General features: G+C 63.4%; 55 protein-coding genes, 1 other RNA gene and 1 pseudogene (2 of these 57 only partly in view). 36 read left to right on the plus strand and 21 right to left on the minus strand.

Features of this window, described 5'->3' with window-relative positions:
• A protein-coding gene (locus tag HNE_RS04080) for a TlyA family RNA methyltransferase (protein ID WP_011645845.1) crosses the window boundary here: on the plus strand, positions 1–486 show its 3' portion. Its footprint begins 264 nt before the window's first position; the window shows 486 of its 750 coding nt (coding positions 265–750); its start codon lies off the left edge, out of view; it ends in the stop codon at positions 484–486.
• Here the strand turns inward: HNE_RS04080 and HNE_RS17785 are convergent, their stop codons facing one another.
• Together HNE_RS17785 and HNE_RS18690 are read right to left on the minus strand one after the other, a co-directional pair.
• Entirely contained in the window at positions 487–1,062 is a 576-nt protein-coding gene (locus HNE_RS17785; RefSeq protein ID WP_011645846.1) for a copper chaperone PCu(A)C, read from the minus strand.
• A gap of 92 nt (positions 1,063–1,154) precedes the next feature.
• On the minus strand, positions 1,155–1,937 hold the full coding sequence (locus HNE_RS18690; RefSeq protein WP_035590082.1) for a glycine zipper domain-containing protein: 783 nt from the start codon (positions 1,935–1,937) through the stop codon (positions 1,155–1,157).
• A gap of 126 nt (positions 1,938–2,063) precedes the next feature.
• Here HNE_RS18690 and HNE_RS04100 point away from each other — a divergent pair, with 126 nt between their 5' ends.
• Positions 2,064–3,161 carry a class I SAM-dependent methyltransferase gene (locus HNE_RS04100; RefSeq protein WP_011645848.1) on the plus strand — a complete coding sequence of 366 codons (1,098 nt, stop codon included), beginning with the start codon at positions 2,064–2,066 and terminating at the stop codon, positions 3,159–3,161.
• Positions 3,162–3,311: 150 nt separating this feature from the next.
• On the plus strand, positions 3,312–3,812 hold the full coding sequence (locus tag HNE_RS04105) for a porin family protein (RefSeq protein WP_011645849.1): 501 nt from the start codon (positions 3,312–3,314) through the stop codon (positions 3,810–3,812).
• Positions 3,813–3,895: 83 nt separating this feature from the next.
• On the opposite strand, the gene aroC is transcribed toward HNE_RS04105, so the two are convergent.
• Positions 3,896–4,987, minus strand: a complete 1,092-nt coding sequence (gene aroC, locus HNE_RS04110; protein ID WP_011645850.1) for a chorismate synthase — start codon at positions 4,985–4,987, stop codon at positions 3,896–3,898.
• Positions 4,988–5,071: 84 nt separating this feature from the next.
• Here aroC and pdxH point away from each other — a divergent pair, with 84 nt between their 5' ends.
• Entirely contained in the window at positions 5,072–5,731 is a 660-nt protein-coding gene (pdxH, locus tag HNE_RS04115; RefSeq protein ID WP_011645851.1) for a pyridoxamine 5'-phosphate oxidase, read from the plus strand.
• A 16-nt stretch (positions 5,732–5,747) separates the two neighbouring features.
• On the opposite strand, the gene HNE_RS04120 is transcribed toward pdxH, so the two are convergent.
• Positions 5,748–6,197, minus strand: a complete 450-nt coding sequence (locus HNE_RS04120; protein ID WP_011645852.1) for a glyoxalase superfamily protein — start codon at positions 6,195–6,197, stop codon at positions 5,748–5,750.
• Between the two features lie 283 nt (positions 6,198–6,480).
• Here HNE_RS04120 and HNE_RS04125 point away from each other — a divergent pair, with 283 nt between their 5' ends.
• Entirely contained in the window at positions 6,481–6,864 is a 384-nt protein-coding gene (locus HNE_RS04125) for a DUF4345 domain-containing protein (RefSeq protein ID WP_011645853.1), read from the plus strand.
• Between the two features lie 65 nt (positions 6,865–6,929).
• Here the strand turns inward: HNE_RS04125 and HNE_RS04130 are convergent, their stop codons facing one another.
• Complete coding sequence (locus tag HNE_RS04130) at positions 6,930–7,934, minus strand: glycerophosphodiester phosphodiesterase family protein (RefSeq protein ID WP_083759010.1); 1,005 nt, start codon at positions 7,932–7,934, stop codon at positions 6,930–6,932.
• A 115-nt stretch (positions 7,935–8,049) separates the two neighbouring features.
• On the opposite strand from HNE_RS04130, the gene HNE_RS04135 reads away from it, so the two are divergent.
• The 3 genes from HNE_RS04135 (at position 8,050) to HNE_RS04145 (ending at position 11,004) form a co-directional block, all read left to right on the plus strand.
• Complete coding sequence (locus HNE_RS04135; protein WP_011645855.1) at positions 8,050–9,675, plus strand: fatty-acid--CoA ligase; 1,626 nt, start codon at positions 8,050–8,052, stop codon at positions 9,673–9,675.
• 8 nt (positions 9,676–9,683) lie between these two features.
• Entirely contained in the window at positions 9,684–10,031 is a 348-nt protein-coding gene (locus HNE_RS04140; RefSeq protein WP_011645856.1) for a DUF3088 domain-containing protein, read from the plus strand.
• Between the two features lie 64 nt (positions 10,032–10,095).
• Entirely contained in the window at positions 10,096–11,004 is a 909-nt protein-coding gene (locus tag HNE_RS04145; protein WP_011645857.1) for a DUF1499 domain-containing protein, read from the plus strand.
• Between the two features lie 3 nt (positions 11,005–11,007).
• Here HNE_RS04145 and HNE_RS04150 read toward each other — a convergent pair whose 3' ends face one another.
• The 4 genes from HNE_RS04150 to HNE_RS04165 form a co-directional block, all read right to left on the minus strand.
• Entirely contained in the window at positions 11,008–11,481 is a 474-nt protein-coding gene (locus tag HNE_RS04150; protein ID WP_011645858.1) for a hypothetical protein, read from the minus strand.
• Between the two features lie 136 nt (positions 11,482–11,617).
• Positions 11,618–12,094, minus strand: a complete 477-nt coding sequence (locus HNE_RS17790; RefSeq protein WP_011645859.1) for a PaaI family thioesterase — start codon at positions 12,092–12,094, stop codon at positions 11,618–11,620.
• Positions 12,091–12,462, minus strand: a complete 372-nt coding sequence (locus tag HNE_RS04160; RefSeq protein WP_011645860.1) for a tRNA-binding protein — start codon at positions 12,460–12,462, stop codon at positions 12,091–12,093. Before HNE_RS04160 ends, HNE_RS17790 begins: the two co-directional genes overlap by 4 nt.
• Positions 12,462–13,229, minus strand: a complete 768-nt coding sequence (locus HNE_RS04165; protein ID WP_011645861.1) for an SDR family oxidoreductase — start codon at positions 13,227–13,229, stop codon at positions 12,462–12,464. The genes HNE_RS04160 and HNE_RS04165 overlap by 1 nt, the downstream gene beginning before the upstream one ends.
• Before the next feature lie 173 nt (positions 13,230–13,402).
• On the opposite strand from HNE_RS04165, the gene HNE_RS04170 reads away from it, so the two are divergent.
• The 3 genes from HNE_RS04170 (at position 13,403) to HNE_RS04180 (ending at position 16,490) form a co-directional block, all read left to right on the plus strand.
• On the plus strand, positions 13,403–13,810 hold the full coding sequence (locus HNE_RS04170) for a DUF2946 family protein (RefSeq protein WP_011645862.1): 408 nt from the start codon (positions 13,403–13,405) through the stop codon (positions 13,808–13,810).
• 75 nt (positions 13,811–13,885) lie between these two features.
• Positions 13,886–15,889 (plus strand): TonB-dependent receptor family protein, encoded by a 2,004-nt coding sequence (locus HNE_RS04175; protein WP_011645863.1) that lies wholly within the window; start codon positions 13,886–13,888, stop codon positions 15,887–15,889.
• Positions 15,890–15,995: 106 nt separating this feature from the next.
• Complete coding sequence (locus HNE_RS04180; protein WP_011645864.1) at positions 15,996–16,490, plus strand: YciI family protein; 495 nt, start codon at positions 15,996–15,998, stop codon at positions 16,488–16,490.
• Positions 16,491–16,499: 9 nt separating this feature from the next.
• Here HNE_RS04180 and HNE_RS04185 read toward each other — a convergent pair whose 3' ends face one another.
• The gene (locus HNE_RS04185) at positions 16,500–18,164 is read right to left on the minus strand and encodes a DUF262 domain-containing protein (protein WP_011645865.1); all 1,665 of its coding nucleotides are present in this window, start codon (positions 18,162–18,164) and stop codon (positions 16,500–16,502) included.
• Between the two features lie 111 nt (positions 18,165–18,275).
• On the opposite strand from HNE_RS04185, the gene HNE_RS04190 reads away from it, so the two are divergent.
• The 13 genes from HNE_RS04190 (at position 18,276) to HNE_RS04250 (ending at position 32,420) form a co-directional block, all read left to right on the plus strand.
• Entirely contained in the window at positions 18,276–19,109 is an 834-nt protein-coding gene (locus HNE_RS04190; RefSeq protein ID WP_011645866.1) for a fumarylacetoacetate hydrolase family protein, read from the plus strand.
• A 360-nt stretch (positions 19,110–19,469) separates the two neighbouring features.
• Positions 19,470–20,699 carry an EAL domain-containing protein gene (locus HNE_RS04195; protein ID WP_148205803.1) on the plus strand — a complete coding sequence of 410 codons (1,230 nt, stop codon included), beginning with the start codon at positions 19,470–19,472 and terminating at the stop codon, positions 20,697–20,699.
• A 78-nt stretch (positions 20,700–20,777) separates the two neighbouring features.
• Positions 20,778–21,350: a hypothetical protein gene (locus tag HNE_RS04200; RefSeq protein WP_011645868.1), complete on the plus strand. Its 573-nt coding sequence runs from the start codon at positions 20,778–20,780 to the stop codon at positions 21,348–21,350.
• Positions 21,351–21,397: 47 nt separating this feature from the next.
• Entirely contained in the window at positions 21,398–22,249 is an 852-nt protein-coding gene (locus HNE_RS04205) for a TIGR01459 family HAD-type hydrolase (RefSeq protein WP_011645869.1), read from the plus strand.
• A 105-nt stretch (positions 22,250–22,354) separates the two neighbouring features.
• The gene (locus HNE_RS04210; RefSeq protein ID WP_011645870.1) at positions 22,355–22,786 is read left to right on the plus strand and encodes a MaoC family dehydratase; all 432 of its coding nucleotides are present in this window, start codon (positions 22,355–22,357) and stop codon (positions 22,784–22,786) included.
• Positions 22,786–23,712 carry a riboflavin biosynthesis protein RibF gene (gene ribF / locus HNE_RS04215; protein ID WP_011645871.1) on the plus strand — a complete coding sequence of 309 codons (927 nt, stop codon included), beginning with the start codon at positions 22,786–22,788 and terminating at the stop codon, positions 23,710–23,712. Before HNE_RS04210 ends, ribF begins: the two co-directional genes overlap by 1 nt.
• A 170-nt stretch (positions 23,713–23,882) precedes the next feature.
• Positions 23,883–24,434, plus strand: a complete 552-nt coding sequence (locus tag HNE_RS04220; RefSeq protein ID WP_011645873.1) for a YbjN domain-containing protein — start codon at positions 23,883–23,885, stop codon at positions 24,432–24,434.
• A gap of 164 nt (positions 24,435–24,598) precedes the next feature.
• On the plus strand, positions 24,599–25,171 hold the full coding sequence (locus HNE_RS04225; protein ID WP_148205804.1) for a YbjN domain-containing protein: 573 nt from the start codon (positions 24,599–24,601) through the stop codon (positions 25,169–25,171).
• A 203-nt stretch (positions 25,172–25,374) separates the two neighbouring features.
• Positions 25,375–28,416, plus strand: coding sequence for an isoleucine--tRNA ligase (ileS, locus tag HNE_RS04230; protein WP_011645876.1), 3,042 nt, complete (start codon positions 25,375–25,377; stop codon positions 28,414–28,416).
• A 91-nt stretch (positions 28,417–28,507) separates the two neighbouring features.
• Positions 28,508–29,044, plus strand: coding sequence for a signal peptidase II (lspA, locus tag HNE_RS04235; RefSeq protein ID WP_011645877.1), 537 nt, complete (start codon positions 28,508–28,510; stop codon positions 29,042–29,044).
• A gap of 34 nt (positions 29,045–29,078) precedes the next feature.
• A complete protein-coding gene (locus HNE_RS04240; protein ID WP_011645878.1) occupies positions 29,079–29,576 on the plus strand; it encodes a DUF3035 domain-containing protein in 498 nt (165 codons plus the stop codon).
• Positions 29,577–29,646: 70 nt separating this feature from the next.
• The gene (locus HNE_RS04245) at positions 29,647–31,005 is read left to right on the plus strand and encodes a M16 family metallopeptidase (RefSeq protein WP_011645879.1); all 1,359 of its coding nucleotides are present in this window, start codon (positions 29,647–29,649) and stop codon (positions 31,003–31,005) included.
• A complete protein-coding gene (locus tag HNE_RS04250; protein WP_011645880.1) occupies positions 31,005–32,420 on the plus strand; it encodes a M16 family metallopeptidase in 1,416 nt (471 codons plus the stop codon). Before HNE_RS04245 ends, HNE_RS04250 begins: the two co-directional genes overlap by 1 nt.
• Before the next feature lie 334 nt (positions 32,421–32,754).
• On the opposite strand, the gene HNE_RS04255 is transcribed toward HNE_RS04250, so the two are convergent.
• Together HNE_RS04255 and HNE_RS04260 are read right to left on the minus strand one after the other, a co-directional pair.
• Positions 32,755–33,705 (minus strand): NUDIX hydrolase, encoded by a 951-nt coding sequence (locus HNE_RS04255; RefSeq protein ID WP_011645881.1) that lies wholly within the window; start codon positions 33,703–33,705, stop codon positions 32,755–32,757.
• A complete protein-coding gene (locus tag HNE_RS04260; RefSeq protein ID WP_011645882.1) occupies positions 33,705–34,316 on the minus strand; it encodes a YfbR-like 5'-deoxynucleotidase in 612 nt (203 codons plus the stop codon). The genes HNE_RS04255 and HNE_RS04260 overlap by 1 nt, the downstream gene beginning before the upstream one ends.
• Positions 34,317–34,523: 207 nt before the next feature.
• Between HNE_RS04260 and HNE_RS18695 the strand changes: the two genes are divergently transcribed.
• On the plus strand, positions 34,524–34,673 hold the full coding sequence (locus HNE_RS18695) for a hypothetical protein (protein WP_011645883.1): 150 nt from the start codon (positions 34,524–34,526) through the stop codon (positions 34,671–34,673).
• 14 nt (positions 34,674–34,687) lie between these two features.
• Here the strand turns inward: HNE_RS18695 and HNE_RS04265 are convergent, their stop codons facing one another.
• The 5 genes from HNE_RS04265 to HNE_RS04285 form a co-directional block, all read right to left on the minus strand.
• Complete coding sequence (locus HNE_RS04265; RefSeq protein WP_011645884.1) at positions 34,688–35,809, minus strand: beta-ketoacyl-ACP synthase III; 1,122 nt, start codon at positions 35,807–35,809, stop codon at positions 34,688–34,690.
• A gap of 128 nt (positions 35,810–35,937) precedes the next feature.
• On the minus strand, positions 35,938–36,183 hold the full coding sequence (locus HNE_RS04270) for a hypothetical protein (RefSeq protein ID WP_148205805.1): 246 nt from the start codon (positions 36,181–36,183) through the stop codon (positions 35,938–35,940).
• Between the two features lie 29 nt (positions 36,184–36,212).
• A complete protein-coding gene (locus tag HNE_RS04275; protein WP_011645886.1) occupies positions 36,213–36,416 on the minus strand; it encodes a hypothetical protein in 204 nt (67 codons plus the stop codon).
• Complete coding sequence (locus tag HNE_RS04280) at positions 36,413–36,994, minus strand: DNA-3-methyladenine glycosylase I (protein WP_011645887.1); 582 nt, start codon at positions 36,992–36,994, stop codon at positions 36,413–36,415. The genes HNE_RS04275 and HNE_RS04280 overlap by 4 nt, the downstream gene beginning before the upstream one ends.
• On the minus strand, positions 36,987–37,802 hold the full coding sequence (locus HNE_RS04285) for a YgfZ/GcvT domain-containing protein (RefSeq protein WP_011645888.1): 816 nt from the start codon (positions 37,800–37,802) through the stop codon (positions 36,987–36,989). The genes HNE_RS04280 and HNE_RS04285 overlap by 8 nt, the downstream gene beginning before the upstream one ends.
• Positions 37,803–37,899: 97 nt before the next feature.
• On the opposite strand from HNE_RS04285, the gene HNE_RS04290 reads away from it, so the two are divergent.
• The 4 genes from HNE_RS04290 to HNE_RS04305 all read left to right on the plus strand — a co-directional run bounded on the left by HNE_RS04290 (position 37,900) and on the right by HNE_RS04305 (position 44,503).
• Positions 37,900–39,240: a dihydroorotase gene (locus HNE_RS04290; protein WP_011645889.1), complete on the plus strand. Its 1,341-nt coding sequence runs from the start codon at positions 37,900–37,902 to the stop codon at positions 39,238–39,240.
• Positions 39,241–39,268: 28 nt separating this feature from the next.
• Complete coding sequence (locus HNE_RS04295) at positions 39,269–40,684, plus strand: M20/M25/M40 family metallo-hydrolase (protein ID WP_011645890.1); 1,416 nt, start codon at positions 39,269–39,271, stop codon at positions 40,682–40,684.
• A gap of 122 nt (positions 40,685–40,806) precedes the next feature.
• Positions 40,807–42,675, plus strand: coding sequence for a feruloyl-CoA synthase (locus HNE_RS04300; protein WP_011645891.1), 1,869 nt, complete (start codon positions 40,807–40,809; stop codon positions 42,673–42,675).
• Positions 42,676–42,955: 280 nt separating this feature from the next.
• Positions 42,956–44,503, plus strand: a complete 1,548-nt coding sequence (locus HNE_RS04305) for an acetolactate synthase large subunit (RefSeq protein WP_011645892.1) — start codon at positions 42,956–42,958, stop codon at positions 44,501–44,503.
• A 66-nt stretch (positions 44,504–44,569) separates the two neighbouring features.
• Here the strand turns inward: HNE_RS04305 and HNE_RS04310 are convergent, their stop codons facing one another.
• Positions 44,570–46,660, minus strand: coding sequence for an alpha/beta hydrolase family protein (locus HNE_RS04310; RefSeq protein ID WP_011645893.1), 2,091 nt, complete (start codon positions 46,658–46,660; stop codon positions 44,570–44,572).
• Positions 46,661–46,779: 119 nt separating this feature from the next.
• Here HNE_RS04310 and ffs point away from each other — a divergent pair.
• Positions 46,780–46,872: signal recognition particle sRNA small type (gene ffs, locus HNE_RS18315), an RNA gene on the plus strand.
• Between the two features lie 155 nt (positions 46,873–47,027).
• Here the strand turns inward: ffs and HNE_RS19090 are convergent.
• Together HNE_RS19090 and HNE_RS04320 are read right to left on the minus strand one after the other, a co-directional pair.
• Positions 47,028–47,489: pseudogene (locus HNE_RS19090) on the minus strand (YiiX/YebB-like N1pC/P60 family cysteine hydrolase); the annotation flags it as partial.
• Positions 47,474–47,857 carry a hypothetical protein gene (locus HNE_RS04320; protein ID WP_011645895.1) on the minus strand — a complete coding sequence of 128 codons (384 nt, stop codon included), beginning with the start codon at positions 47,855–47,857 and terminating at the stop codon, positions 47,474–47,476. The pseudogene HNE_RS19090 and the gene HNE_RS04320, both read right to left, overlap by 16 nt.
• A gap of 259 nt (positions 47,858–48,116) precedes the next feature.
• On the opposite strand from HNE_RS04320, the gene HNE_RS04325 reads away from it, so the two are divergent.
• Positions 48,117–49,985 (plus strand): ribonucleoside-diphosphate reductase subunit alpha, encoded by a 1,869-nt coding sequence (locus HNE_RS04325; protein WP_035590069.1) that lies wholly within the window; start codon positions 48,117–48,119, stop codon positions 49,983–49,985.
• 347 nt (positions 49,986–50,332) lie between these two features.
• Positions 50,333–51,196, plus strand: a complete 864-nt coding sequence (locus HNE_RS17795; RefSeq protein WP_011645897.1) for a lipid A-modifier LpxR family protein — start codon at positions 50,333–50,335, stop codon at positions 51,194–51,196.
• A 75-nt stretch (positions 51,197–51,271) separates the two neighbouring features.
• Here HNE_RS17795 and HNE_RS04335 read toward each other — a convergent pair whose 3' ends face one another.
• A complete protein-coding gene (locus HNE_RS04335) occupies positions 51,272–51,841 on the minus strand; it encodes an NYN domain-containing protein (RefSeq protein ID WP_011645898.1) in 570 nt (189 codons plus the stop codon).
• Between the two features lie 156 nt (positions 51,842–51,997).
• Here HNE_RS04335 and rpoZ point away from each other — a divergent pair, with 156 nt between their 5' ends.
• The 4 genes in view from rpoZ to HNE_RS04355 are tightly spaced (at most 8 nt apart) and all read left to right on the plus strand, a layout consistent with a single transcriptional unit that may run on beyond the window.
• Complete coding sequence (rpoZ, locus tag HNE_RS04340; RefSeq protein ID WP_011645899.1) at positions 51,998–52,348, plus strand: DNA-directed RNA polymerase subunit omega; 351 nt, start codon at positions 51,998–52,000, stop codon at positions 52,346–52,348.
• Between the two features lie 8 nt (positions 52,349–52,356).
• Positions 52,357–54,624 (plus strand): RelA/SpoT family protein, encoded by a 2,268-nt coding sequence (locus tag HNE_RS04345; protein ID WP_011645900.1) that lies wholly within the window; start codon positions 52,357–52,359, stop codon positions 54,622–54,624.
• Positions 54,614–55,195, plus strand: coding sequence for an orotate phosphoribosyltransferase (gene pyrE, locus HNE_RS04350; protein ID WP_011645901.1), 582 nt, complete (start codon positions 54,614–54,616; stop codon positions 55,193–55,195). The genes HNE_RS04345 and pyrE overlap by 11 nt, the downstream gene beginning before the upstream one ends.
• Positions 55,195–55,247: the 5' portion of a pyridoxine 5'-phosphate synthase gene (locus HNE_RS04355; protein WP_011645902.1), read on the plus strand. 691 nt of this gene lie beyond the right edge of the window; 53 of the gene's 744 nt are visible here — the first part of the coding sequence; the start codon lies at positions 55,195–55,197; its stop codon lies beyond the right edge, outside the window. The genes pyrE and HNE_RS04355 overlap by 1 nt, the downstream gene beginning before the upstream one ends.

Raw genomic sequence — 55,247 nt, forward strand, 5'->3', positions numbered from 1 at the left:
TGTCTTGATCTTGGCGCGTCAACCGGCGGCTTCACGGATGTTCTGCTGCAAAAGGGCGCGGCGCATGTCACGGCCATCGATGTTGGCCACGGCCAGCTGCATCCAAAGATCGCCGCTGATCCGCGCGTGACGGCTCATGAGGGGCTGAATGCCCGCGACCTGTCACCGAACCATATGAAGTCGGCGCCTGAGATCATCGTCTGTGATCTGAGCTTTGTATCCCTGCACAAGGTGCTTCCTGTGCCGCTTTCGCTGGCAACGCCGGACGCCGCGCTGATTGCCCTCTTCAAACCCCAGTTTGAAGTCGGGCCGGAGAATGTCGGCAAGGGTGGCATTGTCACCGATCAGACCGCCGTAGAGCAGGCGCTTGGCGCCTTTCCTGCATTCCTGTCCGGCTGCGGCTGGCTTGCGCAGGCCCCCATCCCCAGCCCGATAGAGGGCGGGGACGGAAACCGCGAATACCTGTTTCTGGCAAGGCGGCGCTGACTATTCCTGCGCTGCAACCGTAAACGGCACTTCGATCTCTTCGGTCGTTCCATCTTCAAATTGTGCGCGGACCAAAACCGTAACCGCTGCGCCAGGCGTCAGGGCGTCGGGCTGAACCCCGAAAAACATCATGTGATCGCCGCCGCGTTTGAGCGCGCGGTCTCCATTGGCGGGCACCGGAAACGCGTCCACCTTGCGCATCGCCATCTTGCCGTCATCGCTCATTTCGTGCGTGTGCAGCTCAACCGCCTGGGCAAACGAGGCTTCGGCGCCGACAATCGTGACGGCGCGCGCGCCCGCAGCGAATGTACCAAAGCCGGCCGTGACATCCCGTCCTGCGGGCGGCACGAGAATGCTCCCCTCCAGCAGCGCCAGTGAGCCTGCGATGACACCGCGATCTACCGGCGCATCAGCTTCGGCGCCTGCATCATCGCCGTGCATGCCGGCGTGATCATCTTGGATGGCTTCGGCGGCAGGCGCTGCGATCGCGTCAGGTGCCGGCGCTTCCGCTGCCGGGGCGCAAGCCGCCAGGATCAGCGCGGCAACACCGGCGGCAGAGATAAGGGACACGCGCATGGGACAGCTCCGTTCAAATCTTAAATTTGACCGGAGTGAACTCTACCTCGCCGCCGCGGGCAACTCAGATTGTTGCCGCGCGTCAGCCTGCCTCAGTAGCCGTAAAGTTCTTCTTCCTGCTGCCAGCCGTCCTGAACCTGCCACTCGCGAGACCGCTCATTCCAGCAGGCCGTGACCGGGTCACGCATCACCTGGCCGTCCGGCATCCGCGTTTCGCGGTGAATGACGCGGCAATCTCCACCGCTCGCGCCCTGGCCGCCGCCATACTCATATCCACCTGATGGGGGATATGCGGGGGCGGGCGCTTGCGCCGGATAGGCCGGATAGCTTGAGGCCGGATATTGCTGAGGCGCAGGATACTGCTGCGGCGCCGGCTGGGGATAGGAGTTGGGCGCCCCGCGCATCACTTCGGCGCCGCCATAAAGCCCCTGCGTCGTCTGCGGGATCGAGCCGTAAGGGACCGATGAGTAACCGCTGACCGGCGCATAGGCGACCTGACAGTCCCCGCTGGATTTCTTGCCAATGTCGCTGCCCGCCAGGCCACCAACCAGCGCGCCGAGCGTTGCGCCAACCGCCACCTGACCGGAATTCGACCGGCTTTCCTTATAGGTGCGCGGTGGGCCATGGCGGCGATACTTGGTGTAATAGCGGTCGTTATCGATGTTGTTGCCGATGGCGCCTCCCAGTAGGCCGCCAACCACTGCGCCCATCACGGCGCCGGCCGTGCCATCAGACGATTTCTGCCGTTCGCACTGCACATTGCGGGCAGGCGCCGGATAGGGGTCATACCCATATCCATATTGCGCATGGGCCTCGCCGGGCAGAGATACCGCCAGGAGGCTCACGCCGCAGGCGAGAATGGCCATCTTCATCATCACCACATTCCTTGTCGCTGGGCCGAGGGCCGCCACTGTCCAGCACACTTTGGCGCGGCCAAGCTGAACGGAAGCTGAAGCGCGCGATGGCTGGACGCGTGGCCGTGTCAGGCACATATTCTCCCTATGGGATGGCGCAGAACAGCCTCGAAAACCGCCGCGCGCGCCGGCTATGCCGCCGGGCAAGGGCTGCGCTCTGCCTGGTATACGGCCCAGATGCAGGCCGCCCGCGCCCGCGCCGAAGGGTTCAACCGCCCCGGCGAACCTGCGTTTCAGCCAAGCCGCGGCAAGCCCGACATGGCCGAACTGCGCCGGGCCTTCTTCGAGCTGTTCATCCAGGACCGGGCCAATATCGAGGCCGGCCTTTACCCCGCGCCGCGGGAGCTGGGCCTTGCCCGCTTGCCCGGCGCCCTGAAGTCGGCCCGCGCCTTTCAGCAGGATGTCAAAGCCGTCGACCAGAGGCGTCTTTCCAGAGACGGCAGCGAACTTGCGCGCACGCTGCAGGAAGAAAGCGACTTTCTCCACAGGAATGCCAATCGCTATCCCGAATATTATCTTCAGAACTTTCATTATCAGACCGGCGGCTGGTTTACCGATGAAAGCGCCCGGCTTTACGACACACAGGTGGAAGCCCTCTTCTCAGGCACGGCGGACGCCATGCGCCGCGCCGCCCTCGCGCAGATTGCCATAGAGCTCAAAGGGCGCGACCAGAGACAGGTAAGCCTGATGGATGTCGCCTGCGGCAACGGCCGCTTCCTTGAAACGGTGCTGGGCGTCTGGCCCCGCCTGAATGTCACGGGGCTTGATCTTTCGCCCTCCTACACAGAGGCCGCCCGCGCGCGCCTCGCGCCCTGGCGGCAGGCGGATATTATTCAGGACATGGCCGAGGCCATGCCTGTGGAAAACGCCAGCTTCGACATCGCCGTCTCCATCTTCCTGTTTCACGAGCTTCCCCCGCGCGTGCGCCCGCTTGTAGTCGCCGAGGTGTTCCGTGCACTGAAGCCTGGTGGCCTGTTCATCCTCGCAGACAGTTTGCAGTTTTCAGATCGCCCCGCGCTGGATGGCCTGCTCGAATATTTTCCGCACGGGTTTCATGAGCCCTACTATAAAGACTATCTCGGATGGGCGCTGGACGAGACGCTGACAGAGGCAGGTTTTGTTAAGGAGTGTGGCAATCTTGCCTTCCTTACGAAGGTTACTGCCTGGCGCAAACCGCTGCGCTGACAGCAACATTAAGCGTATGTAATTAATCGTGTTTTTTCAGACACAGTGTCATGGATTTCCTGTCACATAACTGTATGGAAAGGTGGCATACGGATTTTTCATTGCTATCTCGCCGATGCGCTCAGCGCAGTTACTTGGAGATAGCGTATAATGAAAATCGCACTTGCTTCCCTCGCCATTGCCCTCACGGCCGCACCTGCGGCTTTTACTCAGGGTGATGCCGAATTGAGTGGCGCCTACTCGAATGTTGATGTCGGCTCTGCTGATGTCGGCGCACTTACCGGGCGCGGCTCTTACTTCTTCACTCGCAACCTGGGTGTTGAAGGCGAGGCGTCCATTGGTGTTAAAGACGATGATATTGGTGCGGGTACGGTCGAACTCGATCACTCCCTCGGCGCGTTTGGCGTCGTGCGGGCTCCGGTTTCCGATAAATTCCACATGTTCGGCCGGGCAGGCTATGCCACATCCGAACTGAGCGCCAGCGTTCCGGGTCTCGGCTCGGCTTCGGGTGATTTCGACGGCCTCGCCTATGGCGTCGGCGCGAAGTACTTTATCACCGAACGTTTTGGCCTCCGCGGCGACTTCACGAAATATGATGGCGACGATTCTGAGGCTGACGTGATCTCGGTCGGCGCAGTGGTTCGCTTCTAAGCTTTCCCTGCTTACCTCAACTCGAAAACCCCGGCGCAGAACGCGCTGGGGTTTTTTTGTTCATCAGGCAGAAGAGTTAGTGTTCAGTGGCCCGTCTGCCCCCGGTGGCGCAGCTTCGCATCTGCCAGCACACAGGCCAGCATCGCCTCGGCCACCGGCACCGCGCGGATGCCGACGCAGGGGTCGTGGCGGCCAATGGTGCGCACGTCCACTTCCTCGCCATCCCGCGTGATCGATTTGACTTCGTTCAGGATGGAGGAGGTCGGTTTGATCGCGATACGGACGACTATGTCCTGCCCTGTGGAAATGCCGCCCGCGACGCCGCCATTGTTGTTGGCCAGGAAACGCGGCGCATCATTGCCCGCCCGCATCTCGTCGGCATTTTCTTCGCCGCTCATGGAGGCGGCCGCAAAGCCAGCGCCGATTTCGACGCCCTTGGCGGCGTTGATGCTCATCATTGCCCCGGCCAGCTCCGCGTCGAGCTTGCCATAGACCGGCGCGCCCCAGCCGGCGGGAACACCAGAGGCGTGAACTTCGACAATCGCGCCTGTTGAGCTGCCGGATTTACGGACGCTGTCCAGATAGGTTTCCCATTGCGCGGCCATCTTCGCGTCCGGGCACCAGAAGGGGTTGTTCTGCGTTTCCGCCCAGTCCCAGTTTTTCGGGTCGATCATGTGTGGCCCGATCTGCACGACGGCGCCGCGCAGAAGAATGTCCTCGCCGAGCACCCGCCGGGCAACGGCGCCAGCGGCCACCCGCGCGGCGGTTTCGCGCGCCGAGGAGCGCCCCCCGCCGCGATAGTCGCGCACGCCGTATTTCTGGTCATAGGCATAATCGGCATGGCCGGGGCGGTAGCGGTCGCGGATTTCGCGGTAATCTTTGGAGCGCTGGTCGGTGTTTTCGATCATCAGCGAGATCGGCGTGCCGGTGGTGACCGGGCCATCTGTGCGGTCGTCCTCGAACACGCCGGAGAGGATCTTCACCTCATCGGCTTCCTGGCGCTGGGTCACGAAACGGGAAGTTCCCGGCCGCCGCTTGTCCAGGAACTGCTGGATGAACGGAGCGTCCAGCGAAAGTCCTGGCGGGCAGCCGTCAATGACGCAGCCAAGGGCCGGCCCATGGCTTTCGCCCCAGGTCGTGACGCGGAAAAGGTGGCCAAATGTGTTATGCGACATGTGACAGGCTATCCTCTCGCGGCTGCGGGCCTCGTCCTATATGAAAAACGAAGCCTTACAAACCGCGAAAAGGTGGGCCGTCCCATGACGTCTTCTGTAATTCCGCCCAGCCCGAGCGCGGCTGACTATGCCGCCGAGGGCGACCGCCCGCTGGTGCCGGAGACCGATAACCCGATCGGCCTGTTCCAGGACTGGATGGCGCAGGCGCGCGCGAGCGAGCCCAATGATTCCAACGCCATGTCGCTGGCAACGGTCGATGCCGACGGGCGCCCGGATGTACGGATCGTTCTGCTCAAGGGCGTCGATTCGGAAGGGTTTACCTTCTTCACCAATCTGGAGAGCGTGAAGGGCGTGCAGCTTGCCGCAAATCCCGTCGCAGCGCTTTGTTTTCACTGGAAAAGCCAGCGCCGGCAGGTGCGGGTTCGTGGCGGGGTGGCGCCGGTAAGCGCGGCCGAGGCCGACGCGTATTTTGCCAGCCGCGCGGCCCAGAGCCGGATCAGCGCGATTGCGTCGGACCAGTCCCGCCCGCTGGCCGACCGGGCGATCTTCGAGCAGCGGGTGGCCGAGATTTCGTCGGTCTATGGCGACGATAACGACATTCCGCGCCCGCCGCACTGGGGCGGGTTTCGCCTTGTGCCCACCGAGATCGAGTTCTGGCAGGACCAGGCCTTCCGGATGCACGACCGGCTGCGCTTCTACCGCAAGGCCGATGGCGGCTGGGCGACGGTCCGGCTTTACCCGTAACCGCCGCCCTTGGCCTTCAGATGATCTCAGCCCCGGTGCGCTCCAGGATCATGTGGGGGGCCCCGTCGCTGGTGCGGGCCTGCGAAATGCCGGACGCGGAGACCGTGATGGTCACCCGGGTGCGCAGGTTTGAGAAGCTCTCGAACTCGACCACATCGACGGGCGCGTCGAACTGGATCGTCACTTCGAACGCGGCCCCGCCAAAGAGCTCCTTCACCGCCAGAACCCGGCCGGTGAAAGGCTGTTTGAGGTAGCGCCCGGCCACAAGATCGCCGACCTGAAGCGGAATTTCCGGCGCGTTCGACAGGCGCGCCGAAGCGGTATTCCAGTCCCGGTAGCCGAGTTCACGAGCGACCCGTTCGAGCGATTCAGAATGGGAAATGGGCGTGCCGGCGGCCGAAAGCCCGGCGCGTAGCTCGCGGGCACGGGCTTTGGCCTGCGCGCGATTGGTAATCTGGGAAGACATCAGAGGGTCCTTACATCCAGCCGGTCTCAATGAAGCAGGGCTCGCTTTGCTGCAGGACTGGCAGGGTGAGGGATCTCATCTGCTGTCTGATCGGCGCCAACCGGCACCGGGGATCTTCACCTTGAGGCCAAAGCCTTGCGAGCGGCGGGTGTCCCTTGACCCTGGAGCGCCTGATATTCCGGCCCCGGCAAAAGGTCAAGAATTGCCAAGCGGGACGGAGTGGTGAAAAAGGTGGCATCACGGGTGACAAAACACCTTTCGGGATTTTTGGGGGGAACCGCATATGAAACTGGGCTTGCAGATTTTTCTGGGACTTTTTTCGCTGGTGCCGCTGGCGTTTGCCGTGCTGGGTATGGCGAACGGGGCGGCTGGGCTTGATCCTGGCGGGAGCGTTGCGGCGGCGGTGGACAACCAGTTCCGTTATCTTTCGGGGATGTATGTGGTTGTCACGCTGCTGCTCTGGAGCATCATTCCCGAGATCGAAAAGCATTTCCGTACCGCCGCGATCCTCTGCGCCGCGCTGTTCATCGGCGGTATCGGGCGGGTGATTTCGCAGATGGCGGTGGGGCCGGGCGCTTCTTTCCAGGTCTCGGGCATGTTCATAGAGCTGGGCTCGCCGCTGGTGCTGGTGTGGCTCTGGTTTGTGGTGAAGCGGGCGAAGGGCTAGCGCTTGCGGCCGGTACGCGCGGGGATACGATCAGGGCAGCGCCCCGATGATCTGAACACAACCGCTCAGCGCGAAGCACACGCCGACCAGCCTTCGTCATCGGCGGTCAGCCAGTCTGCGACTTTGTAAGGCTCGTCAGTAGCGATGAGGGTGACGCCGTCATCGACGAGGCGCTGGTACTCGCTGCCATCGCCGTCGGCCCAGTACTGGTCGTCAAGGCGTTCGCCCTTGCGGCCGAGGGTGCCAAAGGCGGGTTCGACGCCTTCGTCGAGGAGGCGGGCGAAGGCCGGTGGGTCAGGCTCGCGGGTGCCGGTCCAGGCGATGACATTCGTGCGGTCGACGCCGAGGGCTTCGAGGGTTTCGATGTCGCGGCCGCCGCGCGCCGAGGCGGTCATCATGGCGGTGGGGGCGACGCGGGCGATTTCGGCGGCTTCTTCATCCGAGTAGGAGATCATGATGACATTGCCTTGCGCGCCGGCGGCGACGACAGCGGCCCAGATGTTGGCGAAGGAGGTGGTCTTCTTGCGGTCGAGCTCGACGATGGCGCCGGTTTCCTTTGCCCAGAGCAGCGCGTCGGTGAGTTTGGGCGGGTGGAAGGATGTGACCTTGCCGTCGACATCTTTCAGGCGCTTGCCCGCGATGGCTGACCAGTCGGTGTCGGAGTTATAGCCGTCGCCTTCAATGGTGCGGCCGAAGCGGTCGTCATGATGAAGGAAGAGGACGCCGTCGCGGCTTTCGGCGACATCGACTTCGAAGACGCGGATGCCCTGATCATAGGTATATTGCATCGTTTCAATCGCGTTTTCCGGGTAGCCGGGCGCGAAGCCGCCGCGATGGGCGGCGACGGCGACACCGCCGGTTTCGCGCAGGCAGTCGAAGAGTTCCGGCAGGCGGGTGCTCAGCCCTGCGGCCACGGACGCTGTGGCGGGCTCTGCTGAGGCGGTTTCTGTTCCGGGGCCGCCGGATATTTCAGGCTGGGTGTCAGGCTCGGTTTCGGGCGCAGACGCAGCGCCCTGCGAGCAGGCGGCCAGGACGAGGGCTGAGGCAGCCGCCAGTAGAACTCGGATCATCAGGCTTGTCCTTTCCTTGCGTCAGCGTATTTGCCCGAATAGACAGGGCGTTGATAAATCACAAGCAGAACCCAACGCGGCAGGACCAACAAGAACCGTTCCGGAGGAGAATTACATGAAGGGCATTATGCAGGACTGGCCGCTGACCGTGGACAAGATCCTCGAGCATGCGCGCCTGCAACACGGGCAGCGGGAGATCATCACCCGCCGCGTGGAAGGCAACATCACGCGCACGACCTATTCGCAGCTGTATGACATGTCCAAGCAGGTTTCGACCGCGCTGAAGGATGAAGGCATTGCGCTCGGCGACCGGGTGGCGACGCTCGGCTGGAACTCCGAGCGGCATATGGCGAGCTGGTATGGCGCGATGGGCATCGGCGCGGTGCTGCACACGATCAATCCGCGCCTGCACCCCGAGCAGATCGCCTGGATTGCCAACCATGCCGAAGACAAGGTTCTGATCTTCGACAAGACGTTCCTGCCGATCGTGGAAGCGATCAAGGACAAGCTGGAGACGGTAAAGACGTTCGTGATCTATGCCGGCGCCGACACGATGCCGGAAAATACGCTCGGCGCGATTGCGTTCGACATCTGGATCGACGGGCGCAGCAAGTCCGTGCGTTGGGGCGACTTTCCTGAAGATACCGCCTGCGGGCTTTGTTACACCTCCGGCACGACGGGCAACCCCAAGGGCGTGCTCTATTCCCACCGCTCCAACGTGCTGCACACGCTTGTGACCATGGGCAAGGACGCGATGGGCATGGGGGCGGCCGACTCGGTGATGCCGGTGGTGCCGATGTTCCATGCCAATGCCTGGGGGCTGGCGATGTCCTGCCCGGCGACGGGGGCCAATATGGTGATGCCCGGCGCGCAGATGGACGGGGCGTCGATCTATGAGCTGCTGGATTCGGAGAAGGTGTCGCTGACCGCCGCCGTGCCGACTGTGTGGCTGATGCTGCTGACGCACCTTCAGCAGAATGATCTGAAGCTGCCTTATCTGAAGAAGGTGCTGATCGGGGGCTCTGCGATTCCGGAGAAGATCCTGCGCGCGTTTGAAGAGGAATATGAAGTTGAGGTGATCCATGCCTGGGGCATGACCGAGACCTCGCCGCTGGGCACGCTGGGCGCGCTGCCGCCGCATCTGGAGAAGGCGCCGGTCGACGCGCGGATGAAACAGAAGCTGAAGCAGGGCCGCCCGCCCTTTGGCGTTGAGCTGAAGCTGGTGGATGATGACGGCGAGGATGTGGCGCGCGACGGGCAGGCTTCCGGCCGGCTTCTGGTGCGCGGCGCGGCCGTTGCGGCGGGCTATTTCAAGGGCGCGGGCGGACATGTTCTGGATGCGGACGGCTGGTTTGATACCGGGGACGTGGCGACCATCGACGAGATCGGCACGATGACGATCACTGACCGGGCCAAGGATGTGATCAAGTCGGGCGGGGAGTGGATTTCCTCCATCGACATCGAGAACATTGCCGTGGGCCATCCCAAGGTCGCCAACGCTGCGGCGATCGGCATCTACCATCCCAAATGGGATGAGCGCCCGTTGCTGATCGTTCAGGCGGCGGCCGGGGAAACTCCGACCAAGGAGGAAATCCTCAAAAGCCTCGAAGGCAAGATCGCCAAATGGTGGACGCCGGACGATGTGCAGTTTGTGGACAACATTCCGCTGGGCGCGACGGGGAAGATCAACAAGCTGGCGCTGCGCGAGACGTTCAAGGACTATAAGCTTCCGACTGCCTGAGGCCCCTGATGCAACGAGATGTCCTGTTCCTGCTGAAGCCCGGGTTTCACGATCCGGACCTGCCGGGGCAGGACTTCTATTGCTGGCATTGCGCGCTGATGGAGGGGGTGCTCGCGTCCTTTCCGGATCTGAAGCCGGAGCTGGACGTGCGCCGGATTGCGTTTGCGCGCCCTCGCGCAGATGTGATGGCGCTGATCGGGGAGGCCAATCAGTCCCTTCCCGTGCTGGTGCTGGCTGAGGATGCGCCGGCGGACTTGCCCGCAGCGACGCATGAAGGGCGCCGGTTCGTGAATGAGCCGATGGCGATCCTGGATATCCTGCACAGGCGGCACGGGTATCCGCGCGCGCATCCGTGAAGCGAGAGCCCATTGCCGGTTTCGCAGAACAGGCTAGGTTGCCGCCGGAAACGGGAGACGCCTGATGGTTGACGATACGGGAACGGGTACGGGGACGGCGAACGCCTCTGCCGGATGGCGGGGCAAGCTGGCGGGCTTTGCGCTCGGGCTGTCGATCTTTTCGGTGGCGTGGTTTGCGATTGCGGCCATCGGCACGAAGCTGGGCGCATGGGGCTGGCAGTTTGGCCTTGGCGTGATGACGATCCAGTGGGGGCCGATGCTGATCCTGGCCGCCGGCGTTGTCGCCGTGATCGCGGTGATCGTGGCGCTGATCAAGGCGCCGCGAAAAAAGGCGCTGATGCTGGCGCTGGGCGCGGTGCTGATTTCCGGGCTCGCGCTGGGGCGGGTTGCCGCGTTTGGCGGGACGGCCGAGCGCCTGCCGCCGCTGCACGACATTCAGACAGACTGGGCCGACCCCATCCAGCCGAGCGCGGCGCTGCTGGCCGACCGCGAAGCGACCGGCGCGCTGAACGCGGTTGAAGACGCGCCGGTGATCCCCGAGGGCGCCAATGCGCGCTGGCCGGGGCTTGGCGGGCGGCTGGTGTCCGAGGTTCAGGAAGAGGCCGAGTTCGTGCCCGGCGAGCAGAAGTCGCCCAAGGCCGCGCCCTATCCGCATCTGGCGCCGCTGATCGCGCCGGGCAGCGTGGAAGACGGCTATGCCGCCGCGCTGGCCGCAGTCGAAGGCAAGGGCTGGGACGTGGTTCTGGCCGCGCCGGAGGAAGGCCGCATCGAGGCAACCGAGACGAGCTTCTGGTACGGCTTCAAGGATGACATTCTCATCCGTGTACAGCCGGACGAGGCGGGCGTGCGCATCGACGTGCGCTCAGTCAGCCGCGTGGGGCTTTCAGACCTTGGCGTTAACTCCAAGCGCGTGCGCGACCTGCTGGACGAACTGGAAGTGCGTCTGAACAAGGCCGCGCCTGCGGCGGAGTAATAATTACTCCTCGCTGGCCATCGGGTCGGCCCAGGTCTGCATCGTGTCTTCAGTGATGAGGCTGCGGTTAGGCTCGGCGCCCCAGCACATCTGCGAGCAGGAGCCGGCGTGGAACTTGCCGGCATCATCCTTGGAGACGGCGACCGCGTTGAGGCTGTCGAAAGCGAAGTTCACCCCGCAGGCGGCCGAGCTGGAGGAGGAGCGCACCATCACATATTTGGGCATGTCGCCTTTCAGGTTGCGCGTGACCTTGAAGAGGTGGATCAGCTCGTTCTGCTGGGGCACGCCGAATTCTTCGCCCGATTGCAGGTCGCCGGTGGTCATCTTGCGGGTCGACAGCAACTCTCCGACGAAGGCGCCGGCGGTGTATTCGCTTTCCAGCAGCGGGGGCTGGCTGTCACAGGGCATGCAGCGGCACGCCAGGGCGGCGGGGGCAGCGAGGACGGCAAAGGCAAGGGCGGCGAGGGGCTTCAGCATGAGAGGTCTCCTTTGAGCGCAAGCTGCCAGAACGCGCTCAAGTAAGCTAGAGTTCCCGATCATTGCTCTTAAGGGCCCCATCCGGCGGCTCATCCTGAGCGAAGGCGAAGGATGAGCCGTGCGGGGAGTGGCGAGCCTACCGTTTCAGGTTCAGCTCTTCCATCGTGCGGATGGCCTTGGCGGCGGAGACGCGGACGAGGTGGCGGCCTTTTTCGTCGCGCCAGTCAGCTTCCACAAAGCCGGAGGTGCGCCCGCGCGAGATGAGGCGGCCCTCGATCTTGATCAGGCCATTGGGCACCGGGCGGAAGATGCGGGTTTGCAGCTCGGTGGTGGTGAACCACTCGCCCTCTTCCAGCGCGCTCGCCATCGTCATCGAGACGATGTGATCGGAAAGCCCGGCCACCCAGCCGCCGAACACCCGGTCCGGGCCGATGTCGCGGCTGCCATCATTGGGCCACTCATAATAGACGCGGCCATAGGAAACTTCCTTCAGCCATTCGGGCGGGCGGATGCCCATATTGCGGATGCCGGGGGGAAGTTCCCATTCGCCCGAACGCAGGCGTTTGAAGAAGGCTTCCTGCTGGGCGGAGAGTTCCGTACGCGCGGCGCTCATGCCAGCCTCGCGCCATTGGGAACGGGCTGGTCGGGCGAGAAGAGGACGATCTCTCCCGCGCTATCTGCAAAACCAAGGGTGAGCACTTCAGACATGAATTTTCCGATCTGGCGCGGGGGGAAATTGACCACCGCGGCGACCTGACGGCCGATCAGCGCGTCAGGCTCATAATGGGCTGTAATCTGGGCGGAGCTTTTCTTCTGCCCGACACCGGGCCCGAAATCGATGACCAGGCGGATGGCAGGCTTGCGCGCGCCCTCCAGGGGAGCGGCCTCAAGGACCGTCCCGATACGGATGTCTACCTTCAGGAAGTCATCAAAGGTGATTTCAGGCGCGGGCCCCGCGTCCGGCAAGGCGGTCAGGTGCATCAGGTAACCGTTGCGCCCCCGTCGACGACCAGCGTCTGGCCGGTCATGTAGGCGCCGGCCTTCGAGGCGAGATAAACGGCCGCGCCGGCGATCTCTTCGGGCTCTCCGATCCGCTTCATCGGCGTGCCGGCGAGCGAGCGTTTCAGGGTTTCCGGATTGTCCCAGAGGGCCTTGGCGAAGTCGGTCTTGATGAGGCCCGGCGCGATGCAGTTGACGCGGATATTGTCGGGCCCGAACTCGGTAGCGAGGTTGCGGGCGAGCTGGAAGTCTGCCGCTTTGGAGATGTTGTAGGCGCCGATGACCGGCGTGCCGCGCAGGCCGCCGATGGACGAGACGATGATGACGGCGCCATCCTTGCGGGCCTGCATCTGGGGGGCGACCATCTGGATCAGCCAGTTGTTGGAGATGATGTTGTTCTGCAGGATCTTGGTGAAGGCATCATCGGAAATGCCCGACATCGGCCCGTAATAGGGGTTGGACGCGGCGTTGCAGACGACGATGTCGATCTGGCCGAAGGATTTGTTGGTTTCATCCACCAGCGCCTGCAGGTCTTCTTTCGAAGAGATGTTGGCGGGGATGGCGATGGCGGTGCCGTCGCCATGCTTCTTGTTGATTTCGGCGGCGACTTCTTCGCAGGGGCCGGGCTTGCGCGAGGAGATGACGACGCGGGCGCCCTGATCGGCCATGGCCTCGGCAATGGCGCGGCCGATGCCACGGGATGAGCCGGTGATGATGGCCGTTTTGCCGGAAAGATCGAATAGGCTCATGGGGCGCTCCTCTTTGGGCTTTGTTCGGGTTTTCTTTGCGGGCACGCTAAGGCGTACCTGTCAGAATCGCTAGGGGTTCCGTTAGGGAATTTTGGGGCCATGACGGGTGGACGCGCCTCTGCGGCGATTGCGCAACTTTGCCGGGCGGCCCGGCAGGGATAGACCGCGCGGCGATGAAGCGGCCGTTCGCCCCCTCCTTCGCGCGCCTTCTGGCCGTGCTGGCCCTGCTGATCCAGGCAGTGATGCCCTGGGCCATGGCGTCGGCCGCGCAGCGCGCGCCGGATCTGGTCGCCCACTACTGCTCGACCCCCGGCGAAGATCCCGGCGGGGTGACGATCGGCGCGGAGCTTTCCAGGCTGCTCGCCGAGAAGGAAGGCAAGAAGACGCAAGCCGACCCGCCCCATGATTGCGGGGACTGTGTGCTCGGCCAGCCTGTGCCCGTGCCCGAGGCGGTGGGTTTCAAGGTTCCGGCCATGGCGCCGGTGGCCGAAGGTACGCCCCTCTTTGAGGTGCGCTTTGTGGAGACCGCGCGGGGGCCGCCTCTGGGCGCGCGGGCCCCGCCCGCGCCGGCAGATATGTGATTTGAGCGCCGCCCGCTTGCGGGCGGCAATACCGGGCCCGCGCCCGGACACATTCTGTCTGAAGATCAAACACTCATGAAAACCAGATTCAAACGGGGCTCCGCCGTGAGCCTCACTGCGCTGTCGCTTGCTTTCGGGGCTATGTTGCCCGCCTTTGCCGAAGACACGCTGAAAATCGAGGAGACGATCATCGTCACCTCCAGCGCGCGCGCCGTCGATGCGATGGCGCAGGCCGCCGCGACGCCGGGCGGCACCGATGTCATCACCCATGAAGACTATGCCGACCGGTTCCTCGTCTCGATGCGCGACACGCTCGCCTTTTCGCCGGGCGTCTACACCCAGCCGCGCTATGGCCAGGAAGTGCGCATCTCCATTCGCGGCTCTGGCATCAGCCGGGGCTTTCACATGCGCGGCCTGACGCTGCTTCAGGACGGCGCGCCGATAAACCTCGCCGATGACAATGGCGACTTTCAGGAGCTGGAGCCGATCTTCTTCGATCACCTTGAGGTGTATCGCGGGGCGAACGCTTTGCGCTTTGGCTCGGGCACGCTGGGCGGGGCGGTCAATGGCGTCACGCCAACGGGCGAGACCGCGCCGGGGGTTTATGTGCGCGGGGATGTTGGCAGCTTCGAGACCTATCGGGGCCTCGTCTCGGGCGGCATGGAGCGCGGCAAGCTCGACGCCTGGGGCGCCGTCAGCGCCGACACCTCGCACGGGGACCGGGACCATGTGCGCCGGGATTCGGTGCGCTTTCAGGGCAATGTCGGCTATGACGTGACGGATGCCGTGGAGACGCGGTTTTATCTCAGCCTCAACGATATTGATCAGGAACTGCCCGGCGCGCTGACGCTGAGCGACGCGGTGAACAATCCCAGGAAGGGCAACTTCTTTGGCGGTCAGGCCCGCGATATCAAATCCGTCCGTGTGCAGAACCAGACGCGCATTGCGTTGGGCGAGGGTGATCTGGCGATCGGCGTGTGGGTCAATGACAAGGACCTCTATCACCCGATTTTCCAGGTGCTCGATTACAGCTATCTCGATAAGGGCGTGTGGGCGCGGTATGACTGGGCGCGTGGGCCGTTTGCGCTGACCGTTGGCGCCGAAGCGCGCGAGGGCGAGACCGATGCCAGGCGGTTCGTGAACAACAACGGCAAGCGCGGCGCGCTGGTCTTCCAGGCTGATCAGGACGCCTGGACGGCGAATGTCTATGCCGAAGGGCGCTATAGTGTCACCGATCAGCTCACCCTGATTGCCGGGGCGATTTATGCCGAAGGCGGACGCGAGCAGCAGCTCAATCTTAATAACGGCCTGCCCGCCGATGTTCTGGGCTCGGCAGAGTTCGATGAGCTGTCTCCGAAATTCGGCGCGCTGTTTGAGGTGTCGCCCGATATTCAGCTCTACGCGAACTACAGCCGCTCGGCCGAGTTTCCCGGCTTCAGCGAGCTGGCGCAGATTGCCGCTTTCGTGCCGGTCGATGCGCAGACAGCCTGGACGGCAGAAATCGGCACGCGCGGACGCGCCGGGATCGCCAGCTGGGACGTGTCGCTCTATTCGGCCGATATTGACGGCGAGATGCTGCAGTTCACGGTGAACCCGGACATTCCCGCCGCCACTTTCAATGCGGACGAGACGGCCCATCGCGGCATCGAGGCGGGGCTGGAGCTGGCGTTTACCGACTGGCTGAGCCTGCGTCAGGTTTATCAGTATTCGGACTTCAGGTTTGAAGGCGATGCTGAGTTTGGCGATAATGCGCTGCCCGTGGTGCCCGAACATGTCTACCGGGCGGAGCTGCGCTTCACGGGCGACCGTTTCACCGTAGCGCCAAACCTCGAATGGGTGCCTGAAGGGGCGTGGGCGGACTATAACAACACCACGCGCACGGACGGATACACGCTGCTCGGCATAACGGGTAGCTACAAGGCGACGGACAAGATCGACATCTTCCTGGATGCGCGCAACCTGGCAGGCGATAAAGCGGCGGGCGACATCTCTGCTGTCATTACGGCGACGTCTGCCTCGGCGATCTACTATCCGGTGGAGCGCCGGGCGGTGTTCGGCGGCATCCGCGCGCGGTTCTGATCTATGCTTCTGCCAGCGCCGGGGAAAACGCCGGCGCTGGTTTTTCTCCCGCTTGCCAGACGGGCGCCTGAAGGCGCAGATTGGCACAAAGTGTGGGAGGTTTATCATGCAACAGATTTTACGCGCCGGTTCTGCCGCGCTCTTGCTTACAGCTCTTTGCGCCTGCGCCAGCGCGGGCGAGACAGCGGCAGGGGCCGCGCCTGCTGCTTATGACGCTGCGCTGGCCGAAAGGCTGGGCGCGGATGAATACGGGATGCGGTCTTATGTGCTGGCCATCCTGAAAACCGGGCCGCAGGACGCTGAAATCACGGATAAGGCCGAGCGCGCCGCGCTGTTTGCCGGGCACTTTTCCAATATGGGACGGCTGGCTGAGGAGGGCAAGCTGGTGCTCGCCGGGCCGCTGGGCGGTGAGGACGGGCGGCGGGGCCTGTTTATTCTGAACACACCTGACATCGAGACGGCAAAGGCGTGGGTGGCCAGCGACCCCACGGTGGAGGCGGGCGTGTTCACGATCGACTACAGCAAGTATTATGGCTCGGCCGCACTGATGCAGGTCAATGAGGTGCATGCTCGCATCCAGAAGAAGGGCGTCACTGACTAGGCGTTCGCCTCAGATCGTGATGCCCCAGGCCTGCATCAGGATTTCGGCGAGTTTCTCGGTGCGGCGGCGCACGACGTCGGAGGTCCAGGCGTCCTGTTCCATCAGGTCGCGCGTCAGGGCAAATTCCTGCCCGCCGCCGCCATTGAAATAGATTTCCTTCTTGGCGCGGTAGTCGAGCCGGTCGGCAAGCTGGTTCACCTTGTTCGTGAGCAGAACAAAATTACCGATCGTGTCGCACTGTTCGCGCCGCTTCACCGGATCGGGCCAGGTGACCATCCAGTGGCTGTCTTCTGTCGGGTTGCGCGGCAGGACGTGTTCGACCGTCGCGTCAGAATCGGGGGGGATCGTGCGCCCGCCCTCAATGGCGGCGTTGAGGCGCAGGGCAATCGCGCGGCGCTGGCCATAGGTGCCGAAACGTGTGGTCAGCCGGTCGCGCAGCTTGCGGGCCTCATCCCGGTTGAGCGCAAACGGGCCGGACTTTGCAAACAGTACACGGTCGTTGCGGATCGCGTCGGTGATGCGGGCGAGCTTTTTGTTCCGGGCCTCGCGCTCCTGCACCATCACCTGCGAGATGTAGGAGAGGCGCTCCAGGCTGGTGAAGAATTCGCCCGCCATCGGATCGGAGAGGCCCCGCTCGACGATGAACTGGATAGCCGGGGCGCGCCAGGTCTTGTGCTCCAGCGCGCGCAGATGGTTGATGCTGTCGAGGATGCCCTGCGTGGCGCCCAGCCCGGTCTCGTCCTGTCCTGTCTCGGTGACGCGGAAGGCGGTCACATAATTGGGCAGCAGCTCGTCAAGGAATTTGCGCGGGTCGATCTTGTTGAGCACGGCTTTCTGGAAACCGGCGAACAGGTCCCCCTTGGGCGAGCGGTCATGGATCACGCGGATCTGGCGCAGCAGGTCGTCAAACGCGCCGCCGCCGAGGATCGCCTCATAGCCCGCCCAGCGTTCGGCATAGGTGTTGGCTTCGGCGGTGGTGAATTTTGCGCGCTGGAACAGCTCGGTCTTGATGATGTCATGAGCGCCCGGCTCCTTGCCGCGCGTATTCAGGACACGGAACACCTTGAAGCCCTGATCCTTGTTGTCGACCACAACGCGGACGAGGGCGCAGCCGGAGGTGACCACATCGGCCAGCGCCCGGCGCCGCTCGGGCGCCATGTCGCGCAGCTCGCGGTGGAAGGCGGCGGCGTTGGCGATGATCTTCTGCTGGCTTTCGCTGTCGCCGGGCTCGTTGTCGAGCTTCAGGGTGGCGCCGGGCGTCTGGATCGTATCGCGGAAAAACGCGCCGACATCATAGTTGAGGGCGATGCGCCAGTTGGCGCTCTCGCCGAGCAGCGGGCGGTCTTCATCTGCGATGAGCTTGTGGAGATCCCTTGAGCGGGCTTCGTCCGTTTCCAGGTCGCGCAGCACGCAGAGCAGGATGGTCAGCGTGGTCAGGCGCTGCTGGCCGTCGACGATTTCCAGATGGCCGGCTTCATCGCCATTCACGAACACCAGCGCGCCGATGAAGTGGGCGATGGAAGCGTCCATCGCGTCGACAAGATCGCCCAGAAGGTCGAGCGCTTCGCGCTCACCCCACGAATAGCTGCGCTGATAATGGGGCATGCGCAGCCGCTCGCCGGGAGCGAACACTTCGCTCAAAGAACTTTCCTGCGCGCGGACGCCAAGTTGCATAAGTCTACCCCTCTACTCGCCCCCTCCCTAGCCCTTGCCAAAGCGGTCCACAACGCGAGATGAACACCCTGCAAGGTTGTTTGGGCAGTAGTGTGACAGGAGAGTAACGATATGCGTCTGGTGCGGTTTGAAGCCGAAGGGCACGTCCGGTTTGGCCATCTGGAAGGCGATACTGTCGTGCCTGTTGCAGGAGACAGCTTTATCGACGCGCTGGAGGGCCGCGAGAAGGGCGCGCCCCTGGCGCTCAGCGTCGTGCGCCTGCTCGCCCCGGTGCCCCGTCCCCGAAAAATCCTGGGGATAGGTGTGAATTATGCCGCCCACGCCGCCGAGAGCGTGAGCTTCATCAACACCGCCAAACCCGAGGTGCAGAAATGGTTCAACAAACAGGCAACGGCGGTGAACGGACCCTATGATCCGGTCCACCTTCCCAGGGTTTCCAGCCAGCTCGATTATGAGGGTGAGCTGGTCGCGGTGATCGGCAAGCATGGCCGGCATGTGCCCGCTGAAAGGGCCATGGAAATCGTTGCAGGCTTCTGTATCGGTTGCGATTATTCGGTGCGCGACTGGCAGAAGGCCAGCCAGACGATGATCATGGGCAAGGGCTTTGACACGCACGCGCCGTTTGGCCCCGCGCTGGTGACGCCGGATGAGCTGGGCGATATTTCAGACCTCGAAATCCGCAGCTTCGTGAACGGCGAATTGCGCCAGTCCGGCCGCCCGCGGGACATGATCCACGATGTTGGCGCCCAGATTGCACATCTTACGGCGGCCTTTACGCTTGAGCCTGGGGATGTGATCTTCACTGGAACCCCGGCCGGAGTCGGCGCGGGGTTCGATCCGCCGAAATGGCTGAAGGCAGGTGACCGTGTACGCATCGAGATCGACAGGCTGGGCCACATCGAGAACGCCATCGTTCCCGAGCCTGACACAATGCGAATCGGTTGATCGGAAGCGCCGGTTTGGGGGGCAGTCTGAGGGTCGGTCCGGGGGGCAGTCTGAGGGAACGACGGGGCCTCGCCTTTTGGGCAAGGCCCCCGTCTCCCCCGAGATCGCCCCCGCTCCGGCCAGCACTGGCCGCGGACCGGGGGACATCTCACCTGGGAACACGCCTTGGTTAACCTTTGAAAATTCCTCTGTCCACGCGCCTTCTGTAGCCAGAACATCAGGAAACGCCCGGTTGTGGCTGTTTTGCAACGGTTTGCGGCGCGCTTGCCGGGAGGGGCAAATCAGGACAATTCCGAGCAATTCGTTAACCAATTTCGCCTTATTTTTAAGATTGATGGGCTGTTTGCGGGTGCTGACCTGATGACTTTTTTATTGTTCCTCCTTTATCTCGCCGTGGGCGCGGGGGCCGGTTACGGGCTCTTTTCGCTGACCACGGTGGGTTTGCCGCTGTCGATAGCGGGCGGGGCGGTCACTTCAGCCATCCTCACCCAGATCCACGTTCTGGTGCGCACCAGCCGCACCGAAAAGAAGGTCGAGGCCCGGATCGAAACCGTCGAGCGTGAGGTGACCGATACGGCCCGCCGCGTGAACGTGCTCGATGCCCGCGCCGAGGCCATCGAAGAGACGATGAAGATCGAGCTGACCGAGCGCCGCGACGCGCTGGTCAACGAGATGCGTCAGCTCGAAGGCCTGATCGACAAGCTGACCCGCAGCTTCGAGACGCGCCTGTCTGACAGCACGGCGCTGGCGCACGTTGAGCCGGTGGAAGATGCCGCGCTGCGCGATGTGCGCGATTCGCTCAAAGACGGCCGGGTGGACCTCCACCTCCAGCCCATCGTGTCGCTGCCCCAGCGCCGGGTGACCTTCTATGAGGGCTTCACCCGCCTGCGCCGCCCCGATGGCAGTCACATCACGCCAGCTGACTTTCTGGACGCTGCCCGCCGGGCAAACCTGATGGGCATCATCGACAATTTCATGCTGTTCCGCTGCGTGCAGATCGTGCGCCGCCTGGCCGAGCGTGACCGCCGCGTCGGCGTGTTTTGCAACATCTCGTCGATCTCGCTGGAAGACCCGACCTTCTTCCCGATGTTCCTGGCCTTCATGACTGAGAACCGCGACCTTTCCGGCTCGGTGATCTTCGAGATCCGGGCGGACCGGTTCGAGAGCCGCTCGCCGACGATGCGCGCGAATATGGACAAGCTGACAGCGCTCGGCTTCCGCTTCTCCATCGACCATGTGACGGGGCTCGACCTCGACCTGCCGCGCCTCCAGGCGGCGGGCGTTCGCTTCGTGAAGGTCAATGGCAGCCAGCTCATCGACCAGCTTCGCGATCCGCAGGGCCCGCGCCCGGCGACCGCGCTCAACCGCAAGCTCTCGGCGCATGAAGTGGGCGCCGCGTTCTCGCGTTACGGCATCATGCTGATCGCCGAGAAGATCGAGGACGAGGCCAGCGTGGTCGAGATTCTCGAATACGAAATTCCCTTCGGCCAGGGGCACGTGTTCAGCGCGCCCCGGCCCATCAAGTCGTCCTTGATGGAAGACACAGCGCCCCCGCGTGAGTTGATCGAGCGTCTTTCGAACTATCACTGACCCGGCCGCGGCGCGGGGGCTTGATTCTGCCAATATTTGAGTGCTCCCTGACCGCCACACGCCAAGTGGAGGGACACCATGCGCCGGGTATTTGCCGTTATTTCCGCCATCCTGCCGGCCGTCGCCGTGGCGTGTGTGTATGCGCCCGAAGGCCCGCCACCTGAGCCGGTCGCTGCGCTGGCAGCCCCGGCGGCGCCCGCGCCCGTCCCCACGCGCTTCGTCACGCTGACGGCGACCCTGCCGCATGCCCCCAGCGAAGGCCTGCCGCCTTCCGTGCTCGACCCCATCGAAGAGGGCACGCCGCTGCTGCTCGACCTCACGCTGATGCCGCCGCTGACCCCCTCACTACGCCAGAGCGACGGCAAATATGCCCTCGCCGAGACCTGCGATTTCGGTGTGGTGGAGGCCGGCGCGGTTTCGCTGCCGACCGGCTCCTATCACATGCTGATCAATGCCGAGCTGGGTACGCCCGCAGCAAACCCGGCGAGCCTTCTGAGCTGTGAGTATGATGCGAGCCTGATGAACGAAGACAGCCCCGGCGCGCGCTGGCGCCTGCGGGGGTGTTTCCTCCCGCAATCGGTGTCGATCCCGACCGCCACGCTCTGGGCGCTGAGCCCGCTGCCAGCGAGCGCCTGCGGTATCGGGAATTGATCGGGGGCAATTGACCAGCGCCCGCGCCCGGCCTAGCTCGCTCCCCCATGACAGCTCCGCTTTTCCCGACCGGCCTCGCCGGCCTCGCTGACCGCTATGACACCATCCTCTGCGATGTGTGGGGCGTGATCCATAATGGCCGCGCCGCCTTCACCGAGGCCTGCGACGCGCTGGTGAAGTTCCGCGCTGGGGGCGGCCGGGTTTGCCTCATCACCAACGCGCCGGTGCCCGAGGCCCAGGTCATCCGCTATTTCGAGCCGCTCGGTGTGCCCCGCGAGGCGTTTGACGCCTGCGTCTCCTCAGGGGATGCGACCCGCTACGAGCTCTCCCAGCGCCCCGGCAAGACCGTCTGGCGCCTCGGCGGCGACGAGGGCTGGGAGCATGACCGCCACCTCTATGAGGGCCTCGACCTCAAATTCGACGACAGCGCGGCGGCCGACATCCTCCTCTGCATCGGCATGCGCGACATGCTGAACGACCAGCCCGAGGATTACCGCGCCGAGCTGAAGGTTGGCGTGGAGAACGGTCTGCCGATGCTGTGCGCCAACCCCGACAAGCAGGTGCGCGTGGGCGGCAAGCTCTACTGGTGCGCTGGCGCCTTGGCCGATGTGTACGAGGATCTGGGCGGGCAGGTGATCTATCCCGGCAAGCCTTATGCGCCGATTTACAAGCTGGCGCTGGAGCGGGTGGCCGAGATGGGCGCCCCGGCCAGGAACGTCCTCTGCATCGGCGACAGCCCCGCCACAGACGTGCGCGGCGCCAGCAAACAGGGCTTCCACAGCCTCTATGTCGGCACGGGCCTCAAGCAGCACGGAGCGAATTTCGAAGCCGAGGTGACCGATCTGCTGGCCGATTATGGTGAACAGGCTACTTACGCCATGACAGGGCTCAGATGGTGAGCAAATTCGGCGGCCCGCCGCGCCTCGCAGGCGAGCAGGGGTGACGGCGGCTTCGGCCCCGTGTAACGGACTTCAGGACAGAGAATCAGGGAGTAATCCGGCCGCATGACACAGTTCACCGGTTACAAATACGAAGACCTCCAGATCGGCCAGGCGCACGAGACCGTGCACACGATCACGGAGAACGACATCCAGCGCTTCGCCGAGGTTTCCGGCGATTACAACCCGCTGCACATGTCGGACGAATTCGCCGCCAAGACCGTCTTCGGCAAGCGCATCGCCCATGGCGCGCTCACGGCAAGCTATATCTCCGGCATCCTGGGCAACAATCTGCCCGGCCCCGGCGCCATCTTTGTGGGCCTGTCGATGCGCTTCAAACGCCCCGTCCATATCGGTGACACGGTCACCGTGCGCGCCGAAGTGGCTGAGAAACAGGACCGCGGCAACCGCGTTACCCTGAAAGTCGAATGCATCGTCGAGGGCAAACGGGTCATCACCGGGGAAGCCGACGTGGTCGCGCCCAGCCGGGAGAAGTAATGGCCGTCTATGCCGAATATCGCGGGCTGCCCCAGGCGGCGCGGGGCGCGTCGATTGCGCTGGGTAATTTCGATGGCCTGCATGCCGGCCACCGCGCCGTCATGGACGCCGCCCGCACGGCCGGGCATGGCAAATTCTCGGTCGCGACGTTTGAGCCGCCCCCGCGCGCCTATTTCCGCCCCGGCGATCCGCCCTTCCGCATCCTGCGGCCGGAACGGCGCAACGCGCTGATCCTCAAAGCGGGCGCAGACACGGTGTTCGAGCTGCCATTTAACGGCGAGATGGCGGCGATGACGGATGAACAGTTCGTTCGCCAGGTGCTGGTGGACGGGCTCGGCGTATCGCACATCTCGGTGGGTTTCGATTTCCGCTTTGGCCGCGGCCGCATGGGCCATGCCCAGCGCCTCGCCAGCCTTGGCCGCGCGCTCGGCTTTGGCGTGACCATCGTTGAGGAAGTCTCCGGCCACGGCGCCAAGGCCTCCTCCACCGCCATCCGCCAGGCCCTGATGGCCGGCGAGCCGGATGTGGCCGCAGAGCTGCTCGGCAGCCCCTGGATTGCCGATGGCATTATCGAGCCGGGCGAGCAGAACGGGCGCACCTTCGGCTTCCCCACCGCCAATATGGCGCTCGGCGATCTCATCCATCCCAAGATGGGCGTCTATGCGGTCCGCCTGCGGATCGAGGGCGAGGATGTGTGGCGCGACGGCGTGGCCAATTTCGGCCGCACGCCCACCACCGGCCTGCGCGACCCGCTGCTGGAAACCTTCATCTTCGACTTTGACCGCGAGATTTATGGCGAGCGGGTCGAAGTCCAGCTCATCGCCTATCAGCGCCCGGAACTGAAATTCCCGTCGCTGGACGCGATGATCGAGCAGATGCACCGGGATGCGGCCAAGGCAAAAGACATCCTCGCGGCGCGCCGCTAGAGCCGCCCGGTTCATTCCGGGTGCAAGCCCGGCAACCCCCGGATGCCCCTGGGTTCCCACCATAAAAATTCCGTAATTTTCGGGGAGCCTCACCGCTTCACACCGCGTGCGAAACGGCACAGTGTGAATGGGGACGGGACGCATTACGGGAGGACACCTTGCGCCGGATAGTGACAGTATTGACCCTGCTTGGCGCGGCCGTGCTGCCCGCCCATGCCGATGACAGCCGCCTGCTCACATCGGCCACGCTGGCTGACCTTCAGTCCATCGTCGTGGAAGAGGGCTACACCATCCTCAGCACCGGCAATGACGGCGAAGTTTCCGTCCGGGCCAAAACGGCCGAGGGCCTGGTATTCAACGTCATCGGAACGGTCTGCGACAGCGAAAATGCCGATGGCTGCCTGGGGATCAACATGCAGGTGCGCTATGACGCTGACGGCAAGGAAACCCTTGAGCGGATCAATGACGTGAACCTGATGTGGGCGGCCACATCTGCCTGGTATTCTGTGGGCGGAACCGATGGCAAGACGCCCACCGTGGGCATCACGCGCTATGTCATCCTCGACCGGGGCGCCACGATCGGCAACATCAAGGACAACCTCCTCAATGTGCTCGCCATCGCCCCCAACGCGGCCAACTACATCTGGCAGGCGGGTGAATATGCGCCGGGATATGAGGCTGAATATGAAGACGATGAGGATTACTTCTACGAGGATTGGTGAGCCCTCGCCGAGCCCTGCAGACACCGGGGGCGGCCAGCGCCCAAGGCCGGCAACTTCTGCCTGCACCATAAAAATTCCGTAATTTCCGGGGAGCCTCGCCGCTTCACACTGCGGGCGAAACAGCGCACCGTGGACGTGGATGGGACGCAACACGGGAGGACACCTTGCGCCGTATACTTACATCACTCGCCCTTGTGGCGGCACTTTCCGCGCCTGCGCTGGCGCAGGGAGACCTCACCGCTGATGTCAGCCTCGCCCGCGAAGACCGGCAGGTGCGATCGGTTTTCCTGGCAGACCTCAAAGCGGTCGTTGCGCAGGCCGGCTACACCATTTCCAGTGTGGGCGATAACGGCGCGGACTCCGTGCGCGGCGTCACTGCCGATGGCCTGATCTTCAATGTCGATGGCGCCGTCTGCGAGAACGAGATCCGCCCCGGCTGTCTCGGCATCAACATCAATGTCCGGTATGACGGCGATGACCGGGTAACCTATCAGAAGATCAACGACGCCAATCTGATGTGGCCGGCCGTTTCTGTCTCGGTTGAGGGGAATATGGGCGAGACGGGCTCAACCGTAGTGATCACGCGCTACGTCATCCTCGATGGCGGCATGACCATGCGCAACGTGTCGGACAACCTCACCAACGCGCTCGCCATTGCCACCAGCGTGGCCGATTATGTCTGGGAAGTGGGCGACTATGCGCCCGGCGCCGAGGATGAGTACGACGGGGATTGGTAGGCCCGCGCCCGCAGGGGTGACAGCGCCCCGCCAGTCATGCTAACCGCCCCGGTCATGGAACAGGCCCGGACGTGCAAAATCATACGAATTAGCGGCCCGGCCGCCGGCTGAAGCCTTTACTTCAGCGGTGGCCGGGTAAAGTTCGTTTGCCCCCGTTTCCAACCGCCGCCCCTGGCTGCCCCATTTGTTGAACGACAGATCCCATGACCGATACGACCGCAGACCGCGACTACCGCGACACGCTGTTCCTGCCCAAAACCGAGTTTCCGATGCGTGCCGGCCTGCCCAAGGCAGAGCCTGAATGGATCAGGCGCTGGGACGCCCTCGGCCTCTATGAAAAGCTGCGCGCGGACGCAAAATCCCGCAGCGCGGCGCCTTTCATCCTGCATGACGGCCCGCCCTACGCCAACGGCCACATCCACCTGGGCACAGCGCTCAACAAGATCATCAAGGACATCATCGTCCGCTCCCACCAGATGCAGGGCTTTGACGCCTCCTACCTGCCGGGCTGGGACTGTCATGGCCTGCCCATCGAATGGAAGGTGGAGGAGGAGTTCCGCTCCAAGAACCGCCCGAAGGACTCTGTGCCGCCTGAAGAATTCCGCGCTGCCTGCCGCGTTTATGCCGAGCATTGGGTCGGCGTGCAGAAAGCCGAATTCCGCAGCCTCGGCATCGAAGGCGAATGGAACGACCCCTACCTCACCATGGCCTTCGAGAGCGAGGCGATGATCGTCTCGGAATTCCTCGACATGGCGATGAAAGGCGGTCTCGTCCGCGGCGCCAAGCCGATCATGTGGAGCCCCGTGGAACGCACGGCTTTGGCTGAGGCGGAGGTTGAATACCACGACCGCAAGGTGCCGGTGGTGTGGGTGAAGTTTCCTGTCGATTTTCCCCCCGCATACACACGGGGTCCGGGCGGGCCGGATGTCGTCGCGGCGCTTGTTGAAAAGTATGCCAACACATCGGTTGTCATCTGGACAACGACGCCCTGGACGATCCCAGCCAACCAGGCTGTCAGCTTCAATCCGGAAGTCTCCTATGGACTGTATGAGGTCACCAATGTGGCCACCGAAGAAGAACTCGGATTTGCACCCTATGTTAAGGCTGGCGACAAACTCATCTTCGCCGACAAACTCGCGGAAGATGCTCTGCTCGCGGCCAAAGCAAAAGCTTGGTCACGGGTAGAAGACATCAATCCCGCAGACCTTCCGGCGATCCGCCACCCACTTTCTGGCTTTGATGAATTCTTCCGCCACGCAATCCCGCTCCTCGCCGGTTCCCACGTCACCGATGACGCCGGCACAGGCTTCGTCCACACCGCCCCCGCCCATGGCGAGGATGACTTCGAGGTCTGGGTCGCCAACGGCCACACAACACAAGACATCCGCCAGATCGTCGACGCCGATGGCAAGTATACGGACGAAGTGCCCGCCCCACTCGCGGGTCTGGAAATCATCGTCACCTCCGGCAAGAAGCGCGGCGAAGCGGGCAAGGCAAACCAGGAAGTCATCCGTCTCCTCGCCGAATCCGGAAACCTTCTCGCGCGCGGCATCACCACCATCCGTGACGCCCATTCCTGGCGCTCCAAAGCTCCGGTCATCCGCCGCGCCACGCCGCAATGGTTCATCGCGATGGACAAACCCGTGCATAACGGCAAGACCCTGCGCGAACTCGCCGTCAAGGCCATCGCCGACACCGAATTCTTCCCCGCAACGGGCCGCAACCGCCTCTCCGCCATGGTCGAGAGCCGTCCCGACTGGCTGATCTCGCGCCAGCGCAACTGGGGCGTGCCGATCACCCTGTTCGTCAACGCCGCAGGCCAGCCCCACACCGCCGCGCTCTCGAAAGACGAAGCCGCAAAGCTCAACGCCAACATCAAGGCCGCCATCGAAAAAACCGGCGTAGACGGATGGTTCGCCACGCCGCTCGAAGCCTTCTTCGAAGGCACCGGCGTCTCCCCCGAAGGCTGGGAAAAGGTCACCGACGTTCTCGACGTGTGGTTTGACTCAGGCACCACCCACGCCTTCGCCCTGCGCAAACGCGGCATCATCGACAACGCCACGGGGCAGGCGGACGTTTACATGGAAGGCTCCGACCAGCATCGCGGCTGGTTCCAGTCCTCCCTGCTTGAAAGCTGCGCCACACGCGGCATGGCGCCCTATAAAAAGGTCGTCACCCACGGCATGGTCGTGGACGCAGACGGCAAGAAGATGTCGAAATCCATCGGCAACACGATCGAGCCTGACGCCTTCCAGAAACAGCACGGCATCGAGATCCTCCGCATCTGGACGGCTTCGGCCGACTATTGGGATGACACCCGCATCTCTGACGAGATCATCAAGGGCACCGTCGAAACCTACCGCAAGCTGCGCAACACGCTGCGCTACCTCCTCGGCGCCCTCGATGGGTATACGGAGGAAGAAGCCCTCCCTGCCGGTGACATGCCCAGCCTGGAGCGCTTCATGCTGCATCGCCTCAGCGAACTCGATCGCGGCGTTCGCGCCGCCTATGCCAGCTTCGACTTCAAACGCGCGATGACCCAGATCGTCAACTTCGTGAACGTCGAGCTTTCGGCCGTCTATTTCGATGTCCGCAAGGACGCCCTCTATTGCGACCCGGCCTTCACGCCCGGCGCGGCCTGGGACGACGCCACCGCCGAGTGGGGCAACCGCCGCCGCGCGGTGCGCACGGTCATGGCCCTCGTCATGGAACGCCTCCTCGCCTGGCTCGCCCCGGTGATGCCATTCACCACCGATGAGGCCTTCGGCGAAAGCCACCTCAAGGCCCGCGCGCCGTCGGTCCACCTGCTGCAATTCCCGGAAACACCTGAAGGCTGGCTGAACCCACAGCTCGCGGCCCGCTGGGAAAAGATCTTCGCCGTCCGCCGCGTCGTCACCGGCGCGCTGGAAGTCGAACGCCGCGAAAAACGCATCGGCGCCTCGCTGGAAGCGGCCCCGAAAGTCATCATCGCCGACAAGGCCCTGATCGACGCCTTCGAGGGCGAAAATGCCGGCGACATCTTCATCACGTCCGGCGCCGAGCTGACCCAGGCAGGCGAGGGGCCCGCAGGCGCCTTCACGCTGGCCGAAGCCCCCGGCATCTGGGTCGTGCCCCAGAAGGCCGCTGGCATCAAATGCCGCCGCAGCTGGAAATACTTCGACCCCGCCACCGCCGACCCGTCTTTCCCGGACATCACCCCCCGCGACGCCCTGGCGGTGCGGGCAAGCGACAAGGCGGCGGGGTAGGGCGCCGTAAAGCCTCCTCTCCACGGGAGAGGAGGCCTTCCCCTGCACAGAAGTGCTTGATCCCTCCGCCAGCGTCTGCAATCTCACCCCCATGAAATTCTCGCCGCAGACAGCCTGGCCCTTCGCGGTGATTCCGCTCGTCGTCCTGTTCGATCAGGTGACGAAATGGCTGATCCTGGCGGAAACGCGCCTGAATGGCCTTGCCTGCCTCTCTGATGGGCGCCTGTGCGGCCGGATCGAGGTTCCAGGGCCCGTAGACCTCTCAATGGTGTGGAACCGGGGCATGAGCTATGGCCTGTTTCAGGCCGATGGGCTGATGCGCTGGGTGCTGGCGGGGGTCATGGCGGCCATCGCCATCGGCTTTTTCCTCTGGCTTCTTCGCGCAGAAGGGCGTTTCCTGCGGCTCTCGCTCGCCCTCGTGGTTGGCGGCGCCATCGGAAACCTGATCGACCGGGTGCGCTTTGGCGCTGTGGTCGACTTTGTAGACGTCAACGAGCTGACCTTCGGCTACTTCCCCTGGGTCTTCAACGTGGCCGACGCCGCCATCACAATCGGCGCGCTGCTCTTGTTTGTAGACCAGTTCTTACTTTCGCGCCCGAAACAGGCTAACAGCCTGAAGCAAGGTTAATCCACTCCAGTTCAAGCGGATCTCGTACAGTCACATGAAAAAGACCCTCCCGCTCCTCGCTGCCGGCCTCGCTCTTGGCGTAACGGCTGCCTGTTCGGCCACCGGTTCGTCCGGCGCGGCGACCCCGAATGAGTTCCGCGTGGTTACCAAGCCGCCGCTGTCGATCCCGCCCAATTACAGCCTGCGCCCGCCCGCGCCCGGCACCACCATCCCGGCGGAAGTCGAAGCGGCCACCGCTGGCGGCACCGAAGCCTTCGGTACGGGCCTCGGCATCGAGGCCAGCGCGTCCGAGCGCGCGCTTGTCGCCGCTGCCGGCGCCAATGCGGTCAGCCAGTCCATCCGCGCCCAGGTCGACTGGGAAGAAACCAAAGCCATCCGCAAATCGCCCACGATTGCCGACCGCATCCTGTTCTGGCGCAAATCCGATCCGGAAAACGTCGCCGACGCGGCCACCGACAATGCGACCGGCGATCAGGCCGTGACGATCGAGCAGACCGGCGGCGCCAGCCGCATCAAGCTGCCCGGAACCTGATGTTATTCCCTGGGGGCCGGCGCATGTCTGCGTGGCCCCCCTTCCTGCCCCTCCAGATCGGAGCTTCCCCATGAAACGGATACTCGTCGCTGCAGGGCTCCTCGCCTTCGCGGCCGCTGGCGCTTTGGCCGAGCCTGCTACCGAAACCAGCGCGCCAAGCAGCTTCATGCTCGATAATGGCCTGCAGGTCGTGGTCGTGCCCGATCACCGCGCCCCGGTGGTCACGCATATGGTCTGGTACAAGGTCGGCGCCGTCGATGAGGCCCCCGGCAAGTCCGGCATCGCCCACCTGTTTGAACATGTGATGTTCAAGGAAACCAGGAATATCGGCCCGGAGGAGTTCACCTCCATCGTCCAGCGGTCGGGCGGCCAGCTCAACGCTTTCACCAGCTGGGACTACACCGCCTATTTCGAGCGGGTTCACAAGGACCAGCTCGGCAAGATGATGGAGCTGGAAGCCGAGCGGATGGTGAACCTCATCATCAATGACGATCCCGAAGGCCCGTTCATCTCAGAGCGCGATGTCGTGAAGGAAGAACGCCGCCAGCGCCTCGACAACAATCCCGCCGCGCTGCTGCAGGAAATGGTGCTGACCGAATTCTGGAAGGGCCACCCTTACGAGATCACCGTCATCGGCCTGATGGATGAGGTGAACGCGCTGACCCCGCAGGACGGGCTGGATTTCTACCGCGAATATTACAGCCCGGAGAACGCCATCCTCGTCGTCGCCGGCGATGTCACCGAAGAGGGCGTGCGCGCCCTGGCCGAGCAGCATTATGGCCCGCTCCAGCCCACCGGCGAAGCGCACGATCAGCGCAAATGGCAGCCCGTGGCGCCGCTCGCAGAAACCAAGCTGATCACCCATTCCGATCCCAAGGTGCGCCAGCCCGTCTGGAGCCGCTATTATCTCGGCACCTCGTTCAACCGCGATCCCGAACGCGCGCTCGCGCTGGAAGTCGGCCTTGAAGTGCTCGGCGGCGGCCTCACCAGCCGCCTCTACCAGACGCTGGTCGAGGAGCAGAAGGTCGCCATCAATGTCGCCACCTTCGCCTGGACAACCCTGCATGATGAAGGCCCCGCGGTAATCTACGGCACGCCCGTTGACGGCGTCAGCCTGGAAGACCTCGACGCTGCCGTGATGGCCGAGATCGAGAAGATCCTCGCCGAAGGCTTCACCGAAGATGAAGTCCGCCGCGCCCGCAACAAGCTCGCCGCCACGGCCATCTACCAGACCGACAGCCAGTCAGCGATGGCCAACCATTACGGCGCCAATCTCGCCCTCGGCTTCACGCTGGAAGAGATCGCCAGCTATCCCGATGAAGTGCGCGCGGTCACGCCGGACGAAGCGCTCGCCGCCGTGCGCGCCGTCTTTGGCGCCGACCAGAACTATATCACTTCCCATCTTCTGCCGGCCGAAGGAGACCTCTGATGTTGAAACTCCGGCTTATCTCCGGCGCCGCTGCGGCCGTATTCCTCGCCGCCTGCGCCACGCCCGCCCCCCCACCTGAAGCTGCGCCTGAAGCCTCGCTCGACGCGGAGGCGGAAACGCCCGCCGCCCTGGCGCTGGATGTCAGCGTCTATGACGGCGATTTCGTCGACATCCAGGAATTCACCACGCCGGGCGGGGTGTCCGTCTGGCTGGTCAGCGAGCCCTCAATCCCCATCGTCTCGGTACAGATGGCCTGGCGCGGCGGATCGGTGGCCGACCCCGAAGGCCTGGAAGGGCTCGGCCAGGCGGTCGTCTATGGCATGAATGAAGGCGCGGGCGATCTCGATTCGCTCGGCTTCCAGACGGCGATGGAAGACCTGAACATGAGCTTTGGCTGTTCCAATGGCAGCGAATGGACCAGCTGCTCGGCCACCATGCTGTCGGATAATGCCGCCGCCTCGATGGCGCTGGTCGCCAGCGCGCTTACCGCGCCGCGCTATGACCCCGGCCCGTTCGAGCGTTTCGTGCGCGAACAGGAAGTCAGCCTCAAGACGCGGGAAACCTCGGCCGGCTATCTCGCCTGGCGGGCCCAGTCCCAGGCGCTCTATCCGGATCATCCCTTCGCCCGCGAAGTCTCGGCGCAAAGCCTTGCCGCGCTGACGCCGGAACTCGCCCGCGCGCATAAAGACGCGCTGATGACGAAGGACCGCCTGCTGGTCACCGCAGTGGGCGCCATCTCGCCCGAAGACCTTGCACCGCTGATCGACGCCGCCATCGCGGACCTGCCGGAGACGAGCGATGTCCCCGCCGCAACGCCGGTCACGCTGCCGGAGATTGCTGCGGCAGAGCCGGTCGTCGTCCCGCTGCCCCAGCCCCAGAGTCTCGTGCGCTTCATCGGCCCGGCCATGGACCGGTCGAACCCGGATTTCTTCCCGGCCTTTGTGCTCAATTACACCTTCGGCGGCGGCGGCTTTGAAAGCCGCCTCGTGAAAACCCTGCGGGTCGACAAGGGCCTGACCTATGGCATCAGCTCCAGCATTGATCCCGACCCGAACTTCAACGTCTGGTCCGGCGGGGGCCAGACCAAGAATGAAAGCGCCGGTGAATTCATCACCGGCATCCGCGACGAGATGCAGAAGTTCATCGAAGGCGGCGTGACGGAGGCAGAGCTTTCCGACGCCAAGGCCTATCTGATCGGCTCCTATCCGCTCGGCTTTGACTCCAACGCCAAGATCGCGGGCAACATCATGTCCGTCCGCCAGGACGAACTCGGCATCGACTATTTCGACCGCCGCAACGCCCTGATCGACGCCGTCACCCTGGAAGACGTAAACGCGGCGGCCGCAAAATACCTCGCCCCGGACCGGTTCAGCTTCTTCGTCGTCGGCGAACCCGAAGGCCTAAGCGCAGAGTAATCCCCTCAACGCCTCTCCCGCTCGCGGGAGAGGCTGCGCAGGATCAGCGTTTGCAGTGCAAACGCCCGGAGCAGGCCGTTGCGCAGCAATGGGAGGTGAGGGCCTGCAGCGTCCGGATATGTCCTGGCCTGTCCGCCAGATGTCCCGCAAAGTGTCCCGATATGTCCCGATCTCTCCGCGTTTGTCACGGCAAAACCGGGGGACACCCAAACGCCTGTCCAACGCGCCAGCGCCCGCAACGCCCGGCCACGCCGCGCGCCGCGCTGCGCCAATCCCGCCGAACCCGCAGCCCGGTATACTTCCCGCATCAAGAAAAGCGGTTTTCCGCCAGACTTCAGTCCGGAGACTTTCGCGGCGTCGCCAGCCCCGGCGCGGCAAAGCCCCCGGAGGGATGGCGCTTGTAGGTGAAGAGTTCGGCAGGCCGCCCCCCGGTCGACGGCTCCATCTGCCCCGTGCCGGTCACCAGCCGCGTCTTCTCCAGGGCGCGGCGGAAATTCTGCGTGTGCAGTTGCAGGCCGAGAATCCCCTCGACCCCGCGTTGCAGCTCGGAGAGCGTAAAGCGTTCGGGCACCAGCTCGAACACGACCGGGCGGTATTTGATCTTGCTGCGCAGCCGGGAGAGCCCGGTTGCAAGAATCCGTCTGTGGTCGGATGTCATCGCCGCGCCAAGCCGGATGCCCGCTTCAGGCAATCCGGCATCGCGCGCGCACTCGGCCACCAGGCCCGCCTCATAGAGCAGCTCATAGCGCTCCAGCACCCGCTCCTCGATCCAGCGGGCCCCGTCGAGGCCAAAGGCGATCCGGGCCCGCTCGGCGCGCGGCTCATTGCCCGCCGCCCAGGTCTTCAGGCGCGGGGCAATCTCCGCGTCAATCAGGGCAGGGCGGCCAGAGCGATGATCTTCCCACGGAAAATACTGATACCAGCTGCGCCAGCGCGCCTCGAAATTCGCCGCCACCGGCTTTTCCTCCGGCGTCAGCGCCAGATAGCCGACAGAGATGACGTGCGCGTTCGGCGGCGCGTCCACCACCGTGGCCTCAGGCGTCTCGCGGTCCTTGTCCCCGAAGGTGTAGAGTTGCTCGACATAGCCAAGCTCAAAGCCCGTCTGCTCGCGCACCCAGCCGCGCAGCGACAGGTCAAAGGTGCGATGGTTCACCGGGTCAAACGGGCCGAAGGGCAGGGCCTCCTCGCCGCTCGGCCGGCGGGTCACCAGCACATGCGGCTCCCCGTCCTTGATGGCAACCATCACGGCAGACAGGCCAATCAGCAGGGCAGAGGTGGCGGGCATCAGGCAGCCTCCGCCGCGATCACGGCCTGAATATCCTCAAAGCGCTTCAGGAACAGCCTCTGCGCATCGGGCGCGGGCAGGGGCTTCAGGCGAAACTTCATGCCTTCAGGGGGGTGCCCGAAGAAGCCGTCGGATTCCGCCTCGCTGAAGCCCGCCAGCTGCACCGCCTCAAACCAGGCGCAGATATGGTCGGCCTTCTTGATCGTCTTCTTCAGCTTCGCCGTTGTCAGGGGTTTCAGGCCGAACCGGATGTGAATGGCTTCCTGCAAACGGGCTTCAATATCCTTATAGCTCTCCCCCAGCAGCGCCTTGAACGGGGAGATCATGTCCCCGATCACATATTCCGGGCTGTCATGCAGCAGGGCGGTCAGCCAGGCCTCCGGCGGGAGACCGGGTTCCAGCTTGCGCACGATCTGCTCCACCAGCACCGAGTGTTCAGCCACGGAAAAGGCATGCTCGCCCCGCGTCTGCCCGTTCCAGCGCGCCACACGGGCCAGCCCATGGGCAATATCCTCGATTTCCACATCCATCGGCGAGGGATGTGCCAGATCAAGGCGCCGGCCAGACAACATCCGCTGCCAGACGCGAGGGGGCTTAACAGAACGCTTCAAGGGGTGGGCTCCATTGGGGCATCTTAAGGGATTGGTAGCAGGGGTAAATAAACCGGGGCGAAACGGTTACAAACTCGCCTTGTTTGTGCCCCCGTTTGCCAATGACGCATTAATGCCTGTCGGGCATAACCCTTGCATTACAGGCATTGGTCCTTCGTTTTCAGCAGGGCCAGCGCATAAAACAAGTAGAGTGACGGTGAACGCCTGATGATTGATATTCTGCACCAATTCACAACCGGTTCGGGCTTTCCCGTGGTTGTCCTCGTGTGTTGTGCCATCATTGTGGTCATCGAGGCGGCCAAAGCCAGCCGCCGCGCCCTCTGGGGCGACCTGTTCACCGAAGACTTCGACGAATAGTCGTTTCCGGGCGATCAGCCCACCCGCTCCACCACAACAGTTCCAGCCGAATAGCCTGCTCCGAACGAGCAGATCAGGCCTTTCTGTCCGGCCGTGAAGTCTTCCGAGTGCAGATGGAAGGCGATGATCGAGCCCGCCGAAGACGTGTTGGCGTAGGTGTCGAGCACTGTAGGGCTTTCAGCGTCGCTCGCCTCATGGCCCAGCACCTTCGATGAGATCAGCCGGTTCATGTTGGCGTTGGCCTGATGCAGCCACATGCGTTTCAGAGCGCCCGCCTCGATGCCCAGTTCGCCCAGATGACCATTGATCATCTCTGCCACCATCGGCACCACTTCCTTGAACACCTTGCGGCCTTCCTGAACGAACAGCTTGTCCGGCGTGCCGATGCCGTCAGGCGCCGCGCGGTTCAGGAAGCCGAAATTGTTGCGGATGTTGTTGGAAAATTGCGTCTTCAGCCGCGAACCCAGGATCTTCCAGTGCCCGGCCGGGGCAATCGCCTCGTCTTCTACCAGGATGGCGGTGGCCACATCACCAAAGATGAAATGGCTGTCGCGGTCGGTGAAGTTGAGATGGCCCGAACAGATTTCGGGGTTCACCACCAGCACCGATCTGGCATTGCCCGAGCGGATAAAGTCCGCCGCCGTCTGAATGCCGAACGTGGCTGAGGAGCAGGCCACGTTCATATCAAACGCAAATCCCTCGATGCCGAGCGCTTCCTGCACTTCAATCGCCATCGCCGGATAGGCGCGCTGCATGTTGGACGCCGCGCAGATCACCGCGCCGATGTCCTTCGGGTCGCGCCCGGCCCGCTTGAGCGCGTCGCGCGCGGCATGCACGGCCATTTCGGCCAGTACGGAAATCTGTTCATTCGGCCGCTCAGGAATGCGCGGGGTCATGATATCGGGGTTCAGCACGCCCTCCTTGTCGATCACATAGCGCGCCTTGATGCCCGAGGCCTTCTCGATGAACTCGACGGAGGAATGGGTTTTGGGCTCCAGCAGGCCGGAGCTGATGTCGGCGGCGTTCTCGACATTCCAGTTGTCGGCCCAGGCATTGTAGCTGGCGACCAGTTCAGCGTTGGAAATCGAGTTGGGCGGGGTCCACAGACCAGTGGCGGAAATCACGGGGCTCGGCATAGGGGTCTCCGGCGGCGCCTGTCCGCGCGCAAGCGTCAGGCCCTTCTAGCTATATCCTTGTAGGGAAAGCTGTAACGCGCGTTGCGGGCAAAGCACAAGGCTGGGCCGTCACGGCGGTTAACGGGGCTTTACTTGTCGACCTGGCCCGGCCCGCCATAGACCTTGCGTTGGAGTTCGCGATCCTCGGCCGCGCGGACGCTTTCTTCCCAGGTCTCGGACTCCTCATCATACTTGGCTTTTTCCGCCGCAATCACGGTTTCGCGGCAAAGCTGGCGCTCTTCCTCGTCCGATTTGTCCTGACAGGCGGCGAGGGCCTTGGCCTCGGCCTGGTCGCGCCATGTTGCGCAACCGGCGACCGGAAGAAGAAGCGCCATTGCCGCGCAGGCAGATAGCAGCGCCCGCATCACGGACGGCGCTCGCCGTTGCGCTTCGTGCTCAGGGCAACATCCGCGACCACGTTCTGAATGCAGGTCGCCCGGTCGCCCTCATCTTCGATGCTGGCGCATTCATCCACCGGGTTGGCATACGCGTTCGACGGGGTACCGCTTGCGCAGCCGCCGACAGCCGCCAGCAATCCCATCGCCGTCATAAACATAAGCGTTTTCATGGTCTCTCCCGCACACCCTTGTGACGGGGACACCCTACCTCATGATCGTTGACCATGCCAACGGCCTGTGCCCACGCATAGACAATTGTCGGGCCTACAAATTTGAAGCCGCGCTTCTTGAGGTCCCTGGACATTGCCGCCGACCAGTCCGTGCTGGTGGGCGCCTCGCGGAAATTCTTCCATTTGTTTACAACGGGTTTGCCGCCGACATAGCCCCAGCAGTAATCCGAGAAATCATCGCCCGCTTCCATCATGGACAGGTAGCTCCGGGCGTTGCCGATCACGGCGTCGATCTTCTTGGGGCTGCGGATGATGCCGGGATTGGTCAGCGCCTTTTCAGCGCGTCTGGGCGTCCAGCGAGCCAATTTTTCCGGGTCAAACTCGTCAAACTCTTCCCGAATGCTCTCCCGCTTCCTCAGAATTGTGATCCAGCTCAGCCCTGCCTGCATCCCGTCCAGCTGCAGCTTCTCCCACAGCGCGCGCGGGTCGCGCTCGGGCACGCCCCATTCTTCATCATGATAGGCGCGGTAAATGGGATCGGTCACCGGCGCCCAGCCGCAGGAATGGGGTTCACTCATCGGCTTTGGCCTCCAGATGGGCTTTGACTTCGGCAATCAGCCACGGCGCGCCGTCGATTTCGGCGGGAGCGTCGTTCACGGTGACAGGCTGTTTATCCTGGATCGCCTTGGCAAACCTGTCGGTCCGGATCAGGGCGAGGGCTTCACCGGCGGCGGCGCTGGTGACGGTGCCGAGACTGCCAGCCGTTCCGGCGCGCAGCTCGGCGCCCACCACAAGGCCTTCGCCTTTCAGACGCACCGTGCGCTTGCGGATCAGCCCCTTGCGTTTCATCCGGCTGGCGACTTCCTGGCCGACGAAACAGCCCTTCCTGTAGTCGATGCCGGTCATCACATCCATGTTGATGTCGGTCGGGAACACCTCGGCGGCGCGATAATCGCGGCCCCATTCGGGAACGCCTGCGCTGATCGCCAGCGCGTCCCAGCCAGGCAGGGGCTCTGCTGCATCTCCGGCGGGCACAATCGACCGGTGGGGCAGCTTCGGTGTGCGCGGATCGGGCACGCCGCTTACATCAATGGCCGAAACCAGCGCTTCATCGCGCATGATCTCCACCGCCGAGCGAAGCCGGAACATCTTCAGCCGCTTCATCAGATCGTCTGCGGCATCCTCGTGCACATCAATCAGCACGCCGTCTGCGATGCGATGGGCAATATAGTCGGCAATGATCTTGCCTTGGGGGGTCAGCAGCGCGCCATAGCGCGCTTCACCCTCGGCCCATCCGGCCACCGTATGGGTCACGGTGCGCTCCAGAAGGGCGATTGTGTCGGGGCCGGTGAGGCTGAGAATGGCGCGGTCTGGAAGGCGGTGCATGGGGTTGATCTAAGCCCCCGCTGGCGCCGCCGCAATGCCCGGCGCGAAACGGCAGGGCCGCGCGTGACTTTTACCCCAAGCGGCGCGATAACGCGCCATGACCCAAGTTTACGACCTGATCCTGCGCGGCGGCACCGTCGTCACCCCCGGCGGCGAAGCCCAGACTGACATCGGCATCATCGGCGAGCGCATTGCCCATATCGGCGACCTTTCAAAGGCCTCAGCCGGCGAAATCTATGGCGCCGCTGGCCTCCACATCCTGCCCGGCGTGATCGACACGCAGGTCCACTTCCGGGAGCCTGGCCTGGAATACAAGGCAGACCTCGAAACCGAGGCCCGCTCGGCCGCGCTCGGCGGCGTTGTTGCCGTTTTCGAGATGCCCAACACCAATCCCTCGACCATCACGCCTGACCGGATGCTGGACAAGCTCGCCCGCGCCAGGGGCCGGATGGACATTGACCACGCCTTCTATGCCGGCGCGACACATGACAACGTGGCGTTGCTGCCCGAAATGGAGCGGATGCTCGGATGTTGCGGCGTGAAGGTGTTCATGGGCGCCTCGACCGGCGACCTCCTCATCAAGGATGACGCGGGCGTTGAGGCCGTGCTGCGCGCCATCAAGCGCCGCGCTGCCTTTCATTCCGAAGACGAATACCGCCTCGAAGAGCGCCGCCACCTCGCCGTGACGGGTGATTGGAACAGCCATATCGTCGTGCGCGATGTTGAGGCGGCTGTCTCCTCCACGCGCCGCCTGCTGCGCCTTGCCCGCAAGACCGGCAAGCGTATCCATGTGCTGCACATCTCCACCGCCGAGGAGATGGAGCTGCTGCGCGACGCCAAAGATGTGGCGAGCGTTGAAGTCCTCCCCAACCACCTCACTCTGGCCGCGCCTGATTGCTATGACCGGCTGAAAGGCTTTGCCCAGCAGAACCCGCCTGTGCGTGAGGCCCGCCACCGTGACGCCCTCTGGCGCGCGCTCAATGCAGGCATTGTCGATGTTCTGGCGACGGACCATGCCCCGCACACAATCGAAGAGAAGCAGCGGCCTTATCCGGCTTCGCCGTCCGGCATGCCCGGCGTGCAGACGCTGGTGCCGGTGATGCTGACGCATGTGAATGACGGTAAGCTCAGCCTGCAACGCTTTGTCGAACTGACCAGCGCCGGCCCGCAGCGCGTCTTCGGCCTCGCCGACAAGGGCCGCATCGCCGAAGGTAACCATGCCGACTTCACGATTGTGGACTTGAAGCGCAAGGCCACGATCACCGCTGACTGGTCAAAATCCAAATGCGGCTGGACCCAGTTTGATGGCTTCGAAGCCACCGGCTGGCCGGTCGGCACCATCGTGCGCGGCGGCTTCGTCATGCGCGACGGCGAGATCGTCCAGAAAGGCGGCGGCAAGCCTGTCCGCTTCAACGAAACGCTCGAGCCTGCTGCCTGAACCTGATTTATATCCCGAGAGAACGCTCATGACCTTCAAACCTGCCTTGCTCATTTCGGCTGCCCTGCTGCTCTCTATGCCTTCGGCTTTCGCGCAGGAGCGCACGGCGTTCGAACAGAAAGCGCGCTCCCTCTACGAAGAAGCCGTCGCCGTGCGCACCGCCAAGGGGCAGGGTAAGGTGCCTGAACTCGTTGACTATCTCGTCAGTGAGCTGAAGGCAGCCGGCTTCACAGACGCAGATATTGAAGTTACCGATTATGAGAATGACGGCGAGCTTACGCAGGGCCTGATGGTCTGGTATCGCGCCGAGGGCGAGGCAGCGGAGAAACCCATCGTCCTGCTCGCGCATATGGATGTGGTCGACGCGCTGCCCGATACCTGGGAGCGTTACCCCTTCGACCTGATTGAAGAGGACGGCTATTTCTTCGGCCGCGGCACAGCCGACAACAAATACGGCGTCGTCAGCCTCGTCGCCACTTTCATGCGGCTGAAGGAAGAAGGCTTCCAGTCCAACCGCGATCTCGTCATCGCCCTCTCGGGCGACGAGGAAACCGGAATGATCTCCACCCGCGCGCAGGCAGAATACACCGCCGAGAATATCGATCCGGCTTATGTGCTGAACGCCGATGCAGGCGGGCTGACGCTGGATATGGATGGAAAGGCGCTGCTCTATGGCGTTCAGGGCTCTGAAAAGACCTACGCTACCTTTGAGCTGACGATCAGCAATCCCGGCGGCCATTCATCTGCTCCGAGAGCGGACAATGCGATCTATGAGCTCGCCGATGTGCTCCAGAAAATCGAAGCGCACAAATTTCCGGTGATGCACAGCCCGCTGACGCTCGCTTCCTTCAAGTCTGGCGGGGCGCAGACGCCCGGCCCGCTGGGCGCGGCCATGCTGGCCTTTGCTGAAAACCCCGAAGACGAAGCCGCCATCGCCACCCTGCGTGCTGATCCGTCCACGGTTGGCAGCACCGGTACCACCTGCGTCGCCACCATGCTGCGCGCCGGCCATGCCGAAAACGCCCTGCCGCAACGCGCAACCGCGACGGTCAACTGCCGCATCTTCCCCGGCGTCGGCATCGACGCGACAGAGAAGACCCTGAAAGAGGTTGGCGGCAACGAGAACCTGAAGATCAAGCTGATCTCGGATCTGGTGGAAAGCCCGGAATCGAAATTGCCGGACGACGTGATGGCAGCGGTCAATACTGCCCTCGCGGCGCGTGGACTCGAAGGCTTGCCCGTCGTGCCGCACATGTCCTCAGGCGGAACGGACGGCATGTTCTACCGTAATCTCGGCTATGATACGCTGGGCATCGGCGGCTCCGGCGCAAAGCCGAATGATACCTTCGCGCATGGCCTGAATGAGCGCCTTTCGGTCGACGCGTTCTATGGCGGCCTCGACCATTGGTACATCATCCTCAAGGAACTCGCCGGCGGCGAATAACGCTCCGGCGGGACAGGCTGAGGGAGGGGCTTGCCCTTTCCGGCCGCCTGCGCGAGCAATCATGTCAGAAAACAAATTCATGGCGGGCCTGCCCTGCCATGCGGGGAGGATAAATTTTGCCAATGAGCAAGACCGCGCATATTCCGTTTCGTGAGGTGCCTTATCTTCCGCTGAAGCTGAAGATCGACCGGCGCCCCGATGGCACGATCTATCTCGACAGTGGCCATCCGCTCAAAGCCCATCCGCCGCATATGCTCGCTCCGCTGGTGAAATGGGGCGCCGAGCGCCCGGACCAGACCTGGCTGGCCGAGCGCTGGCCGGAAAACCCCGCTGCCGATGACTGGCGCCGCATGACCTATGCCGATGGCCTTGCCGCCGTCCGGCGCATTGCCGCCGCCTTCCTCAGCGAGGGCGCCGGGCAGGACGCGCCGGTGATGATCCTCTCGAAGAATTCCATCGACAATGCGCTCGTCATGTACGGCGCCATGTGGGCGGCGAGCCCGGTGGTGCCGGTGACGCCCGCCTACGCGACGCTCAGCCAGGACCTCCTGCGGTTCCGGTATATCGACCAGCTCACCACACCGAAATTCATCTATGTCGAAGATGGCAACGAGTATCAGCGCGCCCTCGACAGCCTCGACCTGACCGGGCGTCTGGTGATCTATTCTCGCAATGCGCCGAAAGTCCCCCGCGCCGTCAGTCTGGAGGATTTTGCCGGACAGACCGGCCCGGCGGTGGACGAGGCTTATGCCCGCCTCACGCCGAAAACCGTCGCCAAATACATGCTCACCTCCGGCTCCACCGGGGAGCCCAAGGCCGTCATCAACACCCATGGCATGGTCGCGGCCAATTCCAAGATGATCCGCTCGGTATGGGACGAGGAACGCCTCGACGCGATTACCGGCGGCCCGCAGGTGATGGTGAACTTCCTGCCCTGGAGCCACACTTACGGCACCCATTCGATCCTCCACAACATGCTGGACTGGGGCGGCACGATGTATATCTGCCAGGGCGCGCCCACGCCCGCCCGCCTTCCGGAGATGATCCGTAACCTGAAGGAAATCCCCACCACCCAGCACACCACCGTGCCCCAGGCATGGGCGGCGCTGGCCACCGCGCTGGAGCAGGACGACGCCCTCGCCGAAGTGTTCTTCTCCCGCCTCACCTCCATGGCCTATGGCGGCGCCTCAATGGGGCAGGACATCTACGAACGCATTCAGGAAGTCGCCGTCCGTGTCACCGGCGAGCGCATCTCTCTGTCTGCCGGGTACGGCGCAACCGAAACCTCTCCCACCGCCTCAAATGTCCACTGGCCGAACGACAAGATGGGCCTCATCGGCCTGCCGCTGCCCGGCAACACATTCAAGCTGGTGCCAGCGGGCGACAAGCTGGAGCTGCGCGTCAAAGGCGTCAACGTCACACCCGGCTATTTCCGCAACGCGGAGAAGACCGCCGAAGCCTTTGATGAAGAGGGCTATTACAAGCTCGGCGACGCGGTGAAGTTCGTTGATCCGGCCGAGCCTGAACGCGGCCTCGCCTTTGATGGCCGCACGGTGGAAGAGTTCAAGCTCGCCAGCGGCACATGGGTCTCGGCCGGCGCCGTGCGCGTTGCGGCCGTGGCGGCGTGTGGCGGCGCGCTGTCAGACGCGGTTGTCTGCGGCCTCAACAAGGATGAGATCGGCCTTCTGGGCTTTCTCAACCTCGCCTGGTGTCAGCGCCTCGTGGGCGAGGCCTTGCCTGCCGATCAGCTGGTCACCCATCCCAAGGTGCTCGAAGCCGTCAAGGCGGGGCTGAGCGCCCACAACAAGGCCCACCCCAATGCCTCTGCCCGCATTACGCGGATACTGCTGCAACCTGTCGAGCCGCGCGCTGACCTCGGCGAGATCACCGAAAAAGGCTACATCAATCAGTCCCGGACGCAGGCCCTGCGCCCCGATCAACTTGATCTGCTATTTGCCGCCGAAAATGCCGCCGGGAAAATCCTGATTTAATGGCATTTTCAGTGCCAATATCAGCCGGTTATGCCGAATCCTGCCTTTTTGGGGCTCGATTCCTTATCCAAAGCGCTTAAACATGCCCCTGAAGTCTTCGGGTAACCGGAGGCTTTGGCCATTCCCCTTTGGCTCATGGCGGGTCGCAGATAGTCAGGAAGCTCCCCTTGCTTCCGAGCTGCCTGCGGCCCGTTTGGTTTTGCGCTCGCGCCGAAAACCGCTAGGGAACGCCAACAACTCAATCAGGGGAGGTTTGTCCATGTCCGATTCCGACGCCGCCATGACCGGCGCCGAGGCGCTTGTGTCCACACTAGCCGATCATGGCGTCACGGCCTGCTTCGCCAATCCCGGCACCTCTGAAATGCACCTCGTCACCGCGCTCGACCGCGAGCCGCGCATCCGCTCGGTGCTCTGCCTGTTTGAGGGTGTGGCGACCGGCGCCGCAGACGGCTACGCCCGCGTCACAGGCCGCCCGGCGATGACGCTGCTGCATCTGGGCGCCGGCTTCATGAATGGCGGGGCCAACATCCACAACGCCAAGCGCGCCTGGACCCCGATGATCAACGTCATCGGCGATCATTCGGTGCCGCACCTGCGCTATGACGCGCCGCTCACCTCCAACATCATGGGCCTCGCCGGGCCAAACTCGGTCTGGATCAAATCGGCCAACCATGTCTCTGTCACGGGCGATCTGGCGGCCGAAGCCTGGGCCGCCAGCTTTGGCCCTGTGCCCGGCCCGGTCTCGCTGATCCTCCCGGCGGACTCCGCCTGGACCGAAGGCGCCACCCCCGGCAAGACGCGCGCTCAGCCCTTCCTGCGCGCGCCCGATACTGCGCTCGTCGAAGCCGCTGCCAAGGCTGTGAAGTCCGCCAAAAAACCGATGATCCTGATCAGCGGCACCGCGCTCACCGGTCCCGGCCTCGGCCATGCTGCGCGCCTGAAAGCGGCCGGCATCCGTGTGCTGACGGATACGTTCTTCCCCCGCCAGGTACGCGGCGCGGGCATCTTCGCGCCCGAGCGGATGCAGTATTTTGCCGAAGGCGCGATGGCAGACCTTGAAGGCACCGACCTGATGCTGGTGGCCGGCACACAGGTGCCCGTCGCCTTCTTCGCTTATCCCGGCAAGCCGAGCCTGCTTGTGCCCGAAGGCTGCACACCGATGGTGCTCGGCGGGCCGGAAAGCGACAGCGCCGCCATCCTCGAAGCTCTCGCCGATACCATGGGCCTCACCGAGGCAGCGCCTGCGCCTACGCTGGAAATTCCAGACGCCCCGACCGGCGCGCTCAATGCCGCCACCATCGGCGCCTCCATCGCGCGGCATATGCCCGAGGGCACATTCGTCTCTGATGATGGCGTTTCCAACGGTCTGCCGAGCTTCATGATGACCGGCCGCGCCCGCCCGCATGACTGGATGATGCTGACCGGCGGCGCGATCGGGCAGGGCATGCCCCTCGCGCTCGGCGCTGCCATCGGTGCCAAGGGCCGCAAGGTGCTCTGCCTCACGGGCGATGGCGCAGGCATGTACACCAACCAGGCGCTCTGGAGCATGGCGCGCGAGAAAGCCGATGTGATTAACATCGTCTTCGTCAACCATTCCTACCGTATCCTGAACATCGAGCTGGCGCGCACCGGCGCGGGCAATCCCGGCCGCGTGGCGGCAGACCTCCTCGGCCTCGGCCGCCCGGAGATCGACTGGGTGAAGCTGTCGGAAGCCCAGGGCGTCCCGGCGGTCAACGCCACCACCGCCGAAGAATTCGACGCAGCCCTCGCCCGCGCCTTCAGCGAGCCGGGCCCCCACCTGATCGCCGCGCACGTTCCCGCGCGCTAGGCACAAAAAAACTCAGCCGCCTGACGCATCAGGCGGCTGAGCTGTTTTCAGTTCAGGTCCGGAAAATCACTCGGCCGCGTCGGCGTCCACCTCATCCTTCTTCGCCGGATCATATTTCGCAAACCAGCCCATGATGTTGTCCGTCTTGGCAATCAGGCGGCTGGGGCGGGCGGCGATATAGTGGGGCGAGCCGGGAATGCGGATGAGCGCGGTATCGACCCCGTTCATTTTCAGCCCGGTATAGAACTGCTCGGCTTCCCATGTTGGTGTACGGAAATCTTCTTCCCCCACCATCATGAGTGTCGGTGTCTTCACCTTGTCAACATAGCGGATCGGCGAGCGTTCCAGATAGGCTTCCGGGTTGGACCAGGGGTCTTCGCGTATCCAGTGACGGCGCACCATCTGGGCGATGTCGGCCGAAAGCGCCATCGTCATCCAGTTGATCACCGGCTTGACCGAGGCGGCGGCTGCAAAACGCTCCGTCTTGGTCACGATCCAGGCGGTCAGGATGCCGCCGCCCGATCCTCCGGTCACGAACAATCTGTCTTCGCTGACATAGTTGCGCTTCACCAGCTCATCGACGACGCTCATCAGGTCGTGATAGTCATTGCCCGGATAGGCCCGGTCGATGGCCAGGGCAAACTCCTCGCCATAGCCGGTCGAGCCGCGCGGGTTGGTCCACACGGTGACATAGCCTTCCGCTGCAAATCGCTGGATCTCGCTGGCGAAGAAGGGGCCATACATCGCGTAGGGCCCGCCATGGATTTCCAGGATCATCGGGAAGCTGCCATCGGCCTTGAAGTCGGGCGGCAGGGCCACCCAGGCTTCGATTTCCAGGCCATCATGGCTGGAGGGCACCTTGATCTCTTCGATGCGCGCCGTTTCCAGATAGGGCAGGATGTCGTCATTGAGGGCAGTGAGCACCTTCATGCCCTTGCCGTCAATCGCGGCAGACGCCACCTCGGACGGGCGGTCGTCGAAACCGGCGGTGTAGGCGACGAGCGGGTTGCGCCCTCCGCTTACGGAGAAACTGCCTTCGGCATAAGGCCGGCCAATGGAGGCGCCGCCGATGCCGGTCAGCACCTTCGTTGCCGCTCCGCCTGTGGTGATGCGGTAAAGGCTGAGAACGCCGTGATCTTCAGACAGTACCAGCAGGCTCCTGCCATCGGGCGCCCACAGGGTCTGGCCGACATTGCCGGGGAAATCGGCGGCAATCTCGCGCGCGCCGCTGCCATCGGCATTCATCAGGTAAAGATTGTCCTGCTGGTAGGAGAGAACCTTGTCGTCAAATCCGCGATAGGCAATCGTCTTACCATCGGGGGAGACAACCGCGCCATAGTCCGGGCCATCCCGGCTCGTCAGGGGTCGGATCGAAAGATCAGCCAGGCTCACCGCATGGATTTCGCTTTCCAGCGGGTCCATGTCGGCGTCTTCGGCAAGGTTGCCGGAAACCAGCAGGGTGGCGTTGCCCAGCCAGGCCGGGCCGGAAAGGTCTGCCTCACCAAAAGTTACCTGCCGCGGCGTGCCGCCATCAACGGGCAAAACGAAAATCTGCGAGGTGCCATCCTTGAGATAGCCCGCGCCATCAAAGCGGAAGGTGAGGCGATCAAACACCTTCACCGGATCGCTCCACTTGCCGCCCTCGGGGGTGGCGGGCGCCTTGGCAAAGCTCGGCGCGTCGCTGGGCACAAACATCGAGAAGGCGATGTATTTCCCGTCGGGCGACCAGACCGGCTGCGAGGGGGCCTGAAGGAACTGCGCGAGTGCGTGGCTGCGGCCCGTGTCGGGATAGAACACGCGCAGTTCAGGCTTGCCGCCTGCCGCGCTCATATAGATCAGGCGCGAGCCATCTGGCGACCAGCGCGGATTGGCAGCACCCTCGGCGCCGGCCACCAGCGGCCGGTGATTGCCGGTGCCTGTGTCGATGCTCCAGAGCTGGCCAACATCCCGGTCCGTCATCCGGTCCATTGAGCGGCGGACATAGGCGATCGTCTTGCCGTCCGGCGAGACCTGCGGATCGGATGCATATTCCATGTCGAACACGCGCTCGGCGGTGAAGCGTTTCGACGGCGTGGTGTCTTTTGCTGTGTCAGCAACGGCCGGTGATGCAGCCAGCATGAAAGCCAGGCTCGCAACGGCCAAAGTGCGGGAAATCATGAATACCCCTCCATCCGCAATTTTCTGTGCTGCGGGCGTAACATGCTGAATGCGGAGAGGATAGCTCAGCGGTTTTCCGGGCTTGCGATTCGCAAAACGGCTGCGCATATAGCCCTCGGAGGCAGGCGGCGGACGGGCCGCTCGCCAATCGGGTCAGGCGGGGAACCGAGCAGCCCTAACGAGCTTCAGTCCGGGTCGTTTGCTTGTCTCCACCCATTTCCCGCAATTCCGTGCCATTGACCGCGCCTGCCGCCGTAATCACGGCCGCCTCCTGCGTCAGAGGGTGTGCGGCGAGATCCGAGACCGACACATAGACCCGGCCCATCCGCTCGCTTTTCGCCGGCACCGCGTCTTCGCCCAGCCCCTCAGACATCGCCCGCCAGACCAGCTCTGAGCAGTAAAGGCTGTTATCGGATGCGAGCGAAAACGACCGGTCAAACGGCCGTCCGACAACCGATTCGGCATAGGCGAGGTAGGCGGCCTGCTGCGCGCCCTCCAGATCCATCCGGTAAACGCCAAGATCGGCTACATCCGCCAGATAGTCCGCCAGGCTGACCCGGACGACCGCGCCGGCCTCCCGCCGCGCGCCGGTGTCGGCATGGATCACCGAGAGGGTGCCATCGGCGTTCTCAACGGCGATTCCGACATGTCCCCAGCGCTTGTCGCCCAGCGACCAGATCGCCGCCAGCTGCGTGCCTGCGCCGGTATTGGCGCCCTTGAACAACAGGTCGCCTGCCTCAACCGGCGGCAGTGCCTCGGGCGGTATCTGCGCCCCGGCAATCCCGGCCCCCAGCAGGCAGGCCAGCGCGGCGGTTACTTGGCGACGCAATTGGCAAGCACCGAACTGCCAGACGCCGAGATCGATTCGTAGATCAGCGTCATCGCGTCATCGAGGGTCGGGGCCGATAAGAGCGTGTCAGCGACGAGAATCGCATCGGCTTCGCTCATGAACTCGCCGGTATATTCCATGTCATAGTCGTCCCAGCCTTCCCAGGTGATGGAATCGGCCAGACAGGCGCAGTCTTCAGGGAAGTAGAGGCTCTCCTTGCCTGCAGCCAGCGCGGCTTCATGCCGGGCCAGCAGGGCGGGGCAGGCGGCCTGGGCGCGTGCCTGCTGGGCTGTGTGCACATCTGTCAGCTGGGCGAGGGCGGGCGCCGCCAGGATCAGCGCGGTAACCAGTGTTGCGAAAAATTTCATGAAAAGTGTCCCCTTGGATGCATCCCGTGTAAGAGGCTACACTCACGCTGAATCGCCCGCAATCACTGGAACAGGGGGCGCCGCGTTAATCTTTTGTTTACCCGATTTCCACGTCTTCTTGACGGATTTGCGAATTGAGGCGTTGACCGGAAATTAACCTTCAGACACTATATCTTGTGTCGGGGCAAAGGGGTGAGACCACATCTGGTTTAGCTCCCGCGATATCCCTATATCTGCAGGAACATCGAGGAGGGTCGCCATGTCGGCAACCAACGCTAAATCCGTCGCCAGTGAAGCCGCCCGCAAAGGCAAGCCGAAAGCTGGTGGGGGCGCGAAAGTGGCGCTCGTGCCGGTCAACCAGGTGGTGACCGATCCGTCCCGCGATTCGCTGCTGACCGATTTCGGCAAGAAGACGCTCGACGACCGTTACCTGCTGCCCGGCGAGACCTATCAGGACATGTTCGCCCGCGTCGCCACCGCCTATGCGGACGATGCCGAGCATGGCCAGCGCATCTATGACTATATTTCGCGCCTCTGGTTCATGCCCGCAACGCCTGTGCTCTCCAATGGCGGCGCCGATCGCGGCCTGCCGATTTCCTGCTTCCTCAACCAGGTCGGCGATTCGCTCGACGACATCGTCGAGACCTGGACCGAGAATGTCTGGCTCGCCTCCAATGGCGGCGGCATCGGCACCTATTGGGGCAATGTCCGCTCCATCGGTGAGAAAGTCGGCCAGAACGGTCAGACCTCCGGCATCATCCCCTTCATCCGCGTGATGGATTCGCTCACCCTTGCGATCAGCCAGGGCTCGCTGCGCCGTGGCTCGGCTGCCTGCTATCTCGACATCCACCACCCGGAAATCGAAGAATTCCTGGAAATCCGCAAAACCTCGGGCGACTTCAACCGCAAGTCCCTGAACCTCCATCACGGCATCAACATCACCGACGCCTTCATGGAAGCGGTCCGCAATGACGAAGAGTTCGGACTCATCAGCCCGAAATCGGGTGAAGTGCTGAAATACGTCAATGCCCGCAAGCTCTGGCAGAAACTGCTCGAGCTGCGCATGCAGACCGGCGAGCCCTACCTGCTGTTCACCGACACCGTGAACAACGCGCTGCCCGCCCACCAGAAGCGCCTCGGCCTCAAGGTTACCCAGTCGAACCTCTGCTCGGAAATCACCCTGCCGACCGGCGTCGACCATCGCGGCACCGACCGCACGGCTGTCTGCTGCCTGTCCTCGGTGAACGCTGAAACCTTCCTCGAATGGTCGAAGGAGCCGATGTTCCTGGAAGACATCTTCCGCTTCCTCGACAACGTGCTGGAAGACTTCATCCAGCGCGCCCCGCCGGAAATGGCCCGCGCGGTCTATTCCGCCAAGCGCGAGCGCTCGGTCGGCCTCGGCGTCATGGGCTTCCACTCCTTCCTCCAGGCGATGAATGTCTCCATGGAAAGCGCGACCGCCAAGTCGCTCAACCTGAAGATCTTCAAGCACATCCGCCAGGGCGCAGACGCGGCCTCGGTGAAGCTCGCCAAGGAACGTGGCCCCTGTGAAGACGCCCGCGATGTCGGCATGATGGCCCGCTTCTCCAACAAGATGGCCGTCGCCCCCACCGCGTCGATCTCGATCATCTGCGGCGGCACCTCGGCCGGCATCGAGCCGATCCCGGCCAACGTCTACACCCACAAGACCCTCTCGGGCTCCTTCACGGTGAAGAACCAGCAGCTGGAAACCCTGCTCGATACGAAAGGTCTCAACACCAACGAGATCTGGACCTCGATCCTCGAGCATGAAGGCTCGGTCCAGCACCTCGATTGCCTCGACGCGCATGAGAAGGATGTCTTCAAGACCGCCTTCGAACTTGACCAGCGCTGGATCATCGAGCTGGCGGCCGACCGCACGCCGTTCATCTGCCAGTCTCAGTCGCTGAACCTCTTCCTGCCCGGCGACATCAATAAATGGGACCTTCACATGCTGCACTGGACGGCATGGGAGCGGGGCCTGAAGTCGCTCTACTATTGCCGCTCGAAATCCGTGCAGCGCGCCGCCTTCGCCGGGTCGGAAAAGGCGGAAGCCTCGACGCTGGAAGTCGCGCGCACCGACTATGACGAGTGCCTTGCCTGCCAGTAAGGCAGGGCTGCCTCAACCGGCATCATTCTATCAAAGGGCGCCCGCTGATTCGGCTGGCGCCCTTTTTCGTTGCGGGAAGTAAACGCCGCATTCGCCCCTGTTTTGCCAAATTTCTCAACGCCTTAATCAAAATCAGCCTCCTGTCGTCAGGGCAGGTATGGCAAAAATTTTTTTGAAATCTGGAATCTGCAGCCGTTTCTACAGAAACGGGCATGACGAACATCTGTTAATCAATTTGGGTAAGAATCCGTGTTGGGGCGAATTTCTCTTCATGATATTGGAACTGATAGGGAAGAACCTCGTTAAGAAGAATGTGACGGGGATCTACCTTGAGAGGCGTCAAACTCATGATGATTGCATTTGCAACCGGTCTTGCATCATTGGCCTGCCAGGGCTGTGTCTCTGGCGACGCTTTGAGCGAGACAAACTACCAGCAGGCCGCTGAGCCTTCGCTGGGGATGACGCTCGCTGTTCCAGGCCGCATCGGCGCCGGAGCCCTCAATACTCCGTCCCCGGAATCTTCTGCCGCACTTGCGGCGTCGACCCCCCTTATCGGAACCGTCGTCACCCCGATCACCAGCCCGGATGCGCCGGTCAGCGTGGTCGCCGTGTCCGGCCCGCCGCCTGCCTTCAGCATGATGGGTACCGGCGTTGCCGGCGTCTCGGTGGTCGATTCCAACCTTGCCTGGAGCAGCAGCCCGGCGCTCGCCCGTGTGGCCGCCGATGTCTCCACCCGCCGCGCCGGCCGGGCCCCCGAAATTTCGCAGGATGTGTCGATCGGTGTATCGATTGCCGCGCCCGCCGCCACCACGGGCCTCGGCTTCGATGTCGGCGTTGCGCCCCGCCTCGCCATCCGCGATGAAGGCGATCTGTCCAGCCAGCGTTTCGGCGGTGAAGTGCGTTTCGGTCAGGGCCTCAATCTTGAAGACCGTAATGGCCAGCCCAAGGGCTGGTATCTATTTGTCGGCGCCGATGGCGAAGCGCTTGTCTGGGACAACAAATCCAACCTGCCATCTCTGGGCGATGTGTTTGATGTCCAGGTGACCGATCAGGTCACGGTCGGAGACCTTCAGGCCGGTGTCTCGGTCCAGCGGGCAGGGGGCGAACTGTCCCTCAGCTACATCCGGCGCGAGATGAAGTTCAGCGATCGCAATCGCAGCCTGTCTGACACGGAAGACTTCGCCGGCGTCACCTTCACGATGCGCCGCTGATCCGTTGAGTGGGCCTGTGAGCCGGGCGCCGATGCCGGTCCGGGCGTGGCCGGAATTGTCCTGCATCGGCGGCATCTAGTCCTCGTCCTCAAGGGCAGGGGCGTCGCTCGTATCGCGGCGCGGGCGGGCCACCAGATCGCCCAGATCGGTCAGCTCGATAAAGGTGTCCGCCTCCCGGCGAAGGTCATCTGAAATCATCGGTGGGGTTGCATTCATGGTCGAGACGACCGACACGCGCACCCCCCTGGCTTTGACCGCTTCCACCAGCCTGCGGAAGTCGCCATTCCCGCTGAAAAGCACGATATGATCGCAGTATGCGGCCGCTTCGAGCATATCGACGGCCAGCTCCACATCCATGTTCCCGCGTACCCGCTTGCGCCCTTCGCGGTCCACGAATTCGCGCGCCGGCTTTTTCACGACGTTGAAACCGTTATAGGCCAGCCAGTCCACCAGCGGCCGGATCGGGCTGTATTCGTCGCTCTCCACCAGCGCCGTGTAATAGCTCGCCCGCACCAGACGCCCGCGCGACTGGAACTCCTTGAGAAGCTTACGAAAATCAATTTCCAGCCCGACCGCTCTGGCAGCTGAATACAGGTTGGCACCATCAATGAAGAGGGCCAGACGTTCATCCTTGTAAAAAGCCATTGGCTTTATCCTCGTCTTCCAATAGGGAGGGGCCAAATTCATGCCCAGGCGCGTTTACCGTCCGGAATACCGATCCCTTGCAGACTCTGCAAGGACGGGTTGCCGTGGCGTGCTGCAGCGCATATAAAGGGCGGTTCTTCAGGAGAATAACCCCGTATGGCCCGCGTTACCGTAGAAGACTGCATCCAGAAGGTTCCCAACCGCTTCGAGCTCGTACTGCTCGCAGCCCATCGTGCACGCATGATCCGTGAAGGATCGCCGCTGACGATTGACCGGGACAATGACAAGGACCCAGTCGTTTCCCTGCGTGAAATCGCCGAGACCTCGATCGACCTGAAAGTCGTCAAGGAAGCCCTCATCTCCAACCTGCAGGACATCCGGCCCGGCGAAGAGAATGAGCGTGAAGCTGACCGTGTCGCCCTTCAGGCTGCGCCTGCAGCGACGGAAGACGATGTTCTGCGCGCCTATCAGGCAGAACTCGAATCCGGGCGCGACGACCGGCTCTAGGAGACTCAATGGACGGCAGCGCCCTTTCCGGACCGGAAAAAGGGGCTGGCACAGGGGCTGGCAAACCAGCTCCTGCCAGCGACGCTGCGCCTGAACTTCCGCATTTCCTGTCCCGGGAAGAGTTGATCGCGAAAGTTCGCGCCTACCACCCGCGGGTGAGGTCCGAACTGCTCGGCCTGGCTTACGACTTCGCCAAGAAGCATCATGGCGAGCAATCCCGCGATTCCGGCGAGGCCTACTATTCCCACCCCGTCCAGGTCGCCAGCCTGCTTGCAGAGATAAAGCTCGACGAGGTCACCATCGTGGCCGGCCTCCTGCATGATGTGGTCGAGGACACCGAGATCGACATCGGCGACATCGAGGTGCGCTTCGGCCCGCAGGTCGCCGAACTCGTCGACGGCGTTACCAAGCTCGACAAGCTGGAATTCACCTCAAAGGAGGCCGCCCAGGCCGAGAACTTCCAGAAGTTTATCCTCGCCATGACCGGCGACCTGCGCGTGCTGCTCGTCAAGCTCGCCGACCGAATGCACAACATGGAGACGCTGCACTTCCGCAAGAAGCTGGAAAGCCGGCAGCGGACGGCGCGCGAAACCATGGACATCTACGCCCCGCTGGCGCGCCGCATCGGTCTTTACGACATGGCCGCCCGGATGGACGATCTGGCGTTCAAGGAACTGAACCCCGAAGCCCGCCGCGCCATCATCTACCGGCTGGAGGAGCTGGAGCGCGAAAACAAGGACGACCTCGGACGTATCCGGGCAGACCTGACGCGCATCCTCAACGAGGCAGGGGTGCGCTGCCGGATCAAGGGCCGCCGCAAGCAGCCCTATTCGCTGTGGCGCAAGCTTGAGCGTAAATCGATTTCCTTCCGCGATGTGGCTGACCTCTTCGCCTTCCGCATCATTGTGACGGATGTCGCCGATTGCTATCAGGCGCTGGGTGTTCTGCATACGCACTGGGCTTGTATTCCTGAGCGCTTCCGGGATTTTATATCCGTGCCCAAACCAAACGGTTATGCCAGCCTTCACACAACGGTGCGTGCATCGGGCAACCGCCGCGTGGAACTTCAGATCCGCACCGAAACCATGGACCTGACGGCAGAATATGGCGTCGCCGCCCACTGGGGTTACAAGAACCGCTCCTATGGCTTTGACGTGGATTCTGCCCGCGCGGCAGGTCTCGACCCCGAAGCCAACCTCAACGCCTTTGCCGAACTCCTGCGGGACGGCGCCGAGCCCGGCGAGTTCCTAGAGCATGCAAAGCTGGAGATGTACCGTGAACACGTCTTCACCTTCACGCCCAAGGGCAAGCTGATCATCCTGCCGGCCGGCGCCATGCCGCTCGACTTTGCCTATGCCGTCCACTCTGCCGTCGGCGACACAACCATCGGCGCGCGGATCAATGGCGAGGAGAAATCCCTCCGCCGGCCGCTCAAGAATGGCGATGTGGTGGACATCATCCGTGGAAAGACGGCTGACCCGATCCGCGGCTGGGAAATGCTGACCCATACCGGCCGGGCGAAATCGGCGCTGCGCCGGCTGGAGCGCGAGCGGGAGATCGCCGAGTTCCGCCGCCTGGGCGAGGGGCTCATCAATCAGGCCTTGCGCCGCGCCGGGGCAGACCCGGTGGATGTCATGCTGATGGATGTGGCGAAGAAGTTCGGCTTCAAGACGGTCGACGAGATGCGCGAAGCGGTCGGGCGTGGCCGATTCAAGACGTCTGTGGTTATCCAGACCGTTTTCCCCGGCTATCAGCCCGAGCGCACCGACGACATCGCCAAGACGCCCATCGACAGCGACCATGTTCCGCTGTTCGTCGAGGGCCTCACGCTGACACCAGGCGTGACCCTGCATCTGAGCACCTGTTGCCACCCGCTGCCCGGCGACCGGATCATCGGCGTCCAGGTGCCAGACAAAGGCTTGATGGTTCACGTCTCCAGCTGTCCGCGCCTGGCCGAATATGACGACCGGCCAGAGCTTTGGCATGACCTCAAATGGACGGAGCTTGCGCGCACCGATGCCGTCGCCGTGACGCGTATCCGCATCAACGCGTCCAACCAGCGCGGCGTGCTCGCAAAGCTCTGCGCGGCGGTCGCCGAATCGAACGGAAACATCATCGGGATTTCCACGGCCTCGCGGCATCCCGATTTCATAGAGCTGATGATGGATATTGAGGTTGAAGACCTGAAGCGTATGACGCAAATCCTTGCGGCACTGCGGTCCTTGGCCGTGGTAGACCGGGCCATACGCGATCAGGAGGGACAATATGACCAGTGAAGACGTGCTCGCCGTGTTCAAAGAGGCGGGCGCATTGCTGGAGGGGCATTTCATCCTCTCCTCCGGGCGTCGCAGCTCCGTTTTTTTGCAGAAGGCGCTTGTCTTCTCGCGGCCGGACCTTTCAGAGAAACTCTGCAAGGCGCTCGCTGCCAGGCTGGCGGCAGACTTCGGCAAGATCGATGTGGTCGCCGGCCCCGCCGTGGGCGGCATCATTCCCGGTTATGAGCTTGCCCGCCATCTGGGCGCACGCGCCATTTTTGCCGAGCGCGTCGATGGCCAGCTCCAGTTCCGCCGCGGCTTTTCGATTGCGGCGGGCGAGCGGGTGCTGATCGCCGAAGACATTGTCACGACCGGTCTTTCTTTCCGCGAAACGGTCGAGGCGCTTGCAAAGCTGCCCGGTGAGGTCGTCGGCGGCGCCTGTATCATTGACCGTTCCGGCGGCCGCGCCGATGTCGGCTGCAAGCTGATCTCGCTCGCCCAGGTAAACTTTCCCGATTATGCGCCTGATGATCTGCCTCCGGAGCTTCAGAAGATCGAAGCCATCAAGCCCGGCTCGCGGGGGCTTGCCTGATGACCAGCCGTCTCCGCCTCGGGGTCAATATTGATCATGTGGCGACCATCCG

It is taken from the genome of Hyphomonas neptunium ATCC 15444, assembly GCF_000013025.1.
In the GTDB taxonomy this organism is placed as follows: domain Bacteria; phylum Pseudomonadota; class Alphaproteobacteria; order Caulobacterales; family Hyphomonadaceae; genus Hyphomonas; species Hyphomonas neptunia.

Excerpts from the sequence above, each read along its gene's own strand:
- HNE_RS17785 (WP_011645846.1), bottom strand. The coding sequence starts at position 1,062 with ATGCGCGTGTCCCTTATCTCTGCCGCCGGTGTTGCCGCGCTGATCCTG.
- HNE_RS18690 (WP_035590082.1), bottom strand. The coding sequence starts at position 1,937 with ATGATGAAGATGGCCATTCTCGCCTGCGGCGTGAGCCTCCTGGCGGTA.
- HNE_RS04100 (WP_011645848.1), top strand. The coding sequence starts at position 2,064 with ATGGGATGGCGCAGAACAGCCTCGAAAACCGCCGCGCGCGCCGGCTAT.
- HNE_RS04105 (WP_011645849.1), top strand. The coding sequence starts at position 3,312 with ATGAAAATCGCACTTGCTTCCCTCGCCATTGCCCTCACGGCCGCACCT.
- aroC (WP_011645850.1), bottom strand. The coding sequence starts at position 4,987 with ATGTCGCATAACACATTTGGCCACCTTTTCCGCGTCACGACCTGGGGC.
- pdxH (WP_011645851.1), top strand. The coding sequence starts at position 5,072 with ATGACGTCTTCTGTAATTCCGCCCAGCCCGAGCGCGGCTGACTATGCC.
- HNE_RS04120 (WP_011645852.1), bottom strand. The coding sequence starts at position 6,197 with ATGTCTTCCCAGATTACCAATCGCGCGCAGGCCAAAGCCCGTGCCCGC.
- HNE_RS04125 (WP_011645853.1), top strand. The coding sequence starts at position 6,481 with ATGAAACTGGGCTTGCAGATTTTTCTGGGACTTTTTTCGCTGGTGCCG.
- HNE_RS04130 (WP_083759010.1), bottom strand. The coding sequence starts at position 7,934 with ATGATCCGAGTTCTACTGGCGGCTGCCTCAGCCCTCGTCCTGGCCGCC.
- HNE_RS04135 (WP_011645855.1), top strand. The coding sequence starts at position 8,050 with ATGAAGGGCATTATGCAGGACTGGCCGCTGACCGTGGACAAGATCCTC.
- HNE_RS04140 (WP_011645856.1), top strand. The coding sequence starts at position 9,684 with ATGCAACGAGATGTCCTGTTCCTGCTGAAGCCCGGGTTTCACGATCCG.
- HNE_RS04145 (WP_011645857.1), top strand. The coding sequence starts at position 10,096 with ATGGTTGACGATACGGGAACGGGTACGGGGACGGCGAACGCCTCTGCC.
- HNE_RS04150 (WP_011645858.1), bottom strand. The coding sequence starts at position 11,481 with ATGCTGAAGCCCCTCGCCGCCCTTGCCTTTGCCGTCCTCGCTGCCCCC.
- HNE_RS17790 (WP_011645859.1), bottom strand. The coding sequence starts at position 12,094 with ATGAGCGCCGCGCGTACGGAACTCTCCGCCCAGCAGGAAGCCTTCTTC.
- HNE_RS04160 (WP_011645860.1), bottom strand. The coding sequence starts at position 12,462 with ATGCACCTGACCGCCTTGCCGGACGCGGGGCCCGCGCCTGAAATCACC.
- HNE_RS04165 (WP_011645861.1), bottom strand. The coding sequence starts at position 13,229 with ATGAGCCTATTCGATCTTTCCGGCAAAACGGCCATCATCACCGGCTCA.
- HNE_RS04170 (WP_011645862.1), top strand. The coding sequence starts at position 13,403 with ATGAAGCGGCCGTTCGCCCCCTCCTTCGCGCGCCTTCTGGCCGTGCTG.
- HNE_RS04175 (WP_011645863.1), top strand. The coding sequence starts at position 13,886 with ATGAAAACCAGATTCAAACGGGGCTCCGCCGTGAGCCTCACTGCGCTG.
- HNE_RS04180 (WP_011645864.1), top strand. The coding sequence starts at position 15,996 with ATGCAACAGATTTTACGCGCCGGTTCTGCCGCGCTCTTGCTTACAGCT.
- HNE_RS04185 (WP_011645865.1), bottom strand. The coding sequence starts at position 18,164 with ATGCAACTTGGCGTCCGCGCGCAGGAAAGTTCTTTGAGCGAAGTGTTC.
- HNE_RS04190 (WP_011645866.1), top strand. The coding sequence starts at position 18,276 with ATGCGTCTGGTGCGGTTTGAAGCCGAAGGGCACGTCCGGTTTGGCCAT.
- HNE_RS04195 (WP_148205803.1), top strand. The coding sequence starts at position 19,470 with ATGACTTTTTTATTGTTCCTCCTTTATCTCGCCGTGGGCGCGGGGGCC.
- HNE_RS04200 (WP_011645868.1), top strand. The coding sequence starts at position 20,778 with ATGCGCCGGGTATTTGCCGTTATTTCCGCCATCCTGCCGGCCGTCGCC.
- HNE_RS04205 (WP_011645869.1), top strand. The coding sequence starts at position 21,398 with ATGACAGCTCCGCTTTTCCCGACCGGCCTCGCCGGCCTCGCTGACCGC.
- HNE_RS04210 (WP_011645870.1), top strand. The coding sequence starts at position 22,355 with ATGACACAGTTCACCGGTTACAAATACGAAGACCTCCAGATCGGCCAG.
- ribF (WP_011645871.1), top strand. The coding sequence starts at position 22,786 with ATGGCCGTCTATGCCGAATATCGCGGGCTGCCCCAGGCGGCGCGGGGC.
- ileS (WP_011645876.1), top strand. The coding sequence starts at position 25,375 with ATGACCGATACGACCGCAGACCGCGACTACCGCGACACGCTGTTCCTG.
- lspA (WP_011645877.1), top strand. The coding sequence starts at position 28,508 with ATGAAATTCTCGCCGCAGACAGCCTGGCCCTTCGCGGTGATTCCGCTC.
- HNE_RS04240 (WP_011645878.1), top strand. The coding sequence starts at position 29,079 with ATGAAAAAGACCCTCCCGCTCCTCGCTGCCGGCCTCGCTCTTGGCGTA.
- HNE_RS04245 (WP_011645879.1), top strand. The coding sequence starts at position 29,647 with ATGAAACGGATACTCGTCGCTGCAGGGCTCCTCGCCTTCGCGGCCGCT.
- HNE_RS04250 (WP_011645880.1), top strand. The coding sequence starts at position 31,005 with ATGTTGAAACTCCGGCTTATCTCCGGCGCCGCTGCGGCCGTATTCCTC.
- HNE_RS04255 (WP_011645881.1), bottom strand. The coding sequence starts at position 33,705 with ATGCCCGCCACCTCTGCCCTGCTGATTGGCCTGTCTGCCGTGATGGTT.
- HNE_RS18695 (WP_011645883.1), top strand. The coding sequence starts at position 34,524 with ATGATTGATATTCTGCACCAATTCACAACCGGTTCGGGCTTTCCCGTG.
- HNE_RS04265 (WP_011645884.1), bottom strand. The coding sequence starts at position 35,809 with ATGCCGAGCCCCGTGATTTCCGCCACTGGTCTGTGGACCCCGCCCAAC.
- HNE_RS04270 (WP_148205805.1), bottom strand. The coding sequence starts at position 36,183 with ATGGCGCTTCTTCTTCCGGTCGCCGGTTGCGCAACATGGCGCGACCAG.
- HNE_RS04275 (WP_011645886.1), bottom strand. The coding sequence starts at position 36,416 with ATGAAAACGCTTATGTTTATGACGGCGATGGGATTGCTGGCGGCTGTC.
- HNE_RS04280 (WP_011645887.1), bottom strand. The coding sequence starts at position 36,994 with ATGAGTGAACCCCATTCCTGCGGCTGGGCGCCGGTGACCGATCCCATT.
- HNE_RS04285 (WP_011645888.1), bottom strand. The coding sequence starts at position 37,802 with ATGCACCGCCTTCCAGACCGCGCCATTCTCAGCCTCACCGGCCCCGAC.
- HNE_RS04290 (WP_011645889.1), top strand. The coding sequence starts at position 37,900 with ATGACCCAAGTTTACGACCTGATCCTGCGCGGCGGCACCGTCGTCACC.
- HNE_RS04295 (WP_011645890.1), top strand. The coding sequence starts at position 39,269 with ATGACCTTCAAACCTGCCTTGCTCATTTCGGCTGCCCTGCTGCTCTCT.
- HNE_RS04300 (WP_011645891.1), top strand. The coding sequence starts at position 40,807 with ATGAGCAAGACCGCGCATATTCCGTTTCGTGAGGTGCCTTATCTTCCG.
- HNE_RS04305 (WP_011645892.1), top strand. The coding sequence starts at position 42,956 with ATGACCGGCGCCGAGGCGCTTGTGTCCACACTAGCCGATCATGGCGTC.
- HNE_RS04310 (WP_011645893.1), bottom strand. The coding sequence starts at position 46,660 with ATGATTTCCCGCACTTTGGCCGTTGCGAGCCTGGCTTTCATGCTGGCT.
- HNE_RS04320 (WP_011645895.1), bottom strand. The coding sequence starts at position 47,857 with ATGAAATTTTTCGCAACACTGGTTACCGCGCTGATCCTGGCGGCGCCC.
- HNE_RS04325 (WP_035590069.1), top strand. The coding sequence starts at position 48,117 with ATGTCGGCAACCAACGCTAAATCCGTCGCCAGTGAAGCCGCCCGCAAA.
- HNE_RS17795 (WP_011645897.1), top strand. The coding sequence starts at position 50,333 with ATGATGATTGCATTTGCAACCGGTCTTGCATCATTGGCCTGCCAGGGC.
- HNE_RS04335 (WP_011645898.1), bottom strand. The coding sequence starts at position 51,841 with ATGGCTTTTTACAAGGATGAACGTCTGGCCCTCTTCATTGATGGTGCC.
- rpoZ (WP_011645899.1), top strand. The coding sequence starts at position 51,998 with ATGGCCCGCGTTACCGTAGAAGACTGCATCCAGAAGGTTCCCAACCGC.
- HNE_RS04345 (WP_011645900.1), top strand. The coding sequence starts at position 52,357 with ATGGACGGCAGCGCCCTTTCCGGACCGGAAAAAGGGGCTGGCACAGGG.
- pyrE (WP_011645901.1), top strand. The coding sequence starts at position 54,614 with ATGACCAGTGAAGACGTGCTCGCCGTGTTCAAAGAGGCGGGCGCATTG.